The sequence below is a fragment of the Pseudonocardia charpentierae genome (assembly GCF_031845345.1).
In the GTDB taxonomy this organism is placed as follows: Bacteria; Actinomycetota; Actinomycetes; order Mycobacteriales; family Pseudonocardiaceae; genus Pseudonocardia; species Pseudonocardia charpentierae.
The window spans coordinates 56736-114097 of the sequence record NZ_JAVREJ010000020.1 but is presented as its reverse complement, the minus strand read 5'-3'; the positions used below and the strand labels follow the sequence as shown (position 1 = coordinate 114097).

Sequence of the window (57362 nt, the reverse complement as noted above, 5' to 3'; positions counted from 1 at the left end):
CCCCGACGAACTCCGCCGCCCCGAGCGCCGCGGAGGGCGAGGAAACAGTCGACATGTCCACCTCATACGCCGGCGCGGGCGGCTCCGCGGCCGTCGCCAACGCCGAGCTGGTAGCCCGCCTCGAGCGGATCCCGATCACCCGCCGCCTGCTGCTGATCCGCATCATCATCGGCTCGGCGACCTTCTTCGACGCCTATACCGTGCTGGTCATCGCCTTCGCGATGCCCTCGTTGGTGGAGGAATGGAGCCTTACCCCCGCGTGGGTCGGGCTCATCCTCTCCGCCGGCTACCTCGGCCAGCTGATCGGTGCGGTCCTGTTCGGCTGGGTCGCCGAGAAGATCGGCCGGATGCCGACCCTGCTGATCACCATCCTGCTGTTCGTCTCGATGGACGTCGCCTGCCTGTTCGCCTGGAGCGGCGCCTCCATGCTGGTGTTCCGCTTCCTGCAGGGCATCGGCACCGGCGGCGAGGTCCCCGTCGCCTCGGCCTACATCAACGAGTTCATCGGCGCGAAGAAGCGCGGCCGGTTCTTCCTGCTCTACGAGGTCATCTTCCCGGTCGGGCTGCTGTTCGCCGGGCTCGCCGGCTACTTCCTCGTCCCGCTCTACGGCTGGCGCGCGCTGTTCATCGTCGGCCTCGTCCCGGCCCTGCTGATGATCCCGCTGCGGGTCCTCATGCCCGAGTCGCCGCGCTGGCTCGCGTCGAAGGGCCGAATCGAGAAGGCCGACAAGGTCGTCTCCATGCTGGAGCGCGAAGCACGTAAGGAAGGCAAGCCGCTGCCCGAACCGGTCGTCCAGCCGGTCGACCCGAGGGCGACCGCGAAGTCCGACTGGCGCGAGCTGTTCCGCGGCATCTACCTCAAGCGCACCTTGATGATCTGGGGTCTGTGGATCAGCGTCTACGTCATCAACAACGGCCTGGTCACCTGGCTGCCCACGCTCTACCGGCAGGTGTTCAAGCTCCCACTGGAGACCAGCCTGCTCTACGGCTGGATCACCTCCGCGGTCGGCGTGGTCGCCTCCATCATCTGCGCGCTCTACATCGACAAGGTCGGCCGCAAGCGCTGGTACACCATCGCGTTCCTGCTCGCGACGATCCCGTTCGTCATCCTCACCGCTCTCGGCGCGACCACCGCCACCCAGGTCGTGATCCTCGCGCCGATCGCCTACGCGATCCTGCAGACGGTCGCCTTCTCGCTCTACCTCTACTCCGCCGAGCTCTACCCCACCCGCCTACGCGCAGTCGGAACCGGCTTCGGCAGCGCATGGCTTCGGGCCGGCTCGTCCATCGGCCCCGTCCTGGTCGGCTTCATCGTCGCCGGCGTCGGCATCCGCTACGTGTTCCTCGCGTTCGCCGTCGTCGCCCTCATCGGGGGTCTGATCACCGCCCGGTTCGCCATCGAGACCAAGGGCAAGGTCCTCGAAGAACTCTCCCCCTGATTCACTCGGGAACTCCGGCCGCGGGCACCCTGCCCGCGGCCGGAGCCGTCTGCCCCAAGCCTGTCTCCACAAGAAGACGGCGCGGAAGCCACCAGGAGCCCCATGATGAACGGCCTTCATGCATTCGTGCGGAGCCTCTACGCCACTGTGCGCAAGTTCTGCCCGACCTGGGAGGAATGGCAGGCTGCTGTCGAGTTGCGTCCGGTCGCCGGGCAGGAAGCGGATCCGGCCCAACTCGTACTCCGCGATCATGCCTGGTGGTCGCGCCCGCCGGGCACGTGCCGGGCCGACGACGCCATCACCGCGAGCGGAAGACACACGGCGATCAGTCCGGCACACACGCCCAGCGCCATCGGCACACCCATTCCGGTGGCAGCCAGGGCGCCGACCACCACGGCTCCGATCCCGGTACCCGTGTCGAACGCCGCGTTCCACACCGCGCTGACCGTCGACACTCCGCGGCCCCGTGCTCGGGCGAAGGCCGCCACCAGCGTGAGGTTCTGCACGGCGCCATAAGCGATGCCGAACACAGCAGCCCCCGCCAGCAGGAGAATGTTCATCCCCTGCCAGAGCCCGGCGGCCAGCGCCGCCAGACCCACGACCCCGAGGGCGACTGTCCCCGGCAGCAGCAGACGCGTCCCGGCCCGGTCCGCGAGCCGGCCCACCCGCCACCGTCCCAGCGCCGCCGTCAACCCGAACAGCACCAGTACGAGGGTCGCCAGAAGGCCGCTCGGACGCTCGATGGGCAGGTACGTCGTCACTCCCCCGCCGGCCAAGGTGATCGTCAGCAGGACGACGGAGGGAAGCACCGCGGCCAGCGCCGCCTGACGATGGCCCGCCTTCTCGTGCGCGACGCGTGGCCGGCGGCCGCCGCCGATGGCCAGTGCCGACGGGACGGCCAGCACCGGACACGTCGCCAACACGACGACGGGCCAGAAGGCGACGTTCTGCGCCAGGGCCACGGCCCCGGGCACCACCAGCAGGTTGGGCGCGGCGATCGCCAAGCCGTACAGACCGACGGCCTCGCCGTGACGACCCGGTGGCGCCAGGACGGCGGTCAAGCTCGCCCCCAAGACCGTCAGCACCCCGAATCCGATGCCACGGACGGCACTGACCACCAGCATCGGCGCCAGATCCGTGCTCACCAGATACATCGGCGACGGCGCGCCCAACGCGAAGACGCCGATCGCCAGCGTACGGCCGGTCCCGAGTCGGCGCTCCACCACGGGAACGAGGAACTGGACCACCACGGTGACGCCCAACATCACCGTGGTCACCAGACCCGCCGCGGTCGGGGACGCGCCGCGATGGACCGCCCACCACGGGAGCGACGCAAGAGTCGCGGCGAACCCGGTGAACCCGAGCAGGGTGAGCAGGACCAACTGCCGGATCGCGGGCAACCGCCACAACGACGACTCGACGGTCTTCACCGACACCCCGCCATTGCGAACAAGCTAGGCCTACGCCCACGTCGTGTACAGGTTCGTGGACCTCCATCACGCCGGCACCCGCCACTCTCCGGGCAGCGGTGGCGCTCGACGGCGGTAGCCACCGTGCGGTCCGCCGCCGTCCGCGGCGCTCGGCCCGGACCGGGTTCCCGACCGACGGTCCAGCGCGACGACCCACCGGCCCCGGCCCCGGCCCCGAAGGACGCCCCCACCAGCTTCTTCTACTAACAGGCCACGTACTCCCGAACGGCCGCGGTCGCACGGAGCCGGGCCAGGCTGCGTGCCCGAGTCGGCCCGATGCTGCCGACCGGAATCGCGAGGATCCGGCTGATCTCCCGGTAGCTGAGCTGCCCCTCGCCCGCGAGCAGTCCGAGCAGCCGTCGCTGCGCCGCCGGCAGCGCGGCGAGCCCTTGTCGCACGGTCTCGGCCAGCTCACGGCGCAGCAGGTCGGTGTCGAGCGCGTCGCCCTGCTCGGCACGGTGCTCCTGCACGGCCTCGTCGAGTGCGCCGACGAGTAGCGTCCGCCGTCCGTTGCGCGTCAGCCTCAGGGACTCGTTGCCGGCCGTGGTCATCAGCCACCTGGGCAGTGCTCGCGGCTCCCGGATGCGGTCGAGGTTCTCGACCAGGCGCAGCCATACCGTCTGGTCGACGTCCTCGACATCACCTCGGTTGAGCCGATAACCCGACGCGACTGCACGAACGAGCGGGCGATAGCGCTCGACCAACGCGTCCCACGCCCAGCGCTCGCCCCGCCGTGCGCCCGCGACCAGCTCGGCGAGCTGACCAGGCCGCTCGGGCGCCCCGGCGTCCGGCCGAGTGGTGTCCGGCTGGGAGTTCTCGGACTCTGTGGTGTGAGCAATGGCGGTCTCGAGCATCACGGACCCTCCCCTTGTCGACGCCGTCGCCGGCGCGATCTCGCTGGTGAGACCAACCTCGACGGCGCCGGCGGCACGGGTCCAAGCCCATTCGCGGTCGCGGCCGCGGGCTCCGACTCGGCCGGTCGATCCCGACAGCGCGCATGCGGGCGTAGGACCTCCAGGGCTGGAGGTCCTACGCTGGCGGTATCGACGTCCGGGGCGCACCGCTGCCGGCCGACGACGACCTGTCGTCGGTCCTGTCCAACGTGTGCGCCGACGCCCGGCCCGCGACCCGCGTGAAGATCGCGAACAGTCCCGAGACGCGCGCGTTCCTCGAGATCGGGCTGCTCCTGCTGCACGACGATCTGCTCGACCACCGCGGCCCGGATCTGCTCGCCGACCACGACGCCGGTACCCGGCTACTCGCCGGCTTGTCGCAGGCTCGCCTCGTCGAGCGTGCGGAGCAGGAGGACCTGGCGCTGGAACGACCGAAGGTCCTGACAGTCGGGATGTTCCGGGACCGCTGGAGATACAAGAGCCGCTACACCGAAGACCTGATCGCCTACCTCATGCGCCCGGCCCTGCTGGCGCGGAAGCTCCGCACGCTGCGCAGCGCACTGGAGGCGCTGCCACCTGACATCACCCTCACCGACCTGGTCCGCGAGATGTCCCGCGCCACACTCGCGGCCACGCTGGAGGATCCGCTGTGGAGCCTGCAGACGATCGTGTGGGTCGGGTTGCCGAACCATCCCCGGGTCAAGACGTTCCTGAAGATCAACTACGAGCAGTTGCTCACCAACTGGGCAGAGCTCTACCAGCAGGTCGCGCGGCGTTACGGGCTCGAACTGCGCCCGGGATACACCTGGCTCGACGTCGCCGAGATGCTGAACGCCGTCACCGACGGCGCCCGGATGCGGGCGAAGGGCATGGGGTCGGTCGCCGCACTGTCCACCGGGGACAACGTGGTCGTCGGCGCGATCCGGGCGATGCTGCCCGCACTGTTCACCAACACGGACGCCGTGCTCACCGAACGGGTCCACCCGCGCTGACACCCGGCCACGCCACGCCGGCCGAGCGGCGGTATCACGGCGACCGGTCACGGGCTCCCTTGTCGTGCAACCACTTCCCAGCCTGGATGGTGCACGCCGATGACTCGAACCGTCCCGTCCCCCACCATCGCCGACGTCTCCGACGAGACCGTCGTCGGCCACCCACCCACCCGGACTCCGCGGACCGTCCGGCTCGCGCGCCGCCTCTACGCGAGGTGGGCCGAGGCGATCGACCGCCGGTGGCGCTGGCACCGGTTCCCGACCCCCGTCTCGCTCGCGCTGATCCAGGGCATCCGCGACGGCCTGCGTGAGCACAACCTGTTCGACACCAACGACGCCGCGTCGACGCCGACGCTGTCGCCGGAGCCACCGGCGCGGTACCTGGTGGCGCGCTCGGCGGACGGGTCCTACAACGACTTGTCCGCGCCGGCCATGGGCATGGCGGGAACCCGGTTCGGCCGCAACGTGCCCCTTCAGGACACCGAGCCGGAGGACCCGAGCCGCGTCCTCACCCCCAACCCTCGGCTGGTCAGCACCCGCCTGCTCGCCCGCGGACCGGAGATGATCCCCGCCACCGGGCTCAACGTGCTCGCCGCCGCATGGCTGCAGTTCGAGACCCGCGACTGGTTCAGCCACGGCACCGACGCGACATGTCCTTTCGAGGTCCCCCGCCCGCCCGGCGACGACTGGCCGACCGACCCGATCACGCTGCCGCGCACCAAGCGCGACCCGAACGCGGACACCGACGTGCCGCGCACGTTCGTCAACACCGAGACCCACTGGTGGGACGCCTCCCAGATCTACGGCAGCGACCAGGACTTCCAGAACGCCGTGCGCCGCCCGGAGCTGGGCCGGGGCAAGGTCGCCATCGGGACTAACCACCTGATCGACATCGACCCGGCGCTGCTCGGCAGCTCCGGCGGGCTCGACGGCTGGTGGGTCGGACTGGAACTCCTGCACACGTTGTTCATGCGCGAACACAACGCCGTGTGCGACATGCTCGCCGCGAACTACCGCGACTGGTCGGACGACGAGGTGTTCGACAAGGCACGTCTGATCGTCGCCGCGCTCATCGCCAAGATCCACACCGTGGAGTGGACCACCGCGATCCTGAACCGGCCCGCGCTGCGGATCGGAATGCGGGCCAACTGGTTCGGCCTTGCCGGAGAGCGGGTGCGCACGCTCTACGGGCGGTTGACCGACGGCGAGGTCCTCAGCGGCATCCCCGGGTCGCCCACCGACCACCACTCCGCCCCGTACTCGATCACCGAGGAGTTCGTCGCGGTCTACCGCATGCATCCGCTGATCCCCGACGAGCTGCATCTGCGCTCCGTGGACGGGCCGCGGCCCAGCACGCCGCTGCCGTTCATGGACGCCGCTCGGCTGAACAGCCGGCTGCTGCTCGAGCAGCGCGGCGCGACCGACCTGCTCTACTCACTCGGCACGGCCCACCCCGGAGCGGTGGCCCTGCACAACCACCCGCGGTTCATGCAACACCTGGTCCGCACCGAGAACGACGGCCTCACCGTCGACCTCGCCGCCGTGGACCTGCTCCGCTCCCGTGAACGCGGGGTTCCGCGCTACAACGCGTTCCGGCAGCTGATGCACCTGCCGCCGGTCAGGTCCTTCGACGAACTCACCGGCAACCCGGAGACCGCAGCCGAACTGCAGGCCGTGTACCCGACCGTCGACGACGTCGACCTGACCGTGGGGCTCTACGCCGAGACCCCGCCTGCCGGGTTCGGGTTCGGCGACACCACGTTCCGCATCTTCATCCTCATGGCCTCGCGGCGGCTCAAGAGCGACCGCTTCTTCACCACCGACTTCACCCCGCAGGTCTACACGCCCGAAGGCATGGCCTGGATCGGGGCGAACGACATGCGCACGGTCCTGCTGCGCCACCACCCCCGGCTCGCACCGGCGCTCCGCGGCGTCCAGAACGCCTTCGCGCCGTGGCACGTGCCCGGACAGGAGACCCAGCAATGACACACACCGCCACCACCAGCATCCCAGCCACCCGGTCTTCTGCACCGGTACGGTCCCGGGCGCGCAGCGCGACGCTGCTCGACCGGGCCCGGTTCTGGCTCTACCGCAACATCATCGCGCTCAACGAATGGCACGCGTTCCGGTCCTCCGAGATCATCCCGCTCGCCGCACCGACCGACGGGCGCGTGCAGTACCGGCCGTTCGGCGAGGCGCACCCCGGCATGCCGGTACGCGGGCTGTTCGAGGCAGTGACCCATCCGCCGGAGGACCACGCGGAACCACGGCTGCGACGCATCCGACGCGGCCGCCGCGCACTCGACCTGCTCACCGCGCTCGCGCCGCGGTACACCCCGCCCGTTCCGCGTGACATCGACGCGTTGCTCTCCGTCGTGTACCCGCTCGGCTACCGGCGGGCCTGGCCGACCGCACCCGCCGTTCCCCCCGAACTCGCGCGGCCGGATGCGGACGTGCTGGCGGAGCTCGCCGTGCGCGCCCCCTTCGGCTCGTACCTGCGGCGCTCCGGTGACGGGACCTACGAGATCGACCTGCGCTGGATGACCGGCTACCCGGTACGGGAGGGGCTGGCCCGACCCGGGGGTCTGGCACGCTTCGCGATGAGCGGTGCGCACCTGGCCACCGTCTCGGTGCAGCAGGACGGCCTTCCGGTGCAGCTCGCCCGGGCTGCGCTACTGGCCGGCCTCAACGAGGATCTCACGACGTTCCGCCACAACCTGTCGACCCATCTGACCACGCTGACGTCGTTCGCCCTGGCCACCGCCAACCGGCTCGATGCCGACCACCCCGTCCGCAGGCTGCTGCACCACTGCTTCCACACGGTGCTCATCGGCAACCGCGAGGTGGCCGAGTTCCAGGTCGGGCGCCCGCGGGGTTTCTCCTCGGCGATCTTCTCCCACGAGCCGTCCGTACTGGTTCGCATGGCGGACGACCACATCGCCCGCTACGACTTCTGGGACTTCGAACCCGACACCCAGTTCGCCCGGCGCGGCACCACCGAGACGCCGTTCGCCTACCCGTACCGCGACAACGTGCTGTGTCTCTGGGCGCCGACCGTCGCGTACGTCGAGGACTACCTGCGGCTCTACTACCCCGGCGACGCCGCGGTGGCCGCCGACCCGCAACTCGCGCTCTGGACCGCCGAACTCGACCGCCTCCTCCCCCACGGCGTCACCCGCTCAGATCGGCCCGTGTCGTTCCGGTGGTTGGCCCGGCTCTGCGCCACGTTGATCCACGTCTCGACGGTCGAGCACGACGTACTCAACAACGTGGTCTGGAACTACTCGACGCTGAGCTGGATCGTGCCGACCGTGGCTCCTCTGTCCGGCGAGGACATGGATCAGCGGCGAGCCTTCGACCTCATCGCGACGATCATCGGCACCTGGAAGCCGTACAACATGCTGCTCACCGCCGACATCCCGAAGCTGGCCCTCGATCCGGCGGCGGCCGCCGTCATGCAGAGCTGGGTCGACCGGCTCACCGAGATTCAGCAGGACATGCCGGACGGGCTGTCCGACCTCTCGGCGTCCCGCCCGCGGAACCTCAACGTGAGCATCTCGAACTGACCCTGCCTCCTCCTCAGCCGGCGAGCAGCTCCCTGATGACGTCGTCGATCCACTTGCGGTCGACGGCGCTGTCACCGCTGCCCGCGAAGTGGCCCCACACGCCCGGGATGACCCGGACCTCCCCGTCGGGGATGTACTGCGAGGCGTACACCTCGTCCTCCGGCGGGAAGTACAGGTCCTTCAGGGCGGGCATGGCGATGAGCTTGGCCTTGATCGACTGCAACGCCTTGACGTGGTCGCCGTCGAACCCGGGCGTCTGGCCGATGTCGCCGTACTGCCAGGTCCAGAGCATCGACAGCAGGTCGTTGACGTCGCGGCGGTCGAGGAAGTGACCCTCCCAGTACTGGACGAGGTAGTCCTCGAGGGTCGGGAACGCCAGGTCGATGCCGAGCCGGTACGAGTGGCCCATGTCCGTGTAGACGCGGTCCCAGAAGAAGGCCTGCGAGAATCCCCAACCGGCGTACACGCGGCCCGTCCTGCGCAGGTTGTCCTCCGGCTTCACGTCGTAGAAGCCGCCCTTGAAACTGTCGCCGCCGGTCAGCGCCGCCTTCACGCCTTCGAGGAAGACGAAGTTGTGCTCGCTGGTCTTGGAGGAGCCGCAGAACGGGGCGGCGCGCTGCACCATGTCGGGGTAGCTGACCGCCCACTGGTAGGTCTGCCCCGCGCCCATCGACCAGCCGGTGACGAGCTGTAGGGTCTCGATCCCGAAGTGCTCGGCGACCAGCTTGTGCTGCGCCTCGACCTGGTCGTAGAACGTGACCTTCGGGAAGTTCGCCTTGTCGTGCGGGGGCGGCGTGTTGCTCGGCGAGCTCGAGAGCCCGTTGCCGAGCATGTTCGGGATGATGATGAAGTACTTGCGGGGGTCGAGGGCCATGTCCTCGCCGACCAGCCACTCGTTGTCCCAGTGGAAGCCCGAGTACCACGTCGGATACACGATCGCGTTGCTCTTGTCGGCGTTCAGTTCGCCGAACGTCTTGTAGGCGAGCTTCGCATCCTCGAGCGTGTCGCCGTGCTGGAGCGGGAAGTCACCGAGAGTGAAGGTCTCGTAGTCCTGCACGAACTCTGCGGTCATTTGGGACTCCCTCGGCGAGCGCGAAGTACGTCGATCGGACCGTAGCGAGCCCCGGGGGCCGCGTCTACAGACCCGTTTGCCGACGTGAACGCGGTGGTCAGCCGGATAGCTCGACCGGAACGGTGACGACGCGGATCCCCCGCTCCCGGAACGGCTCCACCGCGACACCGTCACCCGTCGTCACCAGCGTCCAGCCCGGAGTCAGCGGCGTCCAGGCGTGGAAGGGCCGGCGACCGATCTTGGCGGCGTGGGCGAGCACGTAGACGTGCCCGCAGCGCTGCGCCATCAGTTCCTTGAGCCGCGTCTGCCCGAGGTCCGCCTCGCAGATCCCGCGCTCGGCGTCCACGCTGTCCGCGCCGAGGAACGCGCGGTCGAAGCTCATCCGGTCCAGCGCACTCTCGGCGATCGGTCCCACCAGGGCCTGGCTGACCGGACGCAGGGTCCCGCCGAGGCAGTGCACGGTCGGGCCGCCGTCCGCGCCGTTGAGTTCGTCGAGGACGGCAAGGCTGGTGGTGGAGATCGTGAGGTCGGCGCGGTCACGTAGCCGGTGGGCCAGTGCGGCCACCGTCGAGCCGGCGTCGAGCACCACGGCATCGCCGGGCTCGAGCTGCTGCGCGGCCCACCGCGCGATGGCGAGCTTCTCGGCGAACGCCTCGCCGATCCGCTGCTCGAGCGACGACTCGTTGTGCGTGGCCGTGGCCATCGCCCCGCCGTAGGTGCGGGCGAGCCGTCCGGCAGACTCGAGTTGCGCGAGGTCGCGCCGGATCGTCGACGCCGTCACCGCGAAGTGCTCCGCCAACTCGGTGACGCTCGTCAACCCGCTGGTCTCGGCGAACCGGACGATCTCGGCGCGGCGCTGACGTGAACCCAGGACTGGGGGCATGGCGGTCAGCGTTCCCGTTCTGCGCGATCCGCGCAACTCTGCGCGGATCCATCGTGATCGTTTCGCGCAAGACACGCACTTCCCGCGCAGATTTGATCAGACTCTTGCACGCATCACGCAGCGGCTGCCATCGTCCTCGCAGCGACCGCGGGATGCACCGCGGCCACTCCTGCCTCTCGACCCACTCGAGCAAGGAGCGGTCAAGGATGACCGACGCCGAGCCGTCGCCACTGATCTGCGGTGATCCGCAGGTGAGGGTCGCCGTGGTCCCGCGGCTGGTGGGCCTCGTGGCCGACGATCTGACGGGCGCGACCGACTCGGCGGTGCAGTTCGCGGAGGCCGGTTGGGCCGCGCACCTGCTGCGCGGGCCGATCCTCGATGCCGAGCGCGCCGACGATCCAGGGCTCGCCGACGCCGGGCCGTCCCTGCTCGCCGTGGTCACCGGTGTCCGCCCGACCACCGACGACGTCGCGGCCGACCGGACCGCCGCGGCGGTGCGCCAGCTGGTGGCCCGAGGCTGCGAACGGCTCTACGTCAAGATCGACTCGACGATGCGGGGCTCGGTCGCCGGCCAGTTGCGGGGCGCGCTGGTGGCCTGGGCCGACACGCACCCTGGTGCGACCGCGGTGCTCTGTCCCGCCTTCCCCGACCAGGCGCGCACGGTCGTCGGGGGTGAGGTGCTCGTCGGCGGGGTCCCGCTGGCCCGCACCGCAGCTTCGGTCGACGCGGTCACGCCCGTCGTCGACAGCCGCCTCGATCGGCTGGTGCCGGGTGCGGTGGCCGGCACTGCGGCCGGGCTCGACCGTGACCCGGGGCGGAGGCACGACGGGCGCGTCACGTTCGTCGACGCCGCCACGAACGCCGACCTCGACGCGATCGCAGCGTGCGTGGACCGGCTCGGTCCGGCCTGCGTGGCCGCCGGCTCGGCCGGGCTCGCCGCGGCGATGGCCCGCCGCTGGTCGCGCGGCTGCCGCCCCGCGGAAGGGGCGGCGTCCCCGTCGACCCGGATCCTCGTCGGCGTCAGCTCACTGCATCCGGTCGCGTTGAGCGCGGTGCGGCGGTTGCGCGACGCGACGGCGGGCGTCGCCACGCCGGTGCAGGTGGTCACCACCCCGGCTGTGCGCGCCGACGCTGCAGTAGTCGCGGCCGACTTCGGCGACCGGGTGGCCGCACAGCTCGCGCAGTCGTCCTACGACGTCGTCGTCCTCGTCGGTGGCGACGGGGCTGCGGCCGTCCTCGACCGCATCGGCGCCACCGCGGTCACCGTCCACTCCGCGCTGGCCCCCGGCGTCCCGATCGGGGCGATCGTGGGCGGCGCCGCCGACGGGGTCCGCATCGTCACCACCTCCGGTGGCTTCGGGGACGACGAATCCCTCCTCCGCGTCATCGACCGGCTGCAGGCCGGCTCCCACCGTCGAAAGGAATTCTCATGACCTCGGCACACACCGCCCGCCCGGTGCTGGCCGTGACCCTCGGTGATGTCGCCGGCATCGGCCCGGAGATCGTCGCCAAGACGCTCCTGCAGCATCCGGACCTGCGCGAGAAGTGCGTCCCCGTCGTCGTCGGCGACGCCGATGCGATGCGGGCCGGCGCGGTGCGGGCCGGGCTCGATCCCGACACGGTCACGGTGATCACCGACCCACGCGGGGCCACCAACGACCCCGGCACCATCGAGCTGATCCAGACCGGTCCGTCGCTGGCCGACGTGCCGGTCGGCGAGCTGAGCGCGGCGGCGGGTGACGGCGCCTACCGCTTCGTGGTGGAGGCCTGCCGGCTGGCTCGCGAGGGGCACGTGGACGCCATCGTGACCGCCCCGCTGAACAAGGCGGCGATGCACGCCGGCGGCCACAACTGGCCCGGGCACACCGAACTGCTCGCCCACGAGTTCGACGTGCGCAACTTCAGCCTGGTGCTCTCGGCGGGCGACCTGTACTTCTTCCACCTCACCGCCCACGTGTCCCTGAAGCAAGCCGTCGAAGACTGCACCCCGGACCGGGCCGACGACGTGTTCGACCTCGCCCACGCCTTCGTCGGCGCACTCGGCAGACCGGACGAGGCCATCGCGGTCGCCGGGCTCAACCCCCACGCCGGGGAGAACCGGCTCTTCGGTGACGAGGACGCCGACGTGCTCGAACCGGCCGTCGCCCGGGCCCGGGAGCGCGGCATCAATGCGCACGGCCCGATCCCGGCCGACGCGCTGATCCCGGCGGCGGTGCGCGGCAAGTGGAACATCGTCGTCGCCTGCTACCACGACCAGGGCCACGCGCCGTTCAAGGCGGTCTACGGGAACGACGGCGTCAACATCACCATCGGGCTCCCGGTGGTCCGCGTCTCGGTCGACCACGGAACGGCGTTCGACATCGCCGGCAAGGGCATCGCCGGCGAGGGCAGCCTCGTGCTGTCCTGCGAGCGCGCCGCTGCGCTGGCCCCGGGTTGGGACGCCGTATGGCAGGCCGCCTCGAGCAGCGTCACCACCGCCACCTGACCCAGCACCACCGAGAACAAGGAGACTGCCATGGCCGAGGTGCTCTACGACTCGCCCTACGAGGTGCACGACCCGCGCTTCGCGAAGCTGATCAACCCGGGTGCCAAGCTCGAGCGGCTGGCCACCGGCTTCCGCTGGGCCGAGGGACCCGCCTACTTCCCAGCCCAACGCCGGCTGATCTGGTCCGACATCCCGAACAACCGAATGATGAGCTGGAACGAGGTCGACGGCTCGGTCGCCGAGTTCCGCAACCCGTCCGACAACTGCAACGGGCACACGATCGACCGCCAGGGCCGGCTCGTCTCGTGCTCGCACCTGCGCCGCGCGGTGATCCGCACCGAGCACGACGGCTCGACGACCGTGATCGCCGACAGCTACCAGGGCGGCCGCCTGAACTCCCCCAACGACGTCGTCGAGCATTCCGACGGCTCGATCTGGTTCACCGATCCGTCCTATGGCATCGACACCGACTACGAGGGCGCACGCTCGGACCGCGAGCAGAACGGCTGCCACGTCTACCGCGTCGACGCTGCCACGGGAGAAGTCTCGCGCGTCGCCGACGACTTCGAGCGTCCGAACGGGCTGGCGTTCTCGATCGACGAGAAGAAGCTCTACATCGCCGACTCCGGCCGGACCCACGGCGAGGACCTGCCGCACCACATCCGGGTCTTCGACGTCGTCGAGGGCAAGACGCTCAAGGGCGGCGAGGTCTTCGCGGTCTGCGAGCCCGGCTTCTTCGACGGCTTCCGTCTCGACGAGCAGGGCAACATCTGGACCTCGGCCGGCGACGGCGTCCAGTGCTTCGCCCCCGACGGCACCCTCATCGGCAAGATCAAGCTGCCGGAGGGCTGTGCGAACGTCTGCTTCGGGATGCTCCGAAACGACCGGCTGTTCATGACCGCGACGACCTCGGTCTACGCGATCTACCTGCTCGTGCGAGGGCACCGCACCTTCTAGACGTGCTGGTCGGACCTTCCGTCGCCGCGACTCGAACGTGTGGAGCCGGCGGAAGGTCCGCCCCGACCCGACGGAGCGTGCGGAACCGATCGAGCCGGGCCACGCCGCGGATCAGGACCGGTCGGGCTCCTGCGGCGAGCGCCGCCGCGGCCGCCGCGGCCGCCCCAGCTCGACCCCGCCGTCGGCGAGGATCCGCCGCACCTTGACCAGCTTGTAGACGAACAGCACGACCGCGGCCACCACGCCGGCGTCGTCGACCAGGCCGAGCGGGCCGAGGATCGCCTCCGGTATCAGGTCGATCGGGGAGATGAGGTAGAGCGCCGCTCCACCCATTGCGATCAGTCCGCGCGGCGGGATGCGGTAGCGCCACATCAGGTAGCCGACGGCCAGGGTGAGCACCAGCGCCAGCACGCCGATGATCCACACGGTGGTGCGCAACCAGTCGGGCATGCCTACAGTCTGCCGCGGCCGGTCGCGGTACGCCGGTTCTGTCCACCGGCCCCCTCGATCCGGTCTCCTTCTCACGGGACGGCACTTTCGACGCGTCCCCGCCGTTGACAGTGTGACCGGTCGGCAAGTGCGAAGGAGTCACGGCATGCCCTTGTCACCGCAAGAGGAGAGAGCTCTCGCTGCGCTCGAGGAGGAGCTCCACGCCGACGACCCGGCGTTCGCCGCCGTCCTCGCAGCGACGCCGTCTGTCCGCCCGTCATACCTGCCGTCGGCGCGGACGACGCTCCACGTCCTCTCCCTGCTCGCCGCCCTGGGCGCTCTGATCGCCGCGGGGACACTCGTCGGCGACCGCCCATTGGTCCTAGCCGTCGTCACCGCGGCCCTGCTCGTTCCGTGGCTCGTCTGGGTGGCGGGGTCACGGAGGCGCTGATCCGCCTGGCGATCCTCGCGCAGTGACCGGCTCAGGTCGCCGGCTCGCGCAGCTCCCGATGCGCGATCTTGCCGCTCGCGGTGAGTGGCAGCGCATCGAGGAAGTGGATCCGTGCAGGCACCTTGTACGCCGCGATCCGGTGCAGCAGGAACTCGACGAGGTCGTCGGCGGAGAGCAGCTCGCCGCGGCGCGGAACGACGAACGCCACCGGGACCTCGCCCTCCTCGGCGTCGAGTGCTGAGACGACCGCGGCCATCGCGACCGCGGGGTGCTCGTCGATCGCGGACTCCACCTCCCCCGGGGTGATCTTCGAAGTCCGCCGGACGATCACGTCCTTCAGCCGGCCGTGGAACCACCACGTCCCGTCGGCATCGACCGCGCCGAGGTCCCCGGTGCGCAACCAACCGTCGACCACCGTGCCGCGGGTCAGCTCGTCGTCCTGCCAGTAGCCCCGCATCAGCATCGGACCGCGCACCAGCAGCTCGCCGGTCCCGGGGTCGGCGCGGAGCTGGGCTCCGCCGACCGGTGTGCCGATACAACCGTCACGGTCCAGCCGCGGCTCACGCTCCACGGTCAACCAGATGGCCTCCGTCATGCCGTAGCCGACGGCGATCGGCTTGCCCGTCAATCCGAGGAAGTCCTTCTGCAGCGCGCCCGGCACCGTGTCTCCCCCGGTGTAGATCCCGCGCAGCGACGCGAACCAGTCCGCATTCGCCCCGGGCGCCCGGACCAGCTGGGCGAGCAGGTCGATGTGTGTGCAGACCAGTGTCGGCCGGTGTGTCAGCAGCCCGTCCACGTAACGGGTGAGGTCGAACCCGTCGTGGAGCGGGACGGTGCCGCCGGCCAGAAGAGTGGTCAGCGTGCCGATGAACCCGCTGACGTGCACCTGCGGCTCGCACACCTGGACGACGTCACCCGCCCCCACATCGCCGAGCGCCTGCGAGGTGCTGGTGAGCATCGCGAGCGCGGAGCCATGGCTGTGCACCACGCCTTTCGGGCTACCGGTCGAGCCGGAGGTGGAGAAGATCACCGCGGGATGGCCGGGCGCGGGCGCGGGCAATGCCCCCGCCGCATCGCCCTCGAGCAGCGGGGCGAGCGGCTCATGTCCGTCGGCGTGGCCGGCGACCAGCACGCGCACACCCGCCAGCGCCGCCGGATCGACCTGCGCGAGCAGCGGTAACCGCGTGTCCTGCACGATCAACCAGCGGGGGCGGAGGTGCTGCAGGGCCCGCTCGACCTCCGGCGGTGCGTAGCGGGCGTTGAGCGGAGCGGCGACGGCCCCGGAGGCGAAGCACGCCAGGTAGGCCAGAACGGTCGTCGGCCCGTTGGGCAGCATCAGCGCGACCCGCTCGCCGCCGAGGCGCGCCTCGGCCATCCGGCCCGCCAGCGCATCACGGCCCCGGGCCAGGTCGACGTAGGTGATCACTCGCCCCTCGTGCACGAGCGCGGGACGGTTCGGGGCCGCCGACGCGTGCGGGTCGACGAGGCGGGCGAGCGACGGTGTCATGAGCGCAGCTTGCCGAGACGAACGACCGCCGTCGATGGGCCTGTCAGTGGCATGCTGACCGGAACCGCCGGACGGCGCACGGGCAGGCGCGTTCACCGCGATGATCGAGAACCTGTGCTCCGCAGCCCGGAAAGGGGCGCGAGACCGGCTTCCGTTACCTCTGCGCGAACGACCACCTCGTGTTCACCCGCTGGCGCCGCTTCGACGAAGCGGTGCCAGTGCTGCGCCAGATCGTGCACCAGGAGCCCGATCCCACGCCGTTGTGGATCGCCAGCTGGGGCTCACCGGCAGGTCTGCGGCGCGCCGCCACCCTCGGAGACGGATGGATGGCGTCGGCCTACAACACCACGCCGGACACCTTCGCCAAGGCCGTCGACCGGCTTGCGTGCGCAGGGCGGCCGCCCGCGCCGTTCCCACACGCCCTTGCGACCACCTGGCTCTACATCACCGATTCGACCTCCACGGCCGACCACGTCCTCGACGAGGTCCTCGGCCCCGCGCTCGGCCGCCCCGGCGACCAGCTGCGCGCTGCCGGTCTGCCCATCGGCCCGGCCGGATACTGCGCCGAGCGAATCTCCGCCTACGCCAGGGCGGGCGCCCAACGCATGTTCCTCTGGCCCGTCACCGACGAGCTGCACCAGCTCCAGCTGTTCCACGACAAGGTCGCCCCGCACATCAGCGACGCCACGACGTGAGGGCCCGCCCATCACTTCGTCAGGTCGGTCGGTGGCCGATCCATTCGGCTCGGTCGCGAGACCGGCTCCTGGGCGGCGGGGGTAGGCAGCGAGCACGATCAGCATCGTGACGACGATCGCGACGGCGATCGCGTACACGGCCGCGCGGATGCCGTCGGCGGTGGCGATCCGGAGCGCCTCCCCGCCGAGGTCGCGGGGACCGGGGTCGGCCAGCAGCACGAGCAGCGCCAGACCGACGGCGGCGCCGATCCCCGATCCGGTGGAGACGATCGCGGAGGCGACCCCCTGCTGGCGGGGTGCGACGCCGGTGGCAGCGGCGATGAAGATCGCGGTGAACATCGTCCCGTCGCCGATGCCGACCAGGAGGAGTCCCGGCAGGAGCCCGAGATAGCCGGCGGTGGCGGTGAGGTTCATGGCGAGTAGAGCGGCGCCGGCCGCACCGACGACGAGCGCGGCCAGGATCGTCGTGCGCAGGCCGATCCGGGTGGAGACCATGCCGGCGAGCCCCGACGCCGCGACGACGACCGCGGTGGGGGCGAGGAACCCGAGGCCGGTCTGGAGCGCGTCGTATCCCAGGACGTTCTGCAGATAGATGGACACGAAGTACAGCAGCGACCCGAAGGTGGCCATGAACAGGAAGGACAGTACGAGGGCCAGGCGGACGAACGGGCTCTGGATCAGAACACGGGGCATCAGCGGGTCGCGGGCTCGCCGCTCGATCCGGGTGAACGCCCAACCGAGCGCCAGACCGAGGACCGCCGGCCCGAGCACTCCGAGGGCCGTCCAGCCGTGCTCCGGGCCGTGCACGAGGGCCCAGACGACCAGCGTGACGGCACCCATCGCGGTCAGCGCACCGGCCAGGTCGAACCGGCGCATCCGGTCGCGCGGGGGGTCCAGCGGAACCACGACGAAGGTCAGGATCAGCGCCCCGACCGCCAGCGGCACGTTGATGAAGAACACCGACGACCAGCCGAGGTAGCGGGTGAGCACGCCGCCGAGCAGCACACCGACCACCAGCCCGGCCGCGCCTGCCGCACCCCAGATCCCGAGCGCCCGGTTGCGCCGGGGTCCCTCCGCGTAGGTCGTGGTGACGACCGCCAGGGTCGCGGGGAAGACCAACGCACCGCCCAGCCCCTGGACGACCCGGGCGGAGAGCTGGGTCCCCGGTCCGGTGGCCAGGCCGCCGGCCAAGGAGGCGACCGTGTACAGGATCAGGCCGGTGGCGAGCATCCGCCGCCGGCCGAGCAGATCGGCCGCGCGGCCTCCCACGAGCAGGAACCCGCTGGACGCCACGGCGTAGGCGGACACCACGAGCTGCAGGTTCTGAGCCGTGTAACCCAGCGCCCGGCCGATGTCGGGCAGCGCCACGACCACGATGTACTGGTCGAGCGAGACGATCAGCATGGCGAACGATGCGAGGAACAGCGGCCACGAGCGTGTCGAGCTGTTGTCGTCCGCGGGTGTCGTGGTCGTCATGTCGCACATCCGTCCTGTGGTCGGATCCGGCTGCCCCACACGTTCGATCGAGCGGTCGGTCTGGCGTGTCCGTGACCAGGACGATACGCTGCACTGACGTTAAATCAATACTTTTAGCGTCAGTGAAAGGACTGGGATGAGCGACCGTCTACCCCTGCTCGGCGAGACGTTCGCCGTGGAGCTGGCCAACAGCGACCACCGCACCGGCCACGAAGAACGCGACTTCCTCGCCGCTTCCGACGACATCGCGGCCTGGTTCGCGCGCGCACCCGCCGCCGACGGCATCGTGGTCCCCGCTCCCCTGTCACCGGAGGTCGCCGCGGCCGTGCGGGGTATCCGCGACGCCACCCGCCTGTTCCTCACCGAGACCGTCGACGGCCATCGCGCCTCGACGCGGGCGGACGCCGCCGCGCTGCTTCACCGGGAGGCGCGCCGCGCCGCCGGGCACCTCGCGCTGGACATCGACGGAGCCCGGACCTGGCGGCTGCACCACGAGGGCGACGTCGACGACGTGTTCCGCGCCGCCGTCGCCTGCCGATGCATCCTGTTCCTCGGCGGCGACGACGCCGACCGCGTCCAGCGGTGCGCCCGGCCGGCCTGCCCCATGCTCTTCGTCAGGCGCCACCGCGCTCGGCGCTTCTGCGAGGACACCTGCGCCCACAGCGTCCGTCAGGCGCGCTACTACCGTCGCCACACCTCAGCGACCTGACGACACACGCCCCGTTAGCTCGAGAAGAGGTCCGGCGTCGTCGGCGTCACGTCGTCGAGGAACGCACTCACCATCGGCACCAGTACCGCCGACTCCCCCGAGATCCCGACATGCGACATCGCCGGCAGGATCACCAAGCGCGCGGCCGGAGCGCTCTGCAGCATTCCCGATGCCGCCGCATCCACGTCGCCGCCCCCGCGCAGTTCGAACATCGCCAGCGCATGCTCCGGCCGCACGCCGTCCGCGTCACCGACGATGACCATTGTTTTCGCGGAGATCGAGCGCATCTGTGCGTCGCTGATGTCCTGGTCGCCGATGTTCAGGACCTTCATCTTCTCGACGTAGGTGTCGAACGCCGTGGCGTCCGGCGTGTGCTCCCGGAACGCCTTCTCGACCGGCGAACCGGCGAACGCCGTCGCGCTGAGACCCTCGAGGGCCTCCATCACCGACGGATACCAGCCGTCCTTGCGGTAGGTGGCGGACATCGAGACCAGCTTGTCGACGAGCTCCGGGTGACGGAGCGCGAGCTGCAGCGCGACTCCGCCACCCTGCGAATAGCCCATCACGTCCGCGCGCTCGACCTCCAACGCGCGCAGCAACGCCGCGGCATCGTCGGCGAACTGCTCGTACGACATCGCGCGCGGAACATCCGGGGTGCGGCCGTGTCCCTGCTGATCGAAGACGATCACGGCGCGATCGCGCGCGAACGCAGTCGCCCACGACCTCATCGAGTCGGTGGCCATGAACGCGCCGGGGATGAGCAGCAACGGAGACGTCGGCGACCCGCCGAGCTCGCCGTACACCTCGTGATAGAGGCTCAGGCCGTTGATCGACAGGTGACCGTTGCGCGACGGCTTCGTGCTCATTGCTTCACCTCATGTCTCCGCCGGGCCGTAGAGCCGGGCGACATCGGGAGAGTCGAGCCACTTGGAGTAGGTGGGCGACTTCGGCCAGCCGTCGGGTGAGTCCTGCCATTCCTCCTGGCGGCCCCACGGCAGGATGTCGATCAACGCGAAGGTGTAGCTGAGTTGTTCGGTACCGCGGCCGTCGGTGTGCCAGGTGTGGTAGACCCTGTCGCTGTCGCGGAGGAACACGTTCACCGCGAAGCCCCCGCCGGGCGGCGCGCCGACGTCGGCGCCGAAGGAGCTTTCCGACGACGAGTACCAGTCCATCGTGTTGCCGACCTTGGCCTTGTAGGCGAGCGCTTCCTCGATCGGCCCGTTGGTGACGACGACGAAGCGGGCATCGTAGTTGGCGAGGACGTCCAGCCGGACGTACTGCGACGTCAGCCCGGTACAGCCGCCGCACTGCCACTCCGCGCCGTCGGACCACATGTGGTTGTAGACGATGAGTTGGGAGCGCCCGTCGAACACGTCGACCAGTCGGCTCGGGCCGTCCGCACCGATCAGGGTGTAGTCCGGGAGCTCGACCATCGGCAGTCTCCGGCGTTGTGCAGCGATGGCGTCGAGCTCGCGGGTGGCGGCCTTCTCCCGCACACGCAGCTCGTCGAGTGCGGCCTGCCAGGTCTGCCGGTCGACGACAGGGGGTAGGGCGGTGGCGGTCTGCTCGGACATGGTTCCTCCCGGCCTCGGACGGATCAGCTCTGATGTGTCGACCGGAGACGGCTGCAGAACTCATCGCACGGCGTCCATGTGGTCGAACATCGTTCTCTTGGTCGCGGCCACGACCCGTCGACCGACGGTGAGCCGACCGCTCGCGCCTGGAAGAGTGGGGACGTGGATGTGGGAGTGGACAGCTTCGCCGCTGTGGTGACCGACCCGGATACCGGCGCGGTCGTGGAGTCCGCCGAGCGGATGGCGCACCTGCTGGAGGAGATCGAGCTCGCCGACCGGGTCGGCCTCGCCTCCTACGGCATCGGGGAGCACCACAGGGTCGAGTACTACGACGCGGCGCCGGCAGTGATCCTCGCGGCCGCCGCGGCCCGCACGTCACAGATCCGGCTGCGCAGCGCGGTGACGGTGCTCTCGGCGGCCGACCCGGTGCGCGTGTTCCAGGAGTTCGCGACCGTCGACCTGATCTCCGGCGGGCGCGTCGAGCTCGTCGTGGGCCGGGGCTCGTTCACCGAGGCGTTCCCGCTGTTCGGCCTCGACCTCGCCGACTACGACGAACTCTTCGACGAGAAGCTCGACCTGCTGCTGCGCCTGCGGGAGAGCACCGAGGTCACCTGGTCCGGGCGCCACCGACCGGCTCTGATGCGGCAGCGCGTCTACCCGCGCCCCGTGCAGGATCCGCTGCCCGTCTGGGTGGGCGTGGGCGGCACCCCGAAGTCCTTCGTCCGAGCCGGCCTCCTGGGCCTCCCGCTGATGGTGGCCATCATCGGCGGACAGCCGCGGCAGTTCGCACCGCTCATCGACCTGTACCGGCGTGCCGGTGCCGAGGCCGGGCACCCACCGGAGACGCTGCGCGTCGGCCTGCACTGCTTCGGCTTCCTCGGCGACGACGTCGAGCAGGCCACGTCGGCGTTCTACCCCGGGTGGGAGGCGATGTTCACCCAGGTCTCGCGCGAGCGGGGGTTCCCACCGCCCACGCGGCGCCAGTTCGACGCGACCCGCGGTCCCGACGGGGCGTTCTTCGTCGGTGACCCCGAGACCGTGGCGGCCAAGTGCCTGCGGGTGTCCGAGCAGCTCGGCGGGATCGAGCGCATCAACCTGCAGATGACCAACCCGCGGCTGCGCCACGCGGACCTGCTGCACTCCATCGAACTGCTCGGCACCGGGGTCGTCCCCCTCGTCAAGGACTGAGGCAATGTAAGTCAGGGCGAGCACCGATCGGCAATGGACGGTCCGCGGACCGCACGACTGAGTCGCTTCTGTCCCTGACCGTATCCGTGCCGCTACCCTCCCGGCGTGGACGGGGTGACCGTCTGGCTCGCGGGGGCGTTCGCCGTGACGGGCGGCGGCGCGCCGGACCGCGCGCCCGTGGGCAGCCGCAAGGCCCGCATGCTTCTCGCCCTGCTCGCAGTCTTCCGGGGTCGCGTCGTGCCCACCGACCGCATCGTCGACGTGCTCTGGCCCGGGCAACGCCCCCGACGCCCGGAGCGCGAGGTCGCCACCCTCGTGAGCCGACTGCGCGCCGCGCTCGGTGCCGGGGTCGTGCTCGGCACACCGGCCGGTTACCGCCTGGGGGACCCGCCCGCGGTCCGGGTCGACCTGGACGAGGCCGCGCTGCTGCTCGGCGAGTGCCGGGCCCGGTTGGCGCGCGGCGAGGCCGCGGTCGCCGGGATGGCCGGTCGGGGTGCCTGCGCCATGCTCGGCGACGGACCCGCCCTGGCCGACGTTCCCGATACCGACTGGGTGGTCGATCTGCGGGTCGAGCACGCCGCGCAGCTCCGCGCCGCCCGTCACATCACAGCCGAGGCGCTGCTACGTGCCGGCGACATCACCGGCGCCGAGGAGACGGCGCGGGCCGCGATTCGGGTGGACCGGCTCGACGAGCCGGCCCACCGCCTGCTCATGGCCGCTTACCAGGCCGGTGGCGAGCCGACCCGGGCGTTGAGCGTGTTCGAACGGTTGCGCATGACGCTGCTCGACGAGCTGGGCGTCGATCCGGCACCCGAGACCCGTGCCGTGCACCAGGCGCTGCTCACCGGGACTTCCCTGTCGCAGGCGGCCCGGGCCGCGGCGTCCCTGACCGCGTCCGCGACGTCGATCGCGCCGGTCCTGGCGGGCCGCACCGCCGAGGTGGGTCGGCTCACCGCCACCTGGGTCGCGGCCGCCGACGGGCAACCTGCGCTACTCCTCGTCGCAGGCGAAGGTGGCATCGGCAAGACCCGGCTGGCGGCGGAGCTTGCGCTGACCGTCGAGGCCACCGGCGGACGGGTGCTCACCGCGCGCTGCTACACCGGTGAGCGGTCGCTGTTCCTCCAGCCGCTCGTCGACGCGCTGGACTCGACCCTCGCCGCGCTGCCCGCGGCCCGGCTGCGGACGCTGGTCGGGCCGCGCGCACCCGCGCTCACCGGTCTGTGGCCCGAGCTCGCCGACGAGCTCGGTACAGCCGTCGAGCACGGAACCCCGCAGATCGAGGTCCGCCGGGCGTTCGAGGCCGTCACGGCAGTGCTGCGCGGACTGGCCGTCGACCGGCCGACGCTGCTGCTGCTCGACGACCTGCACCAGGCCAGCCTGGCCACCGTAGAGCTGCTGCACTACCTGGCCCGGCACGCGACACCGGCGCGGCTGCTCGTACTCGCCACAGTGCGCACGGGTGAAGGTGCCGATGCCCTCGACATCCTGGCCGACGTTGCGCAGCGGCTCGATCTCGGCCCGCTGCCGGACGAGGCCGTGACCCTACTGGCCGAGGAGGCCGGGCACGGCGAGCTCGCCACGACCATCCTGCGACGGACCCGTGGACATCCATTGTTCGTCGTGGAGACCCTGCGGGGGCTGGCCTCGGGCGAGACCGGTCCGCCCGAGACGCTGCAGGCCGCCGTCCTGGCTCGGCTGCGCGGCATCAGCCGGGACGCGGAGGAAGTCCTGCGGGCCGGTGCGGTACTCGGAGCGTCCGTCGACCCGGCGGTGGTCGCTGCGATGCTGGGCCTGCCCGGGCACGCGGTGACGCGCCACTGTGCCGAGGCCACCGGCGCGGGGCTGCTCGCCGTCGCCGAGCGCGACTACGAGTTCGCCAACGACCTGGTCCAGGAGATCCTCTACGCCACGACGCCGGCGCCGGTGCGTTGCGCCCACCACCGGCGGGCCGCGGACCTCTCGACGGAGCAGCCCGAGGTGGTCGGCCGGCACGCCGCGGCAGCGGGAGACGCAGCACGTGCGGCACGGGCCTTCCTGCTCGCCGGGGAACAGGCCCTGGCGCGGTTCGCCACGGCCGACGCCGAGGCTCTCCTCACCCGCGCGCTGGAGGTGGCCGAGCGGACCGGCTCGGCCGAGCTGCTGTGCCGGGCCCTGCTCGCCCGGGGCCACGCCCGTGACGTCCGCGGCGCCTACCGGGCAGCGGTGGGGGACTTCCGGGCGGGGTTGGCCACCGCCCGCGAGGCCGGTGACCGCCGCCACGAGGTGCGGGCGTTGCGCGCTCTCGGCGGCCACGGGCCGGTGGCGCTCGGCGCGTCCGCTCGCGACTCCGCCCATCACCTGCAGCAGGGACTGAGGATCGCTCTGTCGTTGGGCGACCGCGAGGCCGAGGCCGACCTCCTCGCCCGGCTCGCGATCCTGCAGAGCAATCGGCTGCGGTTCACCGAGTCCGTCGAGCTCGGGCAGCGGGCGGTCGCGGCCGGCCGGGCAGCCCGATCGGACCGCGCGTTGGCCCTCGGCCTCGACGGGCTCAAGACCGCCCACGCTTATGTCGGTGAGGTGGAGCCGCTCATGGAGGTGATCGACGAGCTCGAGCCGCTGTTGCGGCGCCTCGGCGATCTGCGGCTACTCCAGTGGACCGTGTTCGAGTCCGCCATCCCCGCGTTCGCCGCCGCCCGGTGGGACAAGGCGGAGCACCGGATGGCAGAGGCCCTGGAGGTCAGCCGTCGCGGCGGTTTCGTCGGCGAGCAGGCATGGTTCGTCGCCCATATGGGCTGGCTCGCCCGGCTGCAGGGACGGCTCGACCTGGCCCTCACCCACGGCCGCGCGGCGGTGGTCCAGGCGCGCCGGGTGCCGCGGGCCTGGTTCGGCCCCACAGCGGACGCGCTGCTCGCGGCGACGATGCTGGACTGCGACGACGCCCCCGGCGCGACCGCGTTGCTCCGTGACGCCCTCGACGCCGCCGGTCCGGAGGGCGCGGAAGCCTACCGACTGCGGTGCCTCGCCCCACTCGCCGAGGCCACTGGAGAGCCGGCTGTGCTCGCAGAGGCCGAGAGGCTGCTCGGCGGGATCGAGACGCCGCCCGGCTCGGCCTTCCTGCTCGGTGCCGACGCCTACCTCTGCGTCGCCCGCGCGCGGCTGCAGTCCGGCGACCCGAGCCGGGCCCGCGCCGTTCTCGCGCCCCTGCTGGCGGCCGCACGGCGCCTGGAGTGGATCCCGGTGCTTGTCGCGGCGGGATCCGTCGACGCCTGCGCGGCGGCCGCCCTGGCCGACGGAAGCGCGGTGGCGGACGCCGAGCAGGTCCGGGCACTCGCCGAGCGGCACGGCATGGCCGCCACGTTGCAGGAGCGCTGCAACACCCGTGCAACACCGCGGCCGAAGGTAGCTCCTGCGCCCAACGGCTGACAGGAGCAGGAGCATGGCAGTGGACGAGGCGAGGCTGAACGAGTTTCTGGGTCGGTTCGTGTCCGACCTCGGGGCAACCGTGGCCGCCGGCAATGTGGTGGTCGGCCATCGGCTGGGGCTCTACCGTGCGCTGGCGGAGGGATCGGCCACGCCGGAGGAGCTCGCCGAGCGGGCGGACTGCCACCCGCGCTACCTGACGGAATGGCTGTGCGGGCAGGCCGCCGGCAGCTACGTGACCTACGACCCCGCCGACGGGCGGTACGCGCTGACCGAGGAGCAGGCCTTTGCGCTCGCCGACCCGAACGGGCCGCTCTACGCACCGGGGGCTTTCCTGCTGGCAGTGGGAATGCTGCGGGCCGAGCCGAGGATCACCGAGGCGTTCCGCACCGGGGCCGGCCTCGGCTGGCACGAGCACGACACGGACGTGTTCACCGGCTGCGAGCTCTTCTTCCGGCCGGGCTACCTGGCGAACCTGGCCTCGAGCTGGATCCCCGCGCTGGACGGCGTCGTGGCCCGGCTGGTCGCCGGCGGGCGCGTGGCCGACGTCGGCTGCGGACTCGGGGCGTCGTCGGTGCTGCTCGCGCAGGCCTACCCGCAGGCGCGGATCGCCGGGTCCGACTACCACGACCGTTCGATCGAGCTGGCCCGCAAGCGCGCGGCCGACGCGGGCGTGGCCGACCGGGTGGGCTTCGAGGTCGCCTCGGCGCAGACGTTCTCCGGTCGCGGCTACGACCTGGTGACGACCTTCGACTGCCTGCACGACATGGGCGACCCGCTCGGTGCGGCCCGCCACGTCCGCGACGCACTGACCCCCGACGGGACCTGGATGATCGTCGAGCCGGCCGCGGGCGACCGGGTCGAGGACAACCTCAACCCCGTCGGGCGGGCCTACTACGGCTTCTCGACGTTTCTCTGTGTGCCGAACGGGCTCTCCCAGCCCGGCGGATACGCGCTCGGGGCGCAGGCGGGCGAGGCGGCCATCCGACAGGTGGTGACGGACGCCGGGTTCACCCGCTTCCGGCGGGCGGCGGAGACCCCGTTCAACCTGGTCTACGAGGTCCGGCCGTAGGGCCGTATCCGTGTCCACGACACGTCGTTCCAAGGGATTTCCATGACAACAATCAGGACTACTCGGAGTCTCGTCACGTTCGCATTCGTGATCAGCGCGGTTCTGGTGGCTGCCGCCTGCACGGACGATCGATCGGTCGTCGCCGACCAGGCCCAGGCCACCGGCGCCGGCCAGGTAGAGCCCACCGGGCCCGACCACGTGATGGTGAGCCCGACGGAGTTGAAGTGGGCCGAAGCGCCGTCCTTGCCGCCCGGCGCGAAAGTGTCACTGATCGAAGGCCAACTGGACCAACCCGTCCCCTTCACACTCCGCCTGCAACTCCCCGCCGACTATCGAATTCCGGCACATCGACACCCCGCCCTCGAGCACGTCACCGTTCTCTCCGGGGCGATCAACATGGGGGTCGGGGACACGCTCGACAAGACGACGAGCACGGCCATGCCCACCGGAAGCATCATGATCATGCCGATCAACACGAATCACTTCATGTGGACCGCGGAAGAGGCGACCGTCCAGGTGCACGGCGTGGGGCCCTTTGCCATTACCTACGTCAACCCGGCCGACGACCCGAGAACGACGTAGAGCCCGCCGAGCCCTCCCAGGAGGTTGAGATGCGCGCGAAGTATCCCGACGTCGAGGACGTCGTCGTCCGCGACGGCGTGCGGATCGGTTACGAGGTGTACGGCAACGGGGCGCCGACGATCCTGCTGCCTACCTCGATGCCGCTGGTGCACGCCCGGCAGTGGAAGGCGCAGGTGCCGTTCCTCGCCCGGCACTTCCGGGTGGTGATCGTCGACGGGCGGGGCAACGGGCGCAGCGACCGGCTGGTCGGGCCGGCGGCCTACGCCCTCGCCGAGCAGGTCGCCGACCTGGTGACCGTGCTCGACGCCACCGGGACCGACCAGGCGGTGGTCGTCGGGCTGTCTGCGGGTGCGCGCCGTGCGCTCGCGCTGGCGGGCGCGCATCCGGACCGGGTCGCCGGCGTCGTCGCGATCGCGCCGGCGGTGTTCGCCCGTCCGCCCGCGCCCGACCAGGATCATCCTGGCCGCGACCGCTTGTCCCCGGAAGCCATCCACGCCGATTTCGCCGGCTTCGTCGACTTCTTCTTCTCGACGGTGTTCACCGACCAGCACTCGACCAAGTTGCTCGACGACGCTCTCGAGTGGGCCGGCGGGACCAGCGCGGACGTGCTCGTCGACTTCTTCGCCGCCGAATCCGACCGCAGCCGCGAGCGGGCCCGGGAGATCTCCGAAGCGGTCCGCTGCCCGGTGCTGGTGGTGCAGGGGACGGCGGATGAGCGCGTGCCGTTCGAGGCAGGAGTCGCGATCGCGGAGTGGACCGCCGGCACGCTGGTCACCCTGCCCGGCGCCGGCCACGCCCCGTCGGCGCGCGAACCCGTGAAGATCAACCTGTTGATCCGCGAGTTCGCCCGAGCGGTCACCGGCGACCGACCGGCACCGTCCTCCTGGACGCCGGCCCGGAACCGGCCGCACCGGGTGCTGTACCTGTCGTCGCCGATCGGGCTGGGGCACGCCCGCCGCGACCTCGCCATTGCCGACGAGCTGCGCAAGCTGCGCCCGGAAGTGGAGATCGAGTGGCTTGCCCAGCACCCGGTCACCGCGGTCCTGGAGGCCGCGGGCGAGCGCGTGCACGCGGCGTCCCGATGGCTGGCGAACGAGTCCGCGCACGTCGAGGGTGAGTGCGGCGAGCACGATCTGCACGTGTTCCAGGCGCTCCGCAGCATGGACGAGATCCTCGTCGCGAACTTCCACGTGCTCGACGACCTGACCGCGGCCGAGCACTACGACCTCGTGGTCGGCGACGAGGCCTGGGACCTCGACTTCTTCCTTCACGAGAACCCCGAGCTCAAGCGGACCGCGTACGCCTGGCTGACCGACTTCGTGGGCAACCTGCCGATGCCCGAGGGCGGCCCGGAGGAGACCCGGCTCACCGCGGACTACAACGCGCAGATGATCGAGCAGGTCGAGCGCTTCCCGCGGCTGCGCGACGCCGCGCTGTTCGTCGGTGATCCCGACGACGTGGTACCCGACGCGTTCGGGCCCGGGCTACCGTCCATCCGCGAGTGGACCCGCGCGCACTACACCTTCCCGGGCTACATCACCGGTTTCGCGCCCGTGGACCCGCGGGACCGGCCCGGCATCCGCGACGAGCTGGGGTGGCGTCCGGACGAGCCGGTCTGTCTGGTCACCGCCGGCGGGAGCGGGGTGGGACTACCCCTGCTGCGCCGCGTCGTCGCCGCGCTGCCCGAGGCGCGACGACGGGTGCCGGAGCTGCGGATGGTCGTGGTCACCGGGCCGCGGATCGACGCCGCGGCGGTGCCGGTGGCACCGGGGCTCGAGGTGTACGGCTGGGTGCCCGACCTCTACCGGCACCTGGCCGCCAGCGACCTCACGATCACCCACGGCGGGCTCACGACCACGATGGAGCTGACGGCCAACCGCCGACCCTTCCTCTATGTGCCGCTGCGCCGGCACTTCGAGCAGAACCTGCACGTCGCGCACCGCCTGCGCCGCTACGGCGCCGGACGGCGGATGGACTGGGCGGCGTTGGCTCCCGACGCGCTGGCGGACGCGATCGCGGCGGAGATCGGCCGGGACGTCGACTACCTGCCGGTGGACGCCGACGGTGCCGCCCGAGCGGCCGCCCATCTCGCCGAAATGATCTAGTACACACGCAGACGACCGCGGTCAGCACGTCACGGCGAGGTGTGCCTCGGCACGATCATGACCGGCACGGGTGCGTGGCGCAGGATCTTCGAGGCGGCCGTGCCGAGGAACACCTGCGCCAGAGGGCCGGCGGCCCCGGATCCGAGCACCAGCACGTCGCCGGGTTCCCAGGCGATGTCGTCGACGGCTTCACGCCATTCGGTGCCGGTCCCGATCACCACGTCCACATCGGGAACCGCGACCGTGGTGCGGACGTCGTCGAGTTGCGTGATCGCGGCGTCCATCGTTCTGCGTGCCCACTGCTGGACGACGAGCTCCTCGGCCGAGCGCTCGATCGAGCCGCCGAACATCGTGAACGGCCGCACCGTGAACGACGCGATCCGCAGCCGTGCCCCCACCGCTTCGCCAGTTCGGCGCTGGTGGCGATGAGCTCGGCCGCGTCCGCACCGACGCGATATGCGGCTGTCAGCCGTCGGACGGGAGCGGGGCTCGACGGATAACCACGTGGGGCGATCGCCACCGGCACCTGCGAGGTGTACACGAGGCGCTCGGTCACCGTTCCGAGGGCGATCCTGCCGAGCAGGCCCGAGGACGACGACCCCACCACCACGAGATCGGCGCTGTGCTCAGCCACCAGCTCCATCAGGCCGTTGGGGACCGAGGTCGCGTGGTGGGTCACCACGGAGATGTCGAAGTCGCCCGATATCTGGGTGACGACCCGCTCGAGCGACGCGGTCGCCTGAGCGGCGACGTAACCGCGGTACTCGTCCTCGATCGGATCGACACCGGCAGGCAACGGCCGCTCCACGACCACCGCAGCGATGATCTTCTCGCCGGTGGTGCGGGCCAGCTGCGTCGCCAGGTGGAGCGGCGCGACCCCCTGCCTGCTGGAGCTGAACCCGGCGATGACCGTCATCAGACCGTCTGTCCCGCCGGTACCGGCGTCGCCACGACGTGGATGACGGGCACGTCGGGGTGCTCCGTGCGCGCCCGGTAGACGACGTCGAAGCGGTGCCACACGGACGCCTCGAGCGGCAGGGTCGCGATCACGATCTCATCCGGGTGGAAGGTGTCGACGGCGTCGGCCAGGGCTCGCAGCGGGCGGTAGTCGCTCAGCGCGCCGTCGGCGTGCAGGTTCTCCGAGCGCAGGACGGCGAGGGTGTGCTCGAGCCGCACCTTCGCGGCCTCCTGGGTCGCCTCCATCACGTCGAGCGGGCCGTGCGTGGCAGCGGTACCGGTCTCGACCGGGCTGGCGGGAACGGCGACGAAGTAGCTGGCGGCCCGGTCGGCGCCGATGCGGCGCAGCTCGTCGAGCAGTTCCTCGGAGTTCGCGGTCTCGTTGGCCAGCACCAGCACCCGGCGCGGCTCCACCGTCGGGGCGAGTCCCTCCGGCACCGGGCGGCGGGCGACGAACCACTTGTTCGCGAAGTAGAACCCGATCACGACCGCCCAGGACACCAGGCTCAGGATCAGCTGCGACCGCGAGCCCTCCTGGATCCCCATCTGCGCCAGGATCCCCACGATCGCCACGACCGTGAAGATCGACAGCGCCGGGAACAACCACATCTTCACCCGGAGGCGTTCGGACCCTCTGCGGTACCGCAGCACGATCTGGGAGATGCCGATGAGGACGTAGACGAACAGGATGATGGCGCCACTGGAGTTCAGCAGGAACGCGAAGACGGTGTCCGGCGAGACCGCAAAGTCCACCGACTTGTTCGGCCACAGACCGAACACGTACGCCGTACCGATCAGGAGGAACACGACGATCGCAGCGACCTTGATCCCGGCGAACCAGAACTCGAACTCGCCGAACGACGACACCGAGAACAGATTGGTCAGGGTCACCGCGGTCAGCAGGACGAGCGAGACCAACCAGAGCGGGATACCGGGTATCCAGTACTGGACGATCTTCGCGCCGGCGATGGCCTCGAATCCGACGATGATCACCCAGAAGTACCAGTAGAGCCATCCGACCGAGAAGCCCGCCCAGCCTCCCATCGCGTTGCGCGCGTAGTCGGCGAACGACCCGGTCGACGGGTTGGTCACCGCCATCTCGGCGAGCATGCGCATGACCATGATGACCAGAAAGCCGCACAAGGCGTACGTGATGAACGAGCCGGGCCCGGTATTGCCGATGACCACGCCCGAACCGACGAACAGCCCCGCCCCGATCACCCCGCCGATGGCGATCATTCTCAGCTGACGGTCGCTGAGCCCCTTCTTCAAGGCCGTTGCGCTCATGACCTTACCTCCGCGTTGCCGAGCACAGAAGTTGCGACCGTTCTGTCGGGCGAATGGCAGGAGAACGGGATTGCAGACGACGCAGGACCCCACGGATCATGAGACTTTTCCCCGGTTGCGCAATGCGCTGCGTCTTGTGCTATCCGATACCGTGCTCCGCGCACGGGCGGCACGTCAAGAGCGAATCTGGACCTGGGAGCAAAATCTGAGCTATCCCGGGTAACACCGGGCATTTAACGCGACGAACCGGTCACTTCCGATGTTCCGGACGATGCGTCAGTTCGACGTCGGTAAAGGACGCGACCTTCAATAATGTCTCTGTCATGCGCTGGGAGCGCGAAGGAAGATGCCCGAGCCGGGCTTGGGCGAGAAGAACGTGCTCTTGGCAGGCACCACCTCGCCGGCGTCTGCGATTGCGATGACGGTCTCGAGGGTCGGCGGGGGTAGCACGATCAGGACCCCGCCGTCCGCGGCGCACGCCGCGAGGAGAGCCTCGATCGGGGCGCGAGTCCACTCCACCTTGGTCCCCGCCGGCAGTCGGTCGAGCACGCGGTGGTGGAGTAGTGAGACGTCCAGGCCCGCTGACCCGGGCGGCCGCCCGGCGCTACACGTCGCGGTGTACCAGCGCCCATCGAGGTTGACCCCGATTCCCGATGCCAACGCCTCCCGGGTGTCGGCGGCCGGGCGGATGTCGAAGTGCGCCTCGAGCAGGCCACGTACCAGCGCGGAGTCGATCGGGCCCGCCACGCGTCGGTCGAATGAGGCCAGCCGCAACCCGTCGAGCGGGTAGGCCACGCACAGCACGCTGTGGCTGGAGTCGCGCCCGGAGCGGGCCCATACTTTCAGGCTTGCGGCCACCCGATGGTGCCCGTCGGCGATGTAGTGGGTGGCGGTGCCCAGCTCCCGGCACAGCGCCTCGGTCAGCGGGCCCCCGGGGATACGCCAGATGGTGTGGTGGGAGCCGTCGGGCCCGTCGACCTCGCGGGCCGCTGGTAGCGCGGGCGCCCGCGCCAGCGTCGTTCGCACCACCGGTCCGGCCCGGTGCAGCGTGCTCACCAGCTCCACCCGCTGCGGCACCGTCGCGAGGTACCGCGCCAGCCCCTCGACTCGATCCGGCTGCACGGACTCGTGGCCTCGCACCCGGCCGTCGAGGAATGCCTCCGGCCTGAGATCGCAGACGATGCCGGTGTGCTCGCCGTGCGGCGTGCTCTGCCGGTAGACGTAGAGCGCCGGGGACATCGGCTCGTAGGCATCCGGGCGCACCAGGCGAGGCGCCGATCGCACGGCGACCGCGACCTCCGACATGGCGTCGACCTCCTCGGCAGCGGCCTCCGCGCGGACCAGCCAACCGGCGAACGGGCGTACGACGTCCCCGCCGCCTGCGGTCGTCGGCCGAGTTCGAGTAGCTCCAGCCAGCGGAGCGGACGCGCGGGTCACACCCGCTCCGTGGCGGTGGAGTCGAGGGCGACGAGCGAGCTCCCCAGCACCTCGGTGATCTCTTCGAGGTGCGCAAGCAGGTCGGGGGGCACGGTGCCCGCGAGGTCGATGGTGGCGACGGCTGCGTCGCCGCCCGTGAAGATCCGGTTCTGCATGTGCTCGACGTTGAGACCGGCCTCGCGCAGCAGCTCCAGCACCCTGGCCAGCACGCCGACCTTGTCGAGGTGGCGCACCGTCAGGGTGGCGCTGCCCAGCCCGCGCGGTGCGAGGTTGACGCAGTTGCGCGCCTCTCCCGCCGCGAACGCGTCGACGATCTCCACGACCCCCGCGGCGATCGCGGCTTGGGCCTGTGCGGTGGAGGCGCCGATGTGGTGGGTGGCCACCACCCGTGGGTGTCTGGCGAGCGGGTTGGCCCACTCGGCCGTGCTTGAGGCCGGCTCGTCGGCGAACACGTCGAGGCCGGCCCGGACATGGCCGGCATCGAGCGCCGCGAGCAGCGCCGCCTCGTCGACCACGTCACCACGGGAGGTGTTCACGAGGATCGAGCCGGGCCGCATCGCGGCCAGGAAGTCGGCGTCCACGAGGTTCCTGGTCTCCGCCGATGACGGTAGGTGCAGGCTCACCACGTCGGAAGAGGCGAGCAGCTCCGGAAGCGAGCGGTGACCCACGACGTCGAGCTCGGCCAGCCGGTCGCAGGTTGCTCGGCTGCGGTCGGGGCGGTCCAGGCAGCCGATCCGCATCCCGAACCCGGCTGCCCGCTCGGCCACGGCAAGGCCGATCGAGCCCATGCCGAGGATGCCGAGGGTGCTGCCAAGCAGCCCGTTGGCCTTGCTGTAGGTGGCCTTCGCCCAGCGACCCTGTCGCGCGTCGACCACGTTGTCGGCGATCCTGCGGTCGAGGGCCAGGATCAACCCCATCGTGAGCTCCGCGACCGCGACCGCGTTGCGGCCCGGCACATTGGACACCAGCACCCCGGTGCGGGCCGCCGCCTCGACGTCGATGGTGTTGGTGCCGGCACCGGCACGGATCACCAGCGCGAGCTTGTCGGCGGCGTCGAAAACGGCGCGGTCAACCTTGGTACTACGCACCACCAGCCCCTCGACGCCGGCGATCCGAGTGGGCAGTTCCGCGGTGGTCAGGGCCGGTTCCACGAAGCAACGGTGCCCCCGCGACTCGAGTTCGGTGATCGTGAGGTCGGCAACCGAGTCGGCGAACAGCAGGTGCATGGGCCGAGCCCCCTTTTCGATGCGTCGTGGTTCGTGAGCCGGACCCCCGGCCGTCCCGGTCACCGTGCCGATCGCAGGACCGGCGGTTCTCCGAGCGGTATCGCCGTCAGCGGAAAACAACCGTGCTGCGCTCGTTGAGCAGCACGCGCCGCTCCGAGTGCCACCTGACGGCCCGGGCCAGGGCGATCGCCTCGGCGTCGCGGCCGACGATCGTCAAGGCCCGGGGGTCGTAGTTGTGGTCGATCCGGATGACCTCCTGCTCGATGATCGGGCCCTCGTCGAGGTCCGGGGTCACGTAGTGGGCGGTGGCTCCGACGAGCTTGACCCCGCGATCGAAGGCCTGGTGGTACGGCTTGGCTCCCTTGAACCCGGGCAGGAACGAGTGGTGGATGTTGATGGCCCGGCCGAGCAGCTTGAGGCACAGGTTGTCCGAGAGCACCTGCATGTAGCGGGCCAGGACCACGAGGTCGGCCCCGTACTCGTCGACGAGCTCGAGCAGCCGCTGCTCCGCCTGCGGCTTGGACTCGGGTGTGACCGGCACGTGGATGAACGGCAGTCCCCCCGCCTCCGCCATCGGCCGCAGGTCCTCGTGGTTGGACACGACGGCCACGAGATCGGCGTGGAGGCTGCCGGCCCGCCACCGGAAGATGAGGTCGTTGAGGCAGTGACCCATTTTCGAGACCATCACCAGCACGCGCTGCGGCTTGTCGTCCGCCAGCTGGAAGTCCATCGCGAACTCGTCGGCCACCTCCGATCGGAAGGCCGCGGACAGCTGCGTGGCGTCGGTGTCGGTGTCGCCGCGGGCAACGAACTCGGTCCGCAGGAAGAGCGCATGCCGGATGGGGTCGTCGAACTGTCGGTGCTCGACGATGTCGCAGCCGTGTCCGAAGAGGAACGCGGTGACCGCGTGGACGATGCCCGGTCGTTCCGGGCAGCTCAATGTCAGGATGAACGTGTTCGGCACGGCTGTCTCCTCAGCATTCGATGACGTTGACAGCGAGGCCGCCACGCGATGTCTCCTTGTACTTGTCCTTCATGTCCGCCCCGGTGTCGCGCATCGTCTTGATGGCCTTGTCCAGCGAGACGAACTGCTCGCCGTCCCCGCGGACGGCCATCCGCGCGGCCGTGATGGCCTTGATCGAGCCCACGGCGTTGCGCTCGATGCACGGGATCTGCACCAGTCCCCCGATGGGATCGCAGGTCAGCCCGAGGTTGTGCTCGATGCCGATCTCGGCCGCGTTCTCGACCTGGTCCGGCGTCCCGCCGAGGACCTCCGCCAGTCCGGCTGCGGCCATCGAGCACGCCGATCCGACCTCGCCCTGGCAGCCCACCTCCGCTCCGGAGATGGAGGCGTTCTCCTTGAACAGGATCCCGACCGCCGCCGCCGTGAGCAGGAACCGCACGACACCGTCGTCGGAGTAGGAGTCGATGAAGTCGCGGTAGTAGTGCAGGACCGACGGGACGATGCCGGCTGCACCGTTCGTCGGGGCGGTGACCACGCGGCCGCCCGCCGCGTTCTCCTCGTTGACCGCCAGCGCGTACAGCGTGACCCACTCCATCGCGCGCAGCGGGTCGGTGCTGTCCTCCGTGGCCTCGAGGGTCTTGCGCAGGGCCGCCGCCCGCCGCCGCACGTTGAGCCCGCCCGGCAACGTGCCCGTTGCGCGGACGCCCCGGTCGACGCACTCCTGCATCACCGACCAGATGTGCAGGAGGCCGGACCGGATCTCCTCCTCGCTCCGGCATGTCCGCTCGTTGGCGAGCATCAAGTCGCTGATCCGCAGACCCGTCTCCCGGGTGCGCGCCAGCAGCTCGTCGCCGCTGCTGAACGGGTACGGCACGGGCAGCGCCCTGTCGTCGGCAACGAGTGCGGAGCTCTCGATCTCGGCCTCGTCGAGGACGAACCCGCCGCCCACCGAGTAGTACTCCCGGCACAGCAGCACGTGCCCGTCGGCATCCCGCGCCGTGAACCGCATCCCGTTCGTGTGGAACGGCAGCTTCTTGCGGCGGTGCAGCACGAGGTCGTCGTCCATCGAGAACGCGATCTCGTGCTCCCCGCCGAGCCGCAGCACCTTCTCGTCGTGCACCTCGGCCACGCGCGGCTCCGCGGCCTCAGGATCCACGAGATCGGGCTTCTCGCCCTCGAGGCCGAGCACAGCGGCCTTGACGGTGCCGTGGCCGTGCCCCGTGACACCGAGCGAGCCGAACATCTCGGCCCGGACGGCCGTGGTGCGGGCGAGCAGCCCGTCGGCGGCCAGGCGGGTGACGAACGTGTTCGCGGCACGCATGGGTCCGACGGTGTGCGAGCTCGACGGCCCGATGCCGACCTTGTAGAGGTCGAAAGCGCTGACGGTCACCGCGACGTCCCTTCCGCCGCTCGGACCGTGTGCTCCAGCAGGAGCGCGGTCGTGACGGGACCGATCCCACCGGGGACCGGGGTCAGACCGGCGACGTGACCCTGGACGGCGGGGTCGACGTCACCGACGAGACCACCGTCGGGGGTGGCGTTCGTTCCCACGTCGACGACGATCGCGTCGGGGCGGACGTGCTCCTGTCCGATCAGTGCAGGTCGCCCGACCGCAGCGACCAGGACGTCGGCCCGGCTCGTCTTCCCCGCGAGGTCCGCCGTGTGGGAGTGGCAGACCGTCACGGTGGCGTTGCGGTCGAGCAGCAGGTGCGCCAGCGGCTTCCCCACGACCGTCGACCGACCCACCACCACCGCGTCGCGACCGGCGAGCGGGATGTCGTAGTGCTCGAGCAGCGCGACGACGGCCTGTGCCGTGGCCGGCGGGAAAGCGGGAAGGCCGGCGGCGAGCCGGCCGAGACTGCCCGGGTTCGCCCCGTCCACGTCCTTGGCGGGGTCGATGGCGGTCGCGGCTGTCGCGAAGTCCACCCCGGGTGGCAGCGGGGTCTGCAGGATGACTCCGTGCACCGACGGGTCGGCGCTCAGCCGGCGTAGCGCGGCGTCGATCTCCGCACCGCTCGACGAGGGGTCGAGATCCACGATGTCGCAGGTGATCCCCACCTTGGCCGCCGCCTTCGCGATCGACCGGACGTACCAGGCGGTCGACTCGTCGGCGGTGGCGACCACGACCGCCAGCCGGGGTGGCCGGCCCGCGTCGGCGAGGGCGGCCGCCGACTCCGACACCCGCGCACGGATCTCTGCGGCGAGAGTCGCTCCGGTCAGCCGGACGCCTCGCTGGCCCTCGGTTCCGGCGGTCATCGGACCAGCTCCGCACGCACCGCGGTGGTCAGCCGCTCGGCACGGTCGACAAGGCCGTCGACCGAGTTCGCTGCGGCGAGCAACTCCGCCCGTGCCCCGACCTCCGGGACACCGCCGAGGTTGATCTCGATGTTGACCCGGGCCGTCGTCGCGGCCGCGCGGGCCGCCTCGGCAGCCGCGGCCACGTCGCTGACCACGTTGCGGTTGCTGACGGGGAGCAGGTCCTCGGCGAGGTCGAGGATCCGGGACACCAGCCGGACGAGGGCCTCCGGCGGCCGGGCGGCACCGAGCGTGGCGGCCTCGATCGCGGCGGAGCGCTCCGCCTTCTCCCCGTCGTCGCCCTTCGGGAGGCGGTAGGCCTCGGTCACCGCCGTGAACGCCGCGACGTCGTCCTCAGCGAGGGCGAGCGCGTCGTCGCGGAGCCGGTCCGCGGTGTCGCGGACCTTGTGCACCAGGTCGGCGTGCTCGGCGAACCGGGGGCCGTCGCTGTACCGCGCGACCATGGCGACGAGGGCCGCCGCTTGCGCGGCGTGCAGCGCTGCGGACGCTCCTCCCCCGGGTGCGGGCACCCGGTCCGCCAGGGCGTTCAGGAAGCTGTCGATCGTGTCGTTGCGCACGTGTGCGCCCTCCCGTGATGCCGGGCCCGGTCGATGCCGGGCGTCCGGACGGATGTGGATGAGCACCGGTCAGCGCCGGATCCGTGCCATGTCCGGGTCGACCAGCGGTTCCGCCGCGACGGTGGCCGGAATGCGTCGCCCGAAGTACTCGATCTCCACCGACGTGCCGGGGGTCGCGCTCGCCGGCAGCCACGCGTAGGCGATGGGCCTGCCGACCGTGTGCCCGAAGGCGGCGCTGGTGACGTACCCCGCCGGCTGCCCGTCGAGGAACACCGGCTCGTGGCCGAGGACGACGCTCTCTCCGTCGTCGACAGTGAGGCAGGACAGCCGGCGGGAGACGGTGTCAGCCGGATTGCCATCGAGCCCAGCCAGTCCGGCGATGGCCGACCGGCCGACGAACTCGCCCTTGGCCGGCCGCACGGCGAAGCCGAGCCCGGCCTCGTACGGGTTGTGCTCGGTGGTCATGTCGTGGCCCCAGGCGCGGTAGCCCTTCTCCAGGCGAAGGCTGTTGAACGCCGCGCGGCCGGCCGCGATCACCCCCAGGTCCTGACCCGCCGCCCACAGCACGTCCCACAGCCGCAGGCCCAGGTCGGCGCTGGTGTAGATCTCCCAGCCGAGCTCACCGACGTAGGACAACCGCATCGCCACGACCGGCACACCGCCGATGCGGGCCTGCTTCGCACGGAAGTACTTCAGGCCTTCGTTCGTGAAGTCGTCGTCGCTCAGGGGCTGCACGAGCTCGCGGGCGAGCGGCCCCCACACCCCGATGCAGCAGGTGCCGCCGGTGATGTCGCGGACCTGGACGCTGCCGTCGGACGGCAGCTGCCGGTTGAGGTGGTCAAGGTCCAGTGGACCGTTCGCGCCGACCTGGAACCGGTCGCGGCCCAGCCGCGCGACGGTCCAGTCGCTGCGGATGCCGCCTGCCTCGTCGAGTGCGAGGGTGTAGGTGACGGCGCCGACGCTCTTGTCCATCTTCCCGGTGGTCAGGCGGTCGAGCAGGGCCAGCGCGCCGGGGCCGCTCACCTCGAGGCGCTTGAGCGGGGTCATGTCGTACATGGCGACGCCCTCGCGAGTGCGCCACGCCTCCACCGCCGCGATGGGCGAGTGGAACTGCGCCGACCAGTCGTCGCGCTGCGGCGGCGTCCAGGCGGCGGGCAGGTCGGCCAGCAGAGCGGCGTTCGCCTCGTACCAGTGCGGGCGCTCCCAGCCGCCACCCTCGAGGAAGACCGCGCCCAACTCCTCCTGGCGCCGGTGGAACGGGCTGACCCGGAGGTTCCGCGGCGATTCCTTCGGCTGCAGCGGGTGGAGGATGTCGTAGATCTCGACGAAGTTCTGCGCCGAGGTCTCCTCCACGTAATCCGCGGAGCGCTGGAACTCCTCGAAGCGGTGCACGTCACAGCCGTGCAGGTCGTACTCGGTGCGGCCGTCGACCAACAGCTGGGCGACGGCCTTGGCGACACCGGCCGAGTGGGTGACCCACACGGCTTCGGCGATCCAGAAGCCGGCGACGTCCGGGGACTCCCCGATCAGCGGCCCGCCGTCGGGGGTGAAGGAGAAGATTCCGTTGAAGCCCTCCTCCACCTTCGCGCCGTTCAGTGCGGGCAGCAGTTCACGGCACTGCTCCCAGGGGCCGGCGAAGTCGTCCTCGGTGAAGGGCAGCATCGACGGCATGGCGGAGTCGGTCACCTCGCCGTCGTCCTCGAGGTCGGCCAGGCGCACCGGCATCGGCCGGTGGGCGTAGCTGCCGATCCCGATGCGGTCCACGTGCTCGCGGAAGTACAGGTCGGCGTCCTGGTACCGCAGGATCGGCATCCCGATCTCGCTCGCCTCGTCGTTGCGCCCGACCAGTTCGGCGACCTGGCCCGTCTTCACGTACTGGTGGGCCAGCGGCAGCAGCGGGACGTCCATGCCGACCATCGCGCCGATGGCCGGGCCCCAGAAGCCGGCGCACGACACGACGACGTCGGCCTCGATGACGCCGTCGGGGGTGCGCACGCCGGTGACGCGGCCGGCCGCCTGCTCGATGCCGATCACGCGGGTGGAGCCCTGGAAGCGGGCTCCGCGCGCCTCGGCGCGCCGCGCGAGGGCGATCACCGCGCGCGCCGCCTTCGCCAGGCCGTCGGTCGGCGTGTGCAGTCCGCCGAGGACGCGGTCGCGGTCCAGCAACCCGTGGAGCCGGACGCACTCGTCCGGCTCGACGAGTGTGCTCTCGACGCCCCAGGAGGTGAGCCACCCCTGCCTGCGACGCAGGTCGACGAGCCGTTCCGGGGTGGTGGCGACCTCGAGCCCGCCGACCTTCTTGAAGCACCACGCGCCGTCGAGGTCGAGGCCCGAGAACTTGTCGACGGTGTAGGTCGCGAACTGCGTCATCGTCTTCGACGGGCTCACCTGGAAGACGAGCCCGGGTGCGTGCGAGGTCGAGCCCCCGGTCAGCGGGAGCGGGCCCTGGTCGACGACCGTCACCCGGTCGACGCCACGGGCGGTCAGCTCGTCGGCGAGGTTGGCGCCGACGACACCGGCGCCGATGATGACGACGCGGGGTGAGGTGGACATGCGTACTCCCTGGTTCCCCTGTGGTGGTGGGGCTGTGGTGGTGGGGGTGGGTCAGCGGGCGGTGCGGTACTCGGTCGCGGCGTCGAGCAGCCAGCTCGTCACGTATCCGGCGAACGACGAACGCACCACGATCTGGTAGTGGGTGCCGGTGTCGTCGAGGGCCATCAGGACGACGCCGGCCTGGCCGAGCAGCGTCTGCGCCGCCGCGCCGCGCAGGAACACCCGCGGGTGCAGGTCGATCGCGCAGCCTCCGGAGAGCAGGTCGCGGACGTGCTCGCCGCGCAACCGCAACGTGGTGCGCTGCGCGGAGACGTCGACCACCGACCCCTCGCCCGAGACCGCCGCCCGCAGCCCGGTCTCCAGTTCCTCCGGAGTGCGGAACGGGCTGGTGATCAGCCACTCGTCGGGACCGAGCCAGATGGCGGTGGCGGTCTCGCTCTCGACGTAGGTCGACGGCGCGGTGGGCAGCGCCACGTCGAGGTACGCCGCGACGGCGGCGGCCGCCGGCCCCGTCGGATCGACCCGGAGGTCGGCCATCGCGACGAACGGGCGCGGGGTGATCTGCACCCCGTCGGGCAGGGCACCGAGCGCGTCCCCCCAGCCCACGAGGGGCGCGGTCCTGGTCAGCGGTGCCAGGTACGACTCAGCCGTCACGACGGGCTCCTTCGGGGTCGACGAGGACCGGCTCGGTGATCTCCACGGGGACGAGCTCCCCCGCGACCGGCACGTGGACCGTCTGTCCGATGCGGGTCCGGCCGCCCTTCACCAGGGCGAGGGCGAAGCTCCGGTCGAGCTCGGCGCTGCGGTAGCTGGAGGTGACGTGCCCGAGCATGGGCACGGGAGGCTCGGGAAGAGTCGGGCCCTCGACGATCTGCGAGCCCTCGGCCAGCACGACGGTGCGGTCCACCGGCAGCAGACCCACCAGGTGCTTGCGGTCCGGGCGGTTGTTGTGGTCACGGGCGAACGAGCGCCGGCCGAGGAAGTCGGGCTTCTTCTTCGACACCACCCACGACATCCCCAGGTCCTGCGGGGTGACCGTGCCGTCGGTGTCCTGCCCGATGATCGGGTACGCCTTCTCCGCGCGGAGCACATGCATCGTCTCGGTGCCGTAGGGGGTGATGCCGTAGGGCTCCCCCGCCGCCACCAGCCGTTCCCAGACGGCCGGCGCGTGCCAGGCGTCGACGTTGACCTCGAACGCGAGCTCACCGGAGAAGCTGACCCGGGCCACCCGCACCCGCACGTCTTGATCCGGCGCGGGGCGGCCGCGCCGCGCGAAGCGCGGGGTGGACGCGTCGTGGCCGGATCGGTTACTGATCCTGGTGTCCTGCCACGTCATGAACGGGAAAGCCTCTTTCGACGTGTCCAGCCCGGTCACCGCGGCCACGACGTCCCGCGAGCGGGGGCCGACCACGGGGAACGTCGCCCACTGCTCGGTCACCGAGGTGACGTGCACGCGCAGGTGCGGCCACTCCGTCTGCAGCCAGTCCTCCATCCACTCGAGGACACCAGCCGCACCACCGGTGGTGGTGTAGACCAGGAACCGGTCCTGGCCGAGCCGCAGTACGGTCCCGTCGTCGAGGACCATGCCGTCGGTCCTGCACATCACGCCGTAGCGGATGGAGCCGACCTTCAGGCTGCTCATCATGTTCGTGTAGAGCAGGTCCAGGAACGCCGCGGCGTCCGGGCCCTGTACGTCGATCTTGCCGAGGGTCGAGCCGTCCAGAATGCCGACACCGCCGCGGACGGCCGCACACTCCCGCAGGACCGCGGTCTCCATGTCCTCACCGGGCTGCGGGTAGTACCGCGGGCGCTTCCACTGCCCGACGTCCTCCCAGACCGCGCCCCGGGCGAGATGCCAGGCGTGCACCGCGGTGGTGCGTTCGGGGTCGAACAGCGAGCCGCGGTTGCGGCCGGCGAGCGCCGCGAACGCGACAGGGGTGTAGGGCGGTCGGAACGTGGTGGTGCCGAGGTCGTCGATCGGCCGGCCCAGGAGCTCCGCGGTGATGCCGGAGGCGATGACACCGGAGGTCTTCCCCTGGTCGTGGGCCGTCCCGATCGTCGTGTAGCGCTTGATGTGCTCGACGGTGCGCATCCCGGCGTCGACGGCGCGGGCGATGTCGGCGACGGTGGCGTCGCGCTGCAGGTCGACGAACTGCGTGCTGCGGTCGGTCGTGCCGGTGTCCGGCACCCGCCACAGCACCGCGGACGGCGTGCGGGCGGGCCCGTCGTCCGCGGTCACGCGGCTCTCCTCGCCGGCCACCGTGACACCGAGGTCGTCGAACACGGCCGCGGCCGCGCGCCGACCGTCGGCGAGGCAGCCTGCGAGGTCGAACACGCCTGCCGCGGCCCCGGCGGCCGTCGTCCGGTCGAGCGCGCCGTTCGGGACGAACGCGCCCAGCGCGGCGTTGTAGCGCAACGTGCCGCCCGCCTGGCTGAACAGGTGCACCGCGGGATTCCACCCACCGCTGACCAGCAGCAGGTCGCAGTCGACGCGCTCCGGTTCGCCGGACACCGCGGCATCGAGCGGCGCCACCAGCGCAGCGGTCACCCGCTCGACGCCGTCCGTGCCCGTGACGACCTGTCCGGTGCGGACCGGTATGCGGCGGCTCGCGCAGGCCGACAGCCACTCCCCCGGCGCCTCCGGTCGCGCATCGACGATCGCGCGCACCTCCACGCCGGCGTCGGAGAGGTCGACGGCCGCCGCGTACGCGCTGTCGTCGGTCGTGAACACGACGGCCGCACGGCCGGCCAGCACGCCGTAGCGGTGCAGGAAGGTGCGGGCGCCGCCGGCGAGCATGACGCCGGGACGATCGTTGTCGCTGAACACGACGGGGCGCTCGTGTGCGCCGGCCGCCACGAGCACGCGGCGGGCGCGGACCCGCCAGACCCGCTGCCGGGAGACGTTGCGCGGTGCGGCGGCGCCGAGGTGGTCGGTGCGCCGCTCCACGGCGAGGACGAAGCCGTCGTCGAAGTGCCCGAACGCCGTGGTGCGCTGCAGATGCAGCACCTCCGGGAACTCCGCCAGCTCGGCGGTGACGCGCCGGACCCAGTCCAGTGCGGGGCCGCCGTCGATGCTGTCGTCGGTGCCCAGGAGCGCCCCGCCCGCCTCGGACTGCTCGTCGATCAGGACGACGCGTGCACCTGCACGGGCGGCCGTCAGGGCGGCGACGAGGCCGGTCGGCCCCGCGCCGACCACGAGCAGGTCGGCGTGGACGTGGCGGGCGTCGTAACGGGCCGAGTCCGGCACGTCGGCGAGGCGGCCCTGGCCGGGAATGCCGTGCGCGGCGAGCCCGTCGGTCAGCTCGATGGTGGTGGCCAGCAGCATCGGCTCGGGGAACGGCTCCTCGACCTGCACGAGGCTGTTCGGGTCCTCCGCCCAGGCCGCCGCGATCCCGCGGGGCCGGCCGAGCTTGATGCTGGTACCCGTCCGGTGCACCCCGTGGGCGAGCAGAGCCGAGGCCAGGGTGTCACCCGGGTGGCCGGTCAGCGTGCGGCCGCCGAAGGCGAACCGGAGGGTGGTGTTGCGGTCGATCCGGCCGCCGGTCGGCAGCCGGTACGGCGCCGCGCCGTCCGCGCCGAGGTTCTCGTTACTGCTCATGACATGGCCGGCTTCTGCTCGTCGAGGCGGTAGACACGGTGGAAGCGATAGGTGGCGGTGTCGCGGATCGCGTTGAACCAGCGACGGCAGCCCAGTGCGTGCACCCAACGCTCCGCGAACGGACCCCGGGTGTTGTCGCGGACGAACAGGTACTCGGCCCACTTCTCGTCCGACAGGCTCGCCGGGTCCTCCGGGTAGGACACGTGCGCCTGGCCGCCGTAGTGGAACTCGACTTCCTCGCGCGGCCCGCAGTACGGGCACTCGATGAGTTGCATCTCTCCGCCTCCGGCGTCAATGCGCGACGCCGGCGGCGCCGTGCTCGTCGATCAGGGCACCCGTCACGAACCGCTCCAGGCCGAACGGCACCACGTAGGGGTGCGGCTCGTCGTGGGCGATCGTGTGGGCGAGGCAGGCACCGATCCCCGGGGTCGCCTTGAACCCTCCGGTGCCCCACCCGCAGTTCAGGTACAGGCCCTCGTAGGGCGTGCGGCCGACGATCGGCGACGCGTCGGGACAGACGTCGACGATCCCGGCCCAGCTCCGCAGCAGGTGCGCCCGGGCGAACACCGGGAACAGCTCCACCGCGGCGGCCATCTGCCGCTCGATGACGTGGAAGGCGCCGCGCTGGCCGTAGCCGTTGTAGGAGTCGACGCCCGCGCCCATCACCAGCTCGCCCTTGTGCGCCTGCGAGACGTACACGTGGACCGCGTTCGACATCACGATGGTCGGGTGCACGGGCTCGAGGAGCTCGGACACCAACGCCTGGAGAGGGTGGCTCTGCAGGGGTAACCGCAGGCCGAGCATGTCGGTGAGCACCGACGTGGTGCCCGCGGCGCACAGCGCGACCCGGCCGGCCGCGATGTCGCCCCGGGTGGTCCGGACCCCGGTCACGCGTGCATTGCCCTCTTCTTGGCTGCCGTCCGTGATGAAGTCGGTGACCGCGCAATCCTGGATGATGTCGATGCCGGCCTGGTCGGCGCGCCGGGCGAAGCCCCAGGCGACGTAGTCGTGCTTCGCGATGCCCGCGCGGGGCTGGTAGGTCGCGCCCAGCACCGGGTAGCGGATGTCCCGTGAGGTGTTGACGATCGGGCAGACCTTCTTGACCTCGTCGGGCGTCAGCCACTCGGCGTCGATGCCGTTGAGGTTGTTGGCCTCGACCCGGCGCACACTGTCGCGGACGTCCTGCAGGCTGTGCGCCAGGTTGAGCACGCCGCGCTGGCTGAACAGGATCGGGTAGCCCAGGTCCTCCTCGAGGCCCTCCCACAGCTTCAGGGAGTGCTCGTAGATGGCCGAGCTCTCGTCCCACAGGTAGTTCGACCGGATCAGCGTGGTGTTGCGGGCCATGTTGCCGCCCGCCAACCAGCTCCGCTCCAGCACCGCCACGTTGGTGATGCCGTGGTTCTTGGCCAGGTAGTGCGCGGTGGCCAGCCCGTGCCCGCCGCCGCCGACGATGACCACGTCGTACGACTTCTTGGGCTCCGGGTTGCGCCACAGGAAGTCGGGGTGTTCCGGAAGGTGGGCTTTCGGCCGGACCGGACCGCTGTCGACCGACGTCATCGCGGCAGCTCCTTCAGGCTCGGGTAGAGGGGGTGGGCGGCGGCCAGCGCCATCGCGCGATCGCGCAGCGCGTCCAGGGCGGCCTCGTCGGTCGAGGGGCGCAGCGCAGCGGCGACGATCTCGGCGACCTCGGTGAACTCGGCCTCGCCGAAGCCGCGGGCGGCCAGCGCCGGGGTCCCGATCCGGACGCCGGAGCTGATCATCGGGGGGCGGGGGTCGAACGGCACGGCGTTGCGGTTGACCGTGATCCCGACCCGGTGCAGGCGATCCTCCGCCTGCTTACCGTCCAGCTCCGAGGCCCGCAGGTCGACCAGCACCAGGTGGACGTCGGTGCCACCGCTGACCACGCCGATCCCGGCTGCCCGGGAGTCGTCGGCGAGCAGGCGGTCGGCCAGGATCCGGGCGCCGATCAGCGTCCGCTCCTGCCGGTCGCGGAAGGCCGGCTCGGCGGCGAGCTTGAAGGCCACGGCCTTGGCGGCGATGACGTGCTCCAGGGGGCCGCCCTGCTGGCCGGGGAACACCGACGAGTTGAACTTCTTCGCCAGGCCGGGCTCGAGGTTGCCCATGAGGATGACCCCGCCGCGCGGACCACCGAGCGTCTTGTGGGTGGTCGAGGTGACCACGTGCGCGTACGGCAGCGGCGACGGGTGCAGCCCCGCGGCGACCAGCCCCGCGAAGTGCGCCATGTCCACCATCAGATAGGCGCCGACGGCATCGGCGATCCGACGGAACTCCGCGAAGTCCAGGTGGCGCGGGTAGGCCGACCACCCGGCGATGATCACCCGGGGCCGCTGCTCACGTGCCACCCGCTCGACCTCGGCCATGTCCACGAGGTGGTCGGTCTCGCGCACGTGGTACGCCGCGGTCCGGTACAGCTGGCCGGAGAAGTTGAGCCGCATGCCGTGGGTCAGGTGGCCGCCGTGCGCGAGGTCGAGGCCGAGGATCCGCTCGCCGGGGTGCAGCAGGGCCGCCATGGCCGCGGCGTTGGCCTGCGCACCCGAGTGCGGCTGCACATTGGCGTACTCCGCGCCGAACAGCGCCTTCAGGCGGTCGATCGCCAGCTGCTCGACGACGTCGACGTGTTCGCAGCCCCCGTAGTAGCGACGCCCCGGGTAGCCCTCGGCGTACTTGTTGGTCAGGACGGAGCCCTGGGCGGCCATGACGGCGAGCGGGGCGAAGTTCTCGCTCGCGATCATCTCCAAGGTCGATTCCTGGCGATCCAGCTCGGCCGAGATCGCTGCGTGAACCTCGGGATCCGTCTCGGCCAGACTCCCGCTCAGGACCGGGTCGGCGCTGCGGTGCGCCTCCGTCTGCACGGCCATGCTCATATCGAGTTCCGTTCGGTGGTGGTGGGGTCGCGTCCGGGCCTGGTACGTCGTGCGCGTTGCTGCGTGCTCGGCGGGTCAGGCGTGCCCGACGCCCGCGTCGAGGTGCTGGCTGACCCACTCGTGGAACAGACCGATGTGGTGCTCGCTGGGCACCAGCACGCCGCCGTTGGCGTACGCGCGGGAGTTGGCGGCGAGCTGGCAGCGCTCGGCGGCGTCGAAGTCCTGCTCGTTGACCCGGTGGAACAGCTCGATCGAGCGGCTCAGGTCCTTGCCCGAGGCGACGACCTCGGGCAGGTAGAGCCAGTCGCAGTCGACGATCGTGCGGTCCGCCGCCACCGGGTACATGCGGTGGAAGATCACGTGGTCGGGCACGAGGTTGATGAAGACCTGCGGGTTCACCGTGATCGCGTAGTACTTGCGGTCGTGCTCGGGAGCGATGCTCGGGATCGCGTCGACGCCGGCGGTGCCGTCGATGGTGAAGCCGGACACGTTCTCGCCGAACTCGGCACCGTGGCCGACGAAGTACTGCGCGGCGTAGCCGTCGGCGAACTCCGGCAGCACCTCGGTGAGCTCGGGGTGGATCGTGGCGCAGTGGTAGCACTCCATGAAGTTCTCGATGATGAGCTTCCAGTTGGCCTTCACGTCGTACGTGATGCGCCGGCCGACCTCGAGCTGATCGATCTTCCAGCCCTCGATGATGTCGTCGTCACCGAGCCGCCCGGCGACCGCGCCGGTGACGGTGTCCTCGAACGACGGCGGCTCGTCGGCCAGGCACACCCAGACGTAGCCCAGCCACTCCCGCAGGTGGACGGGGATGAGTCCGTACTGCGTGCGGTCGACGTCCTCCATCTGCGTGAGGTTCGGCGCGGCCACGAGTGAACCGTCGAGGGCGTAGGTCCAGGCGTGGTACCCGCACTGGAGCTTGCGCTGCCCGGTTCCCGACTTCTCCATGCACACGCGGGCGCCGCGGTGCCGGCAGACGTTCAGGAATGCACGCAGCTTCTTGTCCCGGCCGCGGACGATCAGCACGTTCTCCCGGCCCACATCGACGGTGCGGAACGAGCCGGGACCGTCGAAGTCGGACGAACGAACAGCGGCGAACCAGTACTCCTCGAAGATCTTCGTCTGCTCCTGCTCGAAGATCGTGGCGTCCGTGTAGGAGTGGCCGGGCAGGGTGGGGATGAAGCTGGGCGGGAGTTCGGTGTTGACGGACACGGAACACCTTTCGACGCAGGGCGCGGTGGGTGTGGAGATCGGGCTTGCTCGGATTCCGCCGATTGATGCGGGAGCCCCACCGTGGATGGTGGAGACTTGTTCCGAATGACGCACTACTCTGCGTCTTGTGCAACAAGATAAGCTCGCCGACATGGCGTCGTCAAGGGTCACGGTCGGTCACAGGTCACTTCGGACGTACAGTCGCCCCGTGACGAACAGCGCGGCCGAGGGAGGCCGGGAACCCGGGCCGTCGCAGGTCCAGTCGGTGGACCGAGCGATCGCGATCCTGTACCTGCTGGCGAAGCGGGGGAACGCGGGCGTCACCGAGGTCGCCGCCGATCTCGGCGTGCACAAGTCGACAGCCTTCCGGCTGATCGCCGCACTCGAGGCCGGGCACCTCATCGAGCAGGACGGCGAGCGTGGGAAGTACCACCTCGGGCGCGGCGTCCTCCGCCTGGCGGGAGCGACGGCCGGTCGACTGGAGGTGCCGACCGAGAGCCGGCCGGTGTGCCGGCAGCTGGCCGCCGATCTCGGTGAGGCGGTGAACGTCGCGATCCTCGACAGCGGTGAGGCGACGAACATCCTCCAGGAGTACGGAACGGCGTCGATCACCGGCCGCAACTGGATCGGTCAGCGCACGCCACTGCACGCCACCGCGAGCGGCAAGGTGCTGCTGGCGTGGATGGACACCGTGTCCCTGAAGGAGTTCCTCTCCTCGAGGCTCCACCGCTACACGCCGGAGACCGTCACGAAGCCGACGTTGCTGGAGGCCGAGCTCGCGCAGGTGCGCGAGCAGGGCTGGGCGTCCACGACCGAGGAGTTCGAGGTCGGCCTGAACGCCGTCGCCGCGCCGATCCTGGACGCAACCGGCGACGTGGTGGGCGCGGTCGGGACGTCCGGACCCAGCTACCGGCTCACCGTGGAGTCGTTCCCGTCGGCCGCCGCACACCTGCTGGCGGGGGCCAAGGAGATCAGCGCACGCCTCGGCCACTTCGGTCCGATGCCCGGCTCGGCCTGAGGTTCGGTCGACCACTGCGTCCGAAGGCACCGACCGATCCGTGCCCCATGCTTGATCCTCCGCAGCTCAGCGGCTACGTGGCGTTAACACGCAGCTCTTGACGTGAGGCCGCGTCATGCGCTGCACTGTGTCACATAGCAAGACATGGTGCGCAATACGCAACGGAGGAACTCTGATGATCCAGGTGTGCGCCCTGACTGATCTCCCCCCGGGAGAGTCGGCCCGCGTCGTGGCGCACGTCCCGGTGGCCGTGTTCAACGCCGACGGCGAGCTGTTCGCGATCGACGACACCTGCACCCACCAGGACGCGTCGCTCTCCGAGGGCTGGCTCGAGGACTGCATGATCGAGTGCCCGCTGCACGCGGCCTCGTTCGACCTGCGGACCGGCAAGCCGACGGGCCCTCCGGCCAAGCGGCCGGTCCGGACCTACCCGGTGCTGGTCGAGGACGGCGTCGTGTACGTCGACGCTCCGGCCCGGGCGAGCGCTCCGGCACCCGCACCCGCCGTCGACGCCGACGACCTCGTCGAGGCCCGAACCCGACAAGGCGTGGCATGACCCGCCGGACGATCGCCGTCGTCGGAGCCTCGCTGTCCGGCCTGCGTGCCGCACAGCAGCTCCGGGCCCAGGGCTACGACGACGACCTGGTCATCGTCGGCGCGGAGCCGCACCTGCCCTACGACCGTCCACCGCTGTCCAAGGAGTACCTGCTCGGGACGATGGGGGCCGACGACCTGGCGCTCGCCGAGCAGTCGGACATCGACGAGCTCGACGCGCGCTGGCACCTGGGCGTCGCGGCGGAGCGGCTCGACGTCACCGGAGGCCGGATCGTCCTCGCCTCGGGTGAGGAGATCGCGGCGGACGGGGTCGTCATCGCCACCGGCGGCGTGCCCCGCCGCCTGCCCGCCGCCGAGGGGCTGCTCGGTGTGCACGTTCTGCGGAGCCTGGACGACGCGGACGCGCTCCGGGCCGAGCTGACCGGCGGCGCCCAGCACGTGGTGGTGATCGGAGCCGGGTTCATCGGGGCGGAAGTCGCCGCGACGTCCCGCGCTCTGGGCCTGGACGTGACGATCGTCGAGGCCATGCCGGTACCCCTGTCGGTCGCGCTCGGGCCCGAGCTGGGCGCGGTGTGCGCCGGCCTGCACGCCACCAACGGCGTTCCCCTGCTCACCGGAACGACCGTCGTGGACTGGCTGACGACCGACGACGGCGCGGGCCAGCCCCGTGTGACCGCGCTGGAGCTCAGTGACGGGCGTCGACTGCGCGCGGACGTCGTCGTCGTCGGCATCGGGATGGCACCGGCGGCCGGATGGCTGGCCGACTCCGGGCTCTTCCTGGACAACGGTGTCCTCACCGACGCCGGCTACGTCACCGATCGCCCGAACATCGTCGCCGTCGGCGACGTCGCCCGGCCGTACAACCCGCGCACGGGCCGCAACGTCCGCCGGGAGCACTGGACCGACGCCGCCGAGGGACCGGCCGTCGCCGTACGGAACCTGCTCGCCGGGAGCACCGTGCAGCACGTCGAGAAGCCGAGCTACTTCTGGTCCGACCAGTACGGCACCCGCATCCAGTTCGCCGGCTCGGCGGACCCGTCCGACGAGGTCCGGTTCCTCGACGGAGTCCCCACCGACGGAGCCTTCGTCGCGACCTACCACCGCGGTGAGGCGACGACCGCGGTGCTGGCCATGAACAGCCCGCGGCAGTTCACGCGCCTTCGGCGCCAGCTCGCGACCGTGGGCTGAGCCGGCGCACCACCGCCGGACCAGCAGCACATCACCCTGATCAGAGAGGTCTCTCAACAGTCATGCCCCAGCAGGTTCGTGGAGTCGTGTCGCTCAAGAAGGGCGACCCGGTGTCGGTGGAGACGATCGTGATCCCGGACCCGGGGCCGGGTGAGGCCGTGGTCGCGGTCCAGGCCTGCGGGGTGTGCCACACCGACCTGCACTACCGCGAGGGCGGCATCAACGACGAGTTCCCGTTCCTGCTCGGCCACGAGGCCGCCGGGATCGTCGAAGCCGTCGGCGAGGGCGTCACCGACGTCGCCCCCGGCGATTTCGTCATCCTCAACTGGCGCGCGGTCTGCGGGAACTGCCGCGCCTGCCGCCGCGGCGAGCCCTGGTACTGCTTCACCACCCACAACGCCGCACAGAAGATGACCCTGACCTCGGGCCAGGAGCTCTCCGCCGCCCTGGGCATCGGCGCGTTCGTCGAGAAGACCCTCGTCCACGCCGGGCAGTGCACCAAGGTCAACCCCGCCGCCAAGCCCGAGGTCGCCGGGCTGCTCGGCTGCGGGGTCATGGCCGGCATCGGCGCGGCGATCAACACCGGCAAGGTCGGCCGGGGCGACTCCATCGCCGTCATCGGCTGCGGCGGAGTCGGCAACGCCGCCATCGCCGGCGCCCGCCTCGCCGGCGCGTCGACGATCATCGCCGTCGACATCGACGACACGAAACTGGCGTGGGCGAAGGATTTCGGCGCCACGCACACGGTCAACTCGCGGCACGGCGATCCGGTCGAGCAGGTGCGGGAGCTGACCGGCGGGTTCGGTACGGACGTCGTCGTCGAGGCGGTCGGACGGCCGGAGACCTACCGGCAGGCGTTCTTCATGCGCGACCTCGCAGGCACCGTGGTGCTGGTGGGCGTGCCCACGCCGCAGATGACGGTCGAGCTGCCGCTCCTGGAGATCTTCGGCCGCGGCGGGGCGCTCAAGTCGTCGTGGTACGGCGACTGCCTGCCCTCGCGCGACTTCCCCATGCTGATCGACCTGCACCTGCAGGGCAGACTGCCGCTGGAGAAGTTCGTCACCGAGAAGATCGGCCTCGACGACGTCGAGAAGGCTTTCCACCGTATGGAGGGTGGCGAGGTCCTACGCTCGGTGGTGATTCTGTAATCGCTTGCTGAAGCAGGCGGCCTGGAGTTTCCCGAACGACATGTCCCCGTGCACCAGGGGACGAAGAATCTACGGATCGGACGGGCCAGCCGTCCGGCGACAACCTGCGAGGGAGGCCGTCTCCGATGGCCACAGAAAAACACTCCCACCACCACGACGTCGGGGTTGTTCCACCGTTCGAGCCGCCGTCGCTGCACGAAGAGGGAGATGCACAGCACTTCCCGTTGGACCGGGTGGTATTCGGAGTGGCCGCCGGGCTCATGGTCGCGTTCATCGCGTGGGGCGTGCTGGGCTCGGTGTCGCTGAGCGCCGTCGCCTCCACCGTGCTGGGCGGAGTCATCACCGGAGGTGGCTGGGCGTTCGTCCTGGCGGCGAGCGGGTTCGTCATCTTCGCGTTGTACCTCGCGGTCAGCAAGTACGGCAGGATTCCGCTGGGCCGCGACGACGAGGCGCCGGAGTTCCGTACGGTCTCGTGGATCGCGATGATGTTCAGCGCCGGGATGGGCATCGGGCTCATGTTCTACGGCGTCGGTGAGCCGCTCTCGCACTTCACCTCTCCGCCGCCGGGCACCGTCGCGGCGGGTAGCCCTGAGGCGTTCGACGTGGCGATGGCGACCACGCTGTTCCACTGGACGCTGCACCCGTGGGCGATCTACGCCGTGGTCGGCCTGGCCATTGCGTACGGAACGTTCCGCCGCGGGCGCCCGCAGCTGATCAGCTCGGCGTTCATCCCGTTGTTCGGCCGCAAGCGCGCCGAGGGCGGCTTCGGTAAGGCTGTCGACATCCTAGCGATCTTCGCGACGCTGTTCGGGTCGGCCGCCTCTCTCGGGCTCGGTGCCCTGCAGATCGGCGGCGGACTCACCGCCGGCGGCTTCATGGAGAACGTCGGCACCACCCTGCTCGTCGTGATCATCGTGGTGTTGACGATCTGCTTCATCCTCTCCGCGGTCTCCGGGGTGTCCAAGGGCATCCAGATGCTGTCGAACATCAACATGGTGCTCGCCGGGATCCTCGCCCTGGTCGTCTTCATCGGTGGCCCGACGATCGTGATCCTCAACCTGCTGCCGACGATGATCGGCGACTACTTCGGCAACCTGGCCCAAATGGCCGCCCGCACCGCGGCCACCGGCGGCGACGCCACGGCCACCTGGCTGGCCGGTTGGACGGTCTTCTACTGGGCGTGGTGGATCTCCTGGACCCCGTTCGTCGGCATGTTCATCGCGCGCATCAGCCGTGGACGCACCATCCGGCAGTTCGTCGCGGGCGTCATCCTCATCCCCAGTGCGGTGAGTCTGCTCTGGTTCGCCATCTTCGGCGGCGCGGCGATCGTCACGCAACGCGACGGAACCGACCTCGCCTCTCGGCCCATCGAAGGCCAGCTGTTCGGGCTGCTCGACACATTGCCCCTCGGTGCCGTGCTCGGCGTGATCGCGATGCTGCTCGTCGCGATCTTCTTTGTCTCCGGTGCCGACGCGGCGTCGATCGTGATGGGCACGCTCTCGCAGCGCGGCACGATCCACCCGTCGCGAGGTGTGGTGGTGTTCTGGGGTTCGGTGATGGGTGCGATCGCGGCCATCATGTTGATCGTCGGCGGCGGCGAGGGCGACGCGCTGGCCGGCATCCAGAACATCACGATCATCATGGCCGCACCGTTCGTGCTGGTCATGATCCTGATGTGCGTGGCACTGACGAAGGACCTTCGCGACGACCCGTTGGTCCGCCGTAGCCAACGCAGCACCGTGGCGATCGAGCGAGCGGTCGAGTTCGGCACGACGAACTACGGCGACGACTTCTTCGTCCCGGTGAAGCCGCATCCACTCGGGGGAGAAGGCGACAGCACGGCTGTGCCGGCACCCCGACAAGAGGAGCCGGCGGTCCGAGCGGAGGAGCACCGCAACGGCGGTCGGCCTCTGACACGCGATGCCGCGGAGAACGCCACTTCGTAGTTCCCGCCGTGAAAGCGACGAGGGCGGTACTCGAAGATCGAGTACCGCCCTCGTTCGCTATGTCGGACGACAGGATGTGAAGTTCGAGGCCGTAGCGGCCAGCGATGCTGTCGACCTGGCCCGGCCCGACAGCCACCCCCGAGGCGGGGCGGGGGCGACGCTCAGGTCACTGCCGCCGGCACGTGACGGTGATCGTCACGCTGTTCCATCCTGGCTTCCCTGTGGCGTTGGCGAACGCACCCCAGCCCAGCGAGACGTCACTGCGGTCGGTGTCGTAGAAGGCGCCGATGACGTCAAGGGTCAGAACGTCGCTCCTCGCGGTGCCGTACGACGTCTTCCGGCTGATCTTCGCCGTTCCGCCGATCACGGACTCCCGGTTTCCGCAGTACACCGCGAGGGCTCGGCCGTCCGGGACAGAACCGGGCTGGCCGATCTTCGCCGCGCCGTTGTAGGGGCCGAACGTCCTCGTGACCGTGTAGTTCTTCGACGGCGCCGCGGTGGCAATGCCGGTGAAGACCGAGCCGCCGAGCAGGACGGCGAGCACAGGCAGAAGCAGGACAAGACGGCGCATGCAAGGCCTTTCGATCGGGCGCCCGTCGGGGGGCGTTCTCGATCAACATCGGCGACGCCGGAGACGTGTTACTGGGGGCCTTGGGGTGGCGCCTGGCCGCCGTGGACTGGCCGGTGCGGAGCGCACGGCTGAGTCTCCACCCGGCCGAGCCGGCCGACGCCGGGCAAACCTGGACCTACTGGCGGCGACCCGACGTCAGCCGGCGGATCACTGTCGCGCCCGTGGATGTCGAGCAGCACCGGGTCTGGTTCACCGACCCGACACACGGCGGGCACGGCCGACGAATGGCGGAACACGGTCTGAAGCTGCCGGTCCGCGCAGAGCTGCGCTGACCGCGTCGCCGGTCCGAGCCGCCAGGACGGTGCTCGATGCCGTCCTTCAGCTTCCGAGCGCGTCGATCGCGGCCATCTCGTCCGCGGTGAGCGCGAAGCCGTCGACGTCGATGTTGGCCGCGATCCGGCCCGGCGTTTTCGACTTCGGGATGACCACGACGTCATGCTGCACGTGCCACCGCACGACAACTTGGCGGACGGTCACCCCGTGCGCCCGGGCCGCGGCCACGAGGGCGGGAGCGCGCAGGTCGGTGCGCTTGAATCCGCTGTACCCCTCGACGACGACGCCGCGTTCGACGTGCGCGTTCACCAGTTCGGCGTCCCAGTCGTTCGGGCCGAACGGGATCTGGTTCAGCACGGGTGCCTCGCCACCGGTTCGCACGAGCAGGTCGATCTGCGCCGGGGAGTAGTTGCTGACGCCGATGTAGCGGGTCAGCCCCGCGTCGCGGGTCTTGATGAACTCCGCCCACAGCGCGGCGCTCGCGTCGGCACCGCCGGGCGGCCAGTGGATGAGCCACAGGTCGACGTGGTCGGTGCCGAGGCTGCGCAGGCTCTGCTCCAGCGTGCGGCGCGCCTCACCGGCCAGCCGGGGCGGCAGCTTGGTGGTGAGGAAGACGTCGTCGCGGGGCAGGCCGCTGTCCTGCCACGCGGCACCGACCTCGGCCTCGTTGCCGTACATCGTGGCCGTGTCGACGTGCCGGTAGTCCGACCGCAGCGCGGCGCGCACGGCATCCACGCAGGTCTGACCGGTGATCTGCCAGGTCCCGAAACCGATGACCGGGATCTCGCCGCCGTTCGCGAAGCTCACTGTCTTGGTCACCTGTCGAGTCCTACCAGGTCGCGCGACGTCGCACGCGCTCGTCGCGAAGGTGGTAGGAACCTCGAAAGGCGGTCGGGAGGAGGGCCGGATGCCGGTCCGCATCATCGTTGCGCTGGTGCTGACGACGGCCGCGCTCCTGCTCCTCGCTCCGGCGGCGGTCGCCGCGCCGGCGGTGACGGCCCGCATCAGGGGCGTCGAGTACGCGGCCACGTCGACACAAGGCCGGTTCGGTGGCGCCGCACACGGCCAGGTACGCGGCGCCTGGCAGGCCACGGTCGTGCACGACCCGCTCAGGTCGGGGAAGGCCGTCCCGATCACGGACGGGTCCTTCACGCTGCGCAGCACGCAGCGGGAGGTCCGCGGCACGTTCGTCAGCGGGACGGTGACGCCGCGCCCCACCCCGTCGACGTGCGGCAACGAGCGCTTCGACGTGCGGGGCATCCTGGCGTTGCCGGGCGGGCGCGGGTCGTTCACGGCGGTCCTGACCCACCTGCGGGTGCCGAGCCGCTCCGGGTGCCGGACCTACGGCGCCGTCGTCGTCGGCGCGCTCACGCTCCCGTCGTGACCGCGGGACGAACTGCCGATGACGGCGGACCATCAGATGCGATCGGTGTGCCACGATGCCCTGATGTCCGTCGCTGATCGTCAGACGTTGCGGGTGCTGGAGGGTCGATACGTGCTGGAGCGCGCGGTATCAGGCGTCGAGGTCCCCCGTGACGGCGAGGTGCTCGCGGTCGTGCGCGGCCCTGACGGCGGAGCGTGCATGCGACGCCAGGACGCGGCCGACGACGCCTGGGTGGCGCTGTGGAACGGCGACGAGGCGCACCCGCCGGACGCGACCGGCATGTTGGCAGCGATCGTGGCGCCGCTCGCAGCCGGCAATGTTCCGGTCTGGGTCGCGGCCAGCTTCGACGGCGACATCGTGCTGATTCCCGTTGGTCGGGTGGACGAGGCGTCCGAGCTGCTGCGCCGGGCCGGCCACCGCCTGACCAGCTGACGACACCCTGCACTGGTTCCATCTCGACGAGTTGCGGCGTCTGCCCGATACCATCCCACCCATGCGCGACGCCGCCCTCATGGTCGCCAGGCGCGTCGGGCCGGTGGTCGACAGCAACGTCCATCTGTGGGCCCAGGGCCGAAACCCGGTCTTCTGGCTCGAGGACCGGACGATGTTGCGGGACATGATCGGCGACTACGACTCGCTGCCCGACACCTACACCCTGGCCGACTACGACGAGGCCACGTCGGGGTTCGACGTCCGCGGCATCATCTGGTCCGACGCCGGTGCGGCCGACCCGGTGGCAGCGGCCGAATGGGTCGCCTCCCAGAACACCGCCGGGCGCGTGATCGGACTCGTCGCGCTCGGCGACCCGACCGACCCCGGGTTCGAGCAGCTCGTGACGGCGCTGCGGGCGAATGCGTTGGTGACCAGCGTGCGGGTCCGGCTCGTTCCCGCCTTCCAGCCGGGCGCGCCGGCCGCAGCCCCCGACGCGGACGGCCGGCTGATCGACGCTCTCGAACTCCTGGCCGACCAGGAACTGGTCGCCACGATCGAGACGGGGCCGAGCGAGATCGCACGGGTGGCGGACCTTGCACGCCGCTTTCCCCGGCTGCAGGTGGTTCTCGACCACTTCGGCTGGCCCGACGACCTCTCCGACGCCGGGCGCCGCGCGCACCTGGCCTTGCTACGACGACTGGCAGATGAGCCGAACGTGACAACACGCATCGACGCCATCGGCACAATCTTCCGCGCGTGGGACACCGACACGCTTCGGCCATGGCTCCAGGGCGTCGTCGAGGCATTCGGTGCCGAGCGCTGCATGCTCGGCTCGGACCTACCGATCGA

At 70.9% G+C, this 57362-nt stretch carries 50 protein-coding genes and 1 pseudogene (1 of these 51 only partly in view); 24 read left to right on the top strand and 27 right to left on the bottom strand.

Annotated features, from left to right (window positions below; translation table 11 throughout):
• Positions 1-53 precede the first annotated feature (53 nt).
• Positions 54-1439 carry an MFS transporter gene (locus tag RM445_RS24625; protein WP_311559216.1) on the top strand — a complete coding sequence of 462 codons (1386 nt, stop codon included), beginning with the start codon at positions 54-56 and terminating at the stop codon, positions 1437-1439.
• Between the two features lie 248 nt (positions 1440-1687).
• Here RM445_RS24625 and RM445_RS24620 read toward each other — a convergent pair whose 3' ends face one another.
• Positions 1688-2875 (bottom strand): MFS transporter, encoded by a 1188-nt coding sequence (locus tag RM445_RS24620; protein WP_311559215.1) that lies wholly within the window; start codon positions 2873-2875, stop codon positions 1688-1690.
• A 236-nt stretch (positions 2876-3111) separates the two neighbouring features.
• Positions 3112-3762, bottom strand: coding sequence for an RNA polymerase sigma factor (locus tag RM445_RS24615; protein WP_311559233.1), 651 nt, complete (start codon positions 3760-3762; stop codon positions 3112-3114).
• A gap of 248 nt (positions 3763-4010) precedes the next feature.
• Here RM445_RS24615 and RM445_RS24610 point away from each other — a divergent pair, with 248 nt between their 5' ends.
• The 3 genes from RM445_RS24610 to RM445_RS24600 all read left to right on the top strand — a co-directional run bounded on the left by RM445_RS24610 (position 4011) and on the right by RM445_RS24600 (position 8359).
• Complete coding sequence (locus RM445_RS24610; RefSeq protein ID WP_311559214.1) at positions 4011-4793, top strand: hypothetical protein; 783 nt, start codon at positions 4011-4013, stop codon at positions 4791-4793.
• Between the two features lie 99 nt (positions 4794-4892).
• Positions 4893-6779 carry a peroxidase family protein gene (locus tag RM445_RS24605; protein WP_311559213.1) on the top strand — a complete coding sequence of 629 codons (1887 nt, stop codon included), beginning with the start codon at positions 4893-4895 and terminating at the stop codon, positions 6777-6779.
• Positions 6776-8359 (top strand): lipoxygenase family protein, encoded by a 1584-nt coding sequence (locus tag RM445_RS24600; RefSeq protein WP_311559212.1) that lies wholly within the window; start codon positions 6776-6778, stop codon positions 8357-8359. The genes RM445_RS24605 and RM445_RS24600 overlap by 4 nt, the downstream gene beginning before the upstream one ends.
• A gap of 13 nt (positions 8360-8372) precedes the next feature.
• On the opposite strand, the gene RM445_RS24595 is transcribed toward RM445_RS24600, so the two are convergent.
• Positions 8373-9431, bottom strand: coding sequence for an alpha/beta fold hydrolase (locus RM445_RS24595; protein ID WP_311559211.1), 1059 nt, complete (start codon positions 9429-9431; stop codon positions 8373-8375).
• Positions 9432-9528: 97 nt separating this feature from the next.
• Positions 9529-10314, bottom strand: coding sequence for a DeoR/GlpR family DNA-binding transcription regulator (locus tag RM445_RS24590; RefSeq protein WP_311559210.1), 786 nt, complete (start codon positions 10312-10314; stop codon positions 9529-9531).
• 206 nt (positions 10315-10520) lie between these two features.
• On the opposite strand from RM445_RS24590, the gene RM445_RS24585 reads away from it, so the two are divergent.
• Genes RM445_RS24585 through RM445_RS24575 form a run of 3 tightly spaced genes read left to right on the top strand, consistent with a single transcriptional unit; the run spans position 10521 to position 13756 of the window.
• Entirely contained in the window at positions 10521-11747 is a 1227-nt protein-coding gene (locus RM445_RS24585; protein WP_311559209.1) for a four-carbon acid sugar kinase family protein, read from the top strand.
• The gene (gene pdxA, locus RM445_RS24580) at positions 11744-12799 is read left to right on the top strand and encodes a 4-hydroxythreonine-4-phosphate dehydrogenase PdxA (protein WP_311559208.1); all 1056 of its coding nucleotides are present in this window, start codon (positions 11744-11746) and stop codon (positions 12797-12799) included. The genes RM445_RS24585 and pdxA overlap by 4 nt, the downstream gene beginning before the upstream one ends.
• A gap of 30 nt (positions 12800-12829) precedes the next feature.
• A complete protein-coding gene (locus RM445_RS24575; RefSeq protein ID WP_311559207.1) occupies positions 12830-13756 on the top strand; it encodes an SMP-30/gluconolactonase/LRE family protein in 927 nt (308 codons plus the stop codon).
• A gap of 111 nt (positions 13757-13867) precedes the next feature.
• On the opposite strand, the gene RM445_RS24570 is transcribed toward RM445_RS24575, so the two are convergent.
• Entirely contained in the window at positions 13868-14206 is a 339-nt protein-coding gene (locus RM445_RS24570) for a YkvA family protein (protein ID WP_311559206.1), read from the bottom strand.
• A 145-nt stretch (positions 14207-14351) separates the two neighbouring features.
• Here RM445_RS24570 and RM445_RS24565 point away from each other — a divergent pair, with 145 nt between their 5' ends.
• On the top strand, positions 14352-14636 hold the full coding sequence (locus RM445_RS24565) for a DUF3040 domain-containing protein (protein WP_311559205.1): 285 nt from the start codon (positions 14352-14354) through the stop codon (positions 14634-14636).
• Positions 14637-14667: 31 nt separating this feature from the next.
• Here RM445_RS24565 and RM445_RS24560 read toward each other — a convergent pair whose 3' ends face one another.
• Positions 14668-16143 carry a class I adenylate-forming enzyme family protein gene (locus tag RM445_RS24560; protein WP_311559204.1) on the bottom strand — a complete coding sequence of 492 codons (1476 nt, stop codon included), beginning with the start codon at positions 16141-16143 and terminating at the stop codon, positions 14668-14670.
• Between the two features lie 179 nt (positions 16144-16322).
• Between RM445_RS24560 and RM445_RS32485 the strand changes: the two genes are divergently transcribed.
• Positions 16323-16838, top strand: coding sequence for an LLM class flavin-dependent oxidoreductase (locus RM445_RS32485; protein WP_397469393.1), 516 nt, complete (start codon positions 16323-16325; stop codon positions 16836-16838).
• Positions 16839-16886: 48 nt separating this feature from the next.
• Here the strand turns inward: RM445_RS32485 and RM445_RS24555 are convergent.
• A pseudogene (locus RM445_RS24555) lies at positions 16887-18242 on the bottom strand (MFS transporter); the annotation flags it as partial.
• 208 nt (positions 18243-18450) lie between these two features.
• Here RM445_RS24555 and RM445_RS24550 point away from each other — a divergent pair.
• Positions 18451-19023 (top strand): ABATE domain-containing protein, encoded by a 573-nt coding sequence (locus RM445_RS24550; protein WP_311559202.1) that lies wholly within the window; start codon positions 18451-18453, stop codon positions 19021-19023.
• A 14-nt stretch (positions 19024-19037) separates the two neighbouring features.
• On the opposite strand, the gene RM445_RS24545 is transcribed toward RM445_RS24550, so the two are convergent.
• Positions 19038-19889: an alpha/beta fold hydrolase gene (locus RM445_RS24545; RefSeq protein ID WP_311559201.1), complete on the bottom strand. Its 852-nt coding sequence runs from the start codon at positions 19887-19889 to the stop codon at positions 19038-19040.
• 9 nt (positions 19890-19898) lie between these two features.
• Positions 19899-20597: a DUF899 domain-containing protein gene (locus RM445_RS24540; RefSeq protein ID WP_311559200.1), complete on the bottom strand. Its 699-nt coding sequence runs from the start codon at positions 20595-20597 to the stop codon at positions 19899-19901.
• A gap of 162 nt (positions 20598-20759) precedes the next feature.
• On the opposite strand from RM445_RS24540, the gene RM445_RS24535 reads away from it, so the two are divergent.
• The 5 genes from RM445_RS24535 to RM445_RS24515 all read left to right on the top strand — a co-directional run bounded on the left by RM445_RS24535 (position 20760) and on the right by RM445_RS24515 (position 28943).
• Positions 20760-21785 carry an Atu2307/SP_0267 family LLM class monooxygenase gene (locus tag RM445_RS24535; RefSeq protein WP_311559199.1) on the top strand — a complete coding sequence of 342 codons (1026 nt, stop codon included), beginning with the start codon at positions 20760-20762 and terminating at the stop codon, positions 21783-21785.
• Positions 21786-21890: 105 nt separating this feature from the next.
• Positions 21891-25187, top strand: coding sequence for an ATP-binding protein (locus RM445_RS24530; protein ID WP_311559198.1), 3297 nt, complete (start codon positions 21891-21893; stop codon positions 25185-25187).
• A 13-nt stretch (positions 25188-25200) separates the two neighbouring features.
• The gene (locus tag RM445_RS24525) at positions 25201-26256 is read left to right on the top strand and encodes a class I SAM-dependent methyltransferase (RefSeq protein ID WP_311559197.1); all 1056 of its coding nucleotides are present in this window, start codon (positions 25201-25203) and stop codon (positions 26254-26256) included.
• Between the two features lie 87 nt (positions 26257-26343).
• Positions 26344-26838, top strand: coding sequence for a cupin domain-containing protein (locus RM445_RS24520; RefSeq protein WP_311559196.1), 495 nt, complete (start codon positions 26344-26346; stop codon positions 26836-26838).
• A gap of 29 nt (positions 26839-26867) precedes the next feature.
• The gene (locus RM445_RS24515) at positions 26868-28943 is read left to right on the top strand and encodes an alpha/beta hydrolase (protein WP_311559195.1); all 2076 of its coding nucleotides are present in this window, start codon (positions 26868-26870) and stop codon (positions 28941-28943) included.
• 29 nt (positions 28944-28972) lie between these two features.
• Here RM445_RS24515 and RM445_RS24510 read toward each other — a convergent pair whose 3' ends face one another.
• The 16 genes from RM445_RS24510 to RM445_RS24435 form a co-directional block, all read right to left on the bottom strand.
• Positions 28973-29227, bottom strand: a complete 255-nt coding sequence (locus RM445_RS24510) for a universal stress protein (protein WP_311559194.1) — start codon at positions 29225-29227, stop codon at positions 28973-28975.
• Positions 29158-29859 (bottom strand): universal stress protein, encoded by a 702-nt coding sequence (locus RM445_RS24505; RefSeq protein WP_311559193.1) that lies wholly within the window; start codon positions 29857-29859, stop codon positions 29158-29160. Before RM445_RS24505 ends, RM445_RS24510 begins: the two co-directional genes overlap by 70 nt.
• Positions 29859-31187 (bottom strand): amino acid permease, encoded by a 1329-nt coding sequence (locus RM445_RS24500; protein WP_311559192.1) that lies wholly within the window; start codon positions 31185-31187, stop codon positions 29859-29861. The genes RM445_RS24505 and RM445_RS24500 overlap by 1 nt, the downstream gene beginning before the upstream one ends.
• A gap of 321 nt (positions 31188-31508) precedes the next feature.
• The gene (locus RM445_RS24495) at positions 31509-32624 is read right to left on the bottom strand and encodes a DUF1015 family protein (RefSeq protein WP_311559191.1); all 1116 of its coding nucleotides are present in this window, start codon (positions 32622-32624) and stop codon (positions 31509-31511) included.
• A complete protein-coding gene (locus tag RM445_RS24490; RefSeq protein ID WP_311559190.1) occupies positions 32621-33850 on the bottom strand; it encodes an NAD(P)-dependent oxidoreductase in 1230 nt (409 codons plus the stop codon). Before RM445_RS24490 ends, RM445_RS24495 begins: the two co-directional genes overlap by 4 nt.
• Before the next feature lie 106 nt (positions 33851-33956).
• Complete coding sequence (gene purU, locus RM445_RS24485; RefSeq protein ID WP_311559189.1) at positions 33957-34814, bottom strand: formyltetrahydrofolate deformylase; 858 nt, start codon at positions 34812-34814, stop codon at positions 33957-33959.
• 10 nt (positions 34815-34824) lie between these two features.
• Positions 34825-36204, bottom strand: a complete 1380-nt coding sequence (locus RM445_RS24480; protein WP_311559188.1) for an L-serine ammonia-lyase — start codon at positions 36202-36204, stop codon at positions 34825-34827.
• Positions 36201-37070: a bifunctional 5,10-methylenetetrahydrofolate dehydrogenase/5,10-methenyltetrahydrofolate cyclohydrolase gene (locus RM445_RS24475; protein ID WP_311559187.1), complete on the bottom strand. Its 870-nt coding sequence runs from the start codon at positions 37068-37070 to the stop codon at positions 36201-36203. The genes RM445_RS24480 and RM445_RS24475 overlap by 4 nt, the downstream gene beginning before the upstream one ends.
• Positions 37067-37687, bottom strand: coding sequence for a cyclodeaminase/cyclohydrolase family protein (locus tag RM445_RS24470; RefSeq protein WP_311559186.1), 621 nt, complete (start codon positions 37685-37687; stop codon positions 37067-37069). Before RM445_RS24470 ends, RM445_RS24475 begins: the two co-directional genes overlap by 4 nt.
• A gap of 69 nt (positions 37688-37756) precedes the next feature.
• Positions 37757-40240, bottom strand: a complete 2484-nt coding sequence (locus RM445_RS24465) for a GcvT family protein (protein ID WP_311559185.1) — start codon at positions 40238-40240, stop codon at positions 37757-37759.
• A gap of 51 nt (positions 40241-40291) precedes the next feature.
• Positions 40292-40894: a sarcosine oxidase subunit gamma gene (locus RM445_RS24460; RefSeq protein ID WP_311559184.1), complete on the bottom strand. Its 603-nt coding sequence runs from the start codon at positions 40892-40894 to the stop codon at positions 40292-40294.
• On the bottom strand, positions 40884-43838 hold the full coding sequence (locus RM445_RS24455) for a 2Fe-2S iron-sulfur cluster-binding protein (RefSeq protein ID WP_311559183.1): 2955 nt from the start codon (positions 43836-43838) through the stop codon (positions 40884-40886). The genes RM445_RS24460 and RM445_RS24455 overlap by 11 nt, the downstream gene beginning before the upstream one ends.
• Positions 43835-44113, bottom strand: coding sequence for a sarcosine oxidase subunit delta (locus tag RM445_RS24450; RefSeq protein ID WP_311559182.1), 279 nt, complete (start codon positions 44111-44113; stop codon positions 43835-43837). Before RM445_RS24450 ends, RM445_RS24455 begins: the two co-directional genes overlap by 4 nt.
• A gap of 16 nt (positions 44114-44129) precedes the next feature.
• Positions 44130-45395: a sarcosine oxidase subunit beta family protein gene (locus RM445_RS24445; protein ID WP_311559181.1), complete on the bottom strand. Its 1266-nt coding sequence runs from the start codon at positions 45393-45395 to the stop codon at positions 44130-44132.
• Positions 45392-46717 carry a serine hydroxymethyltransferase gene (gene glyA / locus RM445_RS24440; protein ID WP_311559180.1) on the bottom strand — a complete coding sequence of 442 codons (1326 nt, stop codon included), beginning with the start codon at positions 46715-46717 and terminating at the stop codon, positions 45392-45394. The genes RM445_RS24445 and glyA overlap by 4 nt, the downstream gene beginning before the upstream one ends.
• 81 nt (positions 46718-46798) lie before the next feature.
• The gene (locus RM445_RS24435) at positions 46799-47938 is read right to left on the bottom strand and encodes an aromatic ring-hydroxylating oxygenase subunit alpha (protein WP_311559179.1); all 1140 of its coding nucleotides are present in this window, start codon (positions 47936-47938) and stop codon (positions 46799-46801) included.
• 208 nt (positions 47939-48146) lie between these two features.
• On the opposite strand from RM445_RS24435, the gene RM445_RS24430 reads away from it, so the two are divergent.
• From RM445_RS24430 to RM445_RS24410, 5 genes are all read left to right on the top strand, one after another.
• Positions 48147-48956: an IclR family transcriptional regulator gene (locus tag RM445_RS24430; RefSeq protein WP_311559178.1), complete on the top strand. Its 810-nt coding sequence runs from the start codon at positions 48147-48149 to the stop codon at positions 48954-48956.
• Positions 48957-49131: 175 nt separating this feature from the next.
• Positions 49132-49512, top strand: a complete 381-nt coding sequence (locus tag RM445_RS24425) for a bifunctional 3-phenylpropionate/cinnamic acid dioxygenase ferredoxin subunit (protein WP_311559177.1) — start codon at positions 49132-49134, stop codon at positions 49510-49512.
• Positions 49509-50699: an NAD(P)/FAD-dependent oxidoreductase gene (locus RM445_RS24420; RefSeq protein ID WP_311559176.1), complete on the top strand. Its 1191-nt coding sequence runs from the start codon at positions 49509-49511 to the stop codon at positions 50697-50699. Before RM445_RS24425 ends, RM445_RS24420 begins: the two co-directional genes overlap by 4 nt.
• Positions 50700-50761: 62 nt before the next feature.
• On the top strand, positions 50762-51847 hold the full coding sequence (locus tag RM445_RS24415) for an S-(hydroxymethyl)mycothiol dehydrogenase (protein ID WP_311559175.1): 1086 nt from the start codon (positions 50762-50764) through the stop codon (positions 51845-51847).
• A gap of 125 nt (positions 51848-51972) precedes the next feature.
• Positions 51973-53793, top strand: a complete 1821-nt coding sequence (locus RM445_RS24410; RefSeq protein ID WP_311559174.1) for a BCCT family transporter — start codon at positions 51973-51975, stop codon at positions 53791-53793.
• A gap of 166 nt (positions 53794-53959) precedes the next feature.
• Here RM445_RS24410 and RM445_RS24405 read toward each other — a convergent pair whose 3' ends face one another.
• Complete coding sequence (locus tag RM445_RS24405; protein ID WP_311559173.1) at positions 53960-54364, bottom strand: hypothetical protein; 405 nt, start codon at positions 54362-54364, stop codon at positions 53960-53962.
• A 65-nt stretch (positions 54365-54429) separates the two neighbouring features.
• Between RM445_RS24405 and RM445_RS24400 the strand changes: the two genes are divergently transcribed.
• Positions 54430-54696, top strand: coding sequence for a GNAT family N-acetyltransferase (locus RM445_RS24400; RefSeq protein WP_311559172.1), 267 nt, complete (start codon positions 54430-54432; stop codon positions 54694-54696).
• Between the two features lie 46 nt (positions 54697-54742).
• On the opposite strand, the gene RM445_RS24395 is transcribed toward RM445_RS24400, so the two are convergent.
• Positions 54743-55516, bottom strand: coding sequence for an aldo/keto reductase (locus RM445_RS24395; RefSeq protein WP_311559171.1), 774 nt, complete (start codon positions 55514-55516; stop codon positions 54743-54745).
• Between the two features lie 88 nt (positions 55517-55604).
• Here RM445_RS24395 and RM445_RS24390 point away from each other — a divergent pair, with 88 nt between their 5' ends.
• The 3 genes from RM445_RS24390 to RM445_RS24380 form a co-directional block, all read left to right on the top strand.
• Positions 55605-56081: a hypothetical protein gene (locus RM445_RS24390; RefSeq protein WP_311559170.1), complete on the top strand. Its 477-nt coding sequence runs from the start codon at positions 55605-55607 to the stop codon at positions 56079-56081.
• A 63-nt stretch (positions 56082-56144) separates the two neighbouring features.
• On the top strand, positions 56145-56513 hold the full coding sequence (locus RM445_RS24385; RefSeq protein WP_311559169.1) for an ACT domain-containing protein: 369 nt from the start codon (positions 56145-56147) through the stop codon (positions 56511-56513).
• A 61-nt stretch (positions 56514-56574) separates the two neighbouring features.
• A protein-coding gene (locus RM445_RS24380; protein WP_311559168.1) for an amidohydrolase family protein crosses the window boundary here: on the top strand, positions 56575-57362 show its 5' portion. The gene runs 163 nt beyond the window's last position; 788 of the gene's 951 nt are visible here — the first part of the coding sequence; it begins with the start codon at positions 56575-56577; its stop codon lies off the right edge, out of view.

Excerpts from the sequence above, each read along its gene's own strand:
- RM445_RS24505 (WP_311559193.1), bottom strand. The coding sequence starts at position 29,859 with ATGACGGTCATCGCCGGGTTCAGCTCCAGCAGGCAGGGGGTCGCGCCG.
- RM445_RS24450 (WP_311559182.1), bottom strand. The coding sequence starts at position 44,113 with ATGCAACTCATCGAGTGCCCGTACTGCGGGCCGCGCGAGGAAGTCGAG.
- RM445_RS24415 (WP_311559175.1), top strand. The coding sequence starts at position 50,762 with ATGCCCCAGCAGGTTCGTGGAGTCGTGTCGCTCAAGAAGGGCGACCCG.
- RM445_RS24605 (WP_311559213.1), top strand. The coding sequence starts at position 4,893 with ATGACTCGAACCGTCCCGTCCCCCACCATCGCCGACGTCTCCGACGAG.
- RM445_RS24465 (WP_311559185.1), bottom strand. The coding sequence starts at position 40,240 with ATGTCCACCTCACCCCGCGTCGTCATCATCGGCGCCGGTGTCGTCGGC.
- RM445_RS24445 (WP_311559181.1), bottom strand. The coding sequence starts at position 45,395 with ATGACGTCGGTCGACAGCGGTCCGGTCCGGCCGAAAGCCCACCTTCCG.
- RM445_RS24475 (WP_311559187.1), bottom strand. The coding sequence starts at position 37,070 with ATGACCGCCGGAACCGAGGGCCAGCGAGGCGTCCGGCTGACCGGAGCG.
- RM445_RS24625 (WP_311559216.1), top strand. The coding sequence starts at position 54 with ATGTCCACCTCATACGCCGGCGCGGGCGGCTCCGCGGCCGTCGCCAAC.
- pdxA (WP_311559208.1), top strand. The coding sequence starts at position 11,744 with ATGACCTCGGCACACACCGCCCGCCCGGTGCTGGCCGTGACCCTCGGT.
- RM445_RS24420 (WP_311559176.1), top strand. The coding sequence starts at position 49,509 with ATGACCCGCCGGACGATCGCCGTCGTCGGAGCCTCGCTGTCCGGCCTG.
- RM445_RS24600 (WP_311559212.1), top strand. The coding sequence starts at position 6,776 with ATGACACACACCGCCACCACCAGCATCCCAGCCACCCGGTCTTCTGCA.
- RM445_RS24410 (WP_311559174.1), top strand. The coding sequence starts at position 51,973 with ATGGCCACAGAAAAACACTCCCACCACCACGACGTCGGGGTTGTTCCA.
- RM445_RS24575 (WP_311559207.1), top strand. The coding sequence starts at position 12,830 with ATGGCCGAGGTGCTCTACGACTCGCCCTACGAGGTGCACGACCCGCGC.
- RM445_RS24540 (WP_311559200.1), bottom strand. The coding sequence starts at position 20,597 with ATGTCCGAGCAGACCGCCACCGCCCTACCCCCTGTCGTCGACCGGCAG.
- RM445_RS24615 (WP_311559233.1), bottom strand. The coding sequence starts at position 3,762 with ATGCTCGAGACCGCCATTGCTCACACCACAGAGTCCGAGAACTCCCAG.
- RM445_RS24455 (WP_311559183.1), bottom strand. The coding sequence starts at position 43,838 with ATGAGCAGTAACGAGAACCTCGGCGCGGACGGCGCGGCGCCGTACCGG.
- glyA (WP_311559180.1), bottom strand. The coding sequence starts at position 46,717 with ATGGCCGTGCAGACGGAGGCGCACCGCAGCGCCGACCCGGTCCTGAGC.
- RM445_RS24595 (WP_311559211.1), bottom strand. The coding sequence starts at position 9,431 with ATGACCGCAGAGTTCGTGCAGGACTACGAGACCTTCACTCTCGGTGAC.
- RM445_RS24500 (WP_311559192.1), bottom strand. The coding sequence starts at position 31,187 with ATGAGCGCAACGGCCTTGAAGAAGGGGCTCAGCGACCGTCAGCTGAGA.
- RM445_RS24560 (WP_311559204.1), bottom strand. The coding sequence starts at position 16,143 with ATGACACCGTCGCTCGCCCGCCTCGTCGACCCGCACGCGTCGGCGGCC.
- RM445_RS24405 (WP_311559173.1), bottom strand. The coding sequence starts at position 54,364 with ATGCGCCGTCTTGTCCTGCTTCTGCCTGTGCTCGCCGTCCTGCTCGGC.
- RM445_RS24565 (WP_311559205.1), top strand. The coding sequence starts at position 14,352 with ATGCCCTTGTCACCGCAAGAGGAGAGAGCTCTCGCTGCGCTCGAGGAG.
- RM445_RS24515 (WP_311559195.1), top strand. The coding sequence starts at position 26,868 with ATGCGCGCGAAGTATCCCGACGTCGAGGACGTCGTCGTCCGCGACGGC.
- RM445_RS24545 (WP_311559201.1), bottom strand. The coding sequence starts at position 19,889 with ATGAGCACGAAGCCGTCGCGCAACGGTCACCTGTCGATCAACGGCCTG.
- RM445_RS24550 (WP_311559202.1), top strand. The coding sequence starts at position 18,451 with ATGAGCGACCGTCTACCCCTGCTCGGCGAGACGTTCGCCGTGGAGCTG.
- RM445_RS24490 (WP_311559190.1), bottom strand. The coding sequence starts at position 33,850 with ATGCACCTGCTGTTCGCCGACTCGGTTGCCGACCTCACGATCACCGAA.
- RM445_RS24390 (WP_311559170.1), top strand. The coding sequence starts at position 55,605 with ATGCCGGTCCGCATCATCGTTGCGCTGGTGCTGACGACGGCCGCGCTC.
- RM445_RS24385 (WP_311559169.1), top strand. The coding sequence starts at position 56,145 with ATGTCCGTCGCTGATCGTCAGACGTTGCGGGTGCTGGAGGGTCGATAC.
- RM445_RS24590 (WP_311559210.1), bottom strand. The coding sequence starts at position 10,314 with ATGCCCCCAGTCCTGGGTTCACGTCAGCGCCGCGCCGAGATCGTCCGG.
- RM445_RS24425 (WP_311559177.1), top strand. The coding sequence starts at position 49,132 with ATGATCCAGGTGTGCGCCCTGACTGATCTCCCCCCGGGAGAGTCGGCC.
- RM445_RS24570 (WP_311559206.1), bottom strand. The coding sequence starts at position 14,206 with ATGCCCGACTGGTTGCGCACCACCGTGTGGATCATCGGCGTGCTGGCG.
- RM445_RS24510 (WP_311559194.1), bottom strand. The coding sequence starts at position 29,227 with ATGGACGCCGCGATCACGCAACTCGACGACGTCCGCACCACGGTCGCG.
- RM445_RS24585 (WP_311559209.1), top strand. The coding sequence starts at position 10,521 with ATGACCGACGCCGAGCCGTCGCCACTGATCTGCGGTGATCCGCAGGTG.
- RM445_RS24525 (WP_311559197.1), top strand. The coding sequence starts at position 25,201 with ATGGCAGTGGACGAGGCGAGGCTGAACGAGTTTCTGGGTCGGTTCGTG.